The sequence below is a fragment of the Primorskyibacter sp. S87 genome (assembly GCF_049801055.1).
Taxonomy (GTDB): domain Bacteria; phylum Pseudomonadota; class Alphaproteobacteria; order Rhodobacterales; family Rhodobacteraceae; genus JBNAGF01.
Window position 1 is genome coordinate 1 of the sequence record NZ_JBNAGF010000015.1, and the last position, 57,279, is coordinate 57,279.

A 57,279-nucleotide genomic window follows, 5' to 3' on the forward strand; every position below is an offset into this window, starting at 1 on the left:
GCGGGGTCCTTTTTTGTCCGGGTGCGGGCGCAGGACTGGCAGGGGCTCAAAATTGTCCGGCGGCGGGGCAGAGGACAAGCCCCCTGCCCCGCCGCCGGACCGGCGCTGCCCGCGCGGGGGTCGCCGCATCGGCGACGCTGCTGGATCACACCTCAGCCCAACGACCTGCGCGCTCAGACATCGACGCAGGGACACGGCCGCGCAGATTGTGCGACATCGGGTGACACGCCGCATTGCCGGATGCCTTGGCAGTCTTCTGACTGTGGGTTCTCACGGGACCGGAGAGGACCGGGTCGCGCCTGGCCGGAATTGCAGGCAGCCCGGATTCTCAGATGACCTGTGCCCCGAGGCCAGCGCAGCCGGGTTGGTTCGTGTTCGGGGTCGCACTGCCGCGCTGCCGCATGATGACGTCTGACGTGCGTTGCAGAGCCTCCGGGTCGAGACGGCGCTCTGGGGCGTCCAATATGTCACAGGGGGCGGCGCGCTCCCGATCAGGTCAGCGAGCGGCCGTCAAGACGCGGTCTGTTTGGCGCGCCGATTTCCGTGCCGGAGCGATCTGAGCGGGTCGGTCCGGTCTCCGGCAGGTGTTGCTGCCCAGGGCCGGTGGCAGGTCGTTCCAGGACCGCAAAGGTGGGGATCCGTCTTTTTCCCCTGCCCGTTCCGGGCATTCCGCGCGGTGCAAAAAGAGCGGCCCCCTGCCCTTCTCCGCTGCGCTGCGCCTGCGGTGCGGTCCCGCGCCGGCCTGCGGGGTCACCGGCATTGCAACACCAGACAAGGAGAAACGCAATGACCACCAACTGCATCAAGTTCGACGCCGCCGACATCGGCACGGCCAAGGGGACCGGATCGATCTCCACACTGACCTTCGATCTCGACATCTCGGTCGAGCCCGTTACAAGCGACAACCCGATGGCGCCCACACATCGCGTCCTGGGGCGCTCGCCGCGGGGCCGTCTCGTCGAATGCGGCGGCATCTGGCGCAAACAGAACCGCGAGACCGGCGCGGATTACTTCACGCTGACCATTCGCGACTACGGGTTCAACGCCAATCTCGGCCAGGCCGCGCATCAGGACGATCCGACCCTGCAGGCCGTGATCCCCTGGGGCCCGAAAGAGGCCGCCTGAGGCGATGGTTGGCCGGAGACCCGGCCAACCCTTTCGCGCCGCGCCGGAGAATCGATTACCCGATTCTCCGGCTGCGGGCGTGTTTCAGGGCCGAGGACACTCCGAGAACCAGGAAAGACAAGGGTGTCGGCTGCGCTGAGCGCCAGCGTCGCTCTTGACTGGGGTGATGCGCCCTGTGGCTGGCTTGCCCGCAGCGGTCAGATTGGGACGGTGTGGGGGCCGTGAGCCGGTTTGACAGCCGTGCAGAACGCATAAAGCGCAATTAAAACAGTGAGATAGGGAGGTATGCGTGTGATTTCCATTGTGTTCGGGTTTCGCGTGCCGCGTGCTTTGACACCAGATATTGGGGTGCTTCTCATGGAAGCCGCGCGGTCTTGTGGTTGTGCAGATTTCTGTCATGATCCGGCAACGTCTTGCCGCGCGCTGAAAAAATCGTTGTGGACAACCCGCTTCCGCTGTAGTCACAGTTTAACGAAAGAAATCGCGATAAAAGCGATATTAGGCGAGGCGGCAGGATGGACAAAGTACCATTCCAGCAGAATGCAGGCGATTTGGCCTTCGATGAAATCATTCTCCAACAAGGAGAATTGATTTCGGATCGGCTCAATATCTTGCGTCAGGAGCAATACCCCCCGGATGCCCAGAAGGGCCTGCGGCAGTTCTCGCTGGCCGAGGTGGCCTATTTTCTCGGGGTTACTCAATCCACGATCAAGAAACTGCATCTCGAGGGCAAGGGCCCCGCGCCCGAAACCTCCGCCTCCGGGCGGCGGTCCTATTCAGCGGCGCAAATGCTCGAACTGCGCGCCTATCTCGATGCCCACGGCCGTCCCGGCAAGCGCCGCTACCTGCCCCACCGCACCGAGGGCGAAGAGCTGCACGTCATCTCGGTGGTGAACTTCAAAGGCGGCAGCGGCAAGACGACGACGGCAGCCCATCTTGCCCAACACCTGGCCCTCAAGGGTCATCGCGTGCTCGCCATCGATCTCGATCCGCAAGCCTCCCTCACCGCGCTGCATGGAATTCAGCCTGAATTAGACTCTGTTTCATCGCTCTACGAGACGCTGCGCTATGACGCCGAGCGCCAGCCGATCAGCGCGGTGATCCGGCCCACGAATTTCCCGAACCTCGACATCGTCCCGGCCAGCCTCGATCTGCAGGAATACGAGTATGACACGCCGGTCGCACTCACCAGCCGCGACCCGTCCGAAGGTCGGGCCTTCTTCACCCGCATCTCGAAAGCGCTCGCGGAAGTCGAAGACCAATATGATGTGGTGGTGATCGATTGCCCGCCGCAGCTTGGTTATCTGACCCTAACAGCACTTACAGCGTCGAGTTCCGTGCTGATCACCGTGCATCCCCAGATGCTGGATGTGATGTCGATGAGCCAGTTTCTCCTGATGCTCGGTGGCATCCTGCGCACCATCCGGGAAGCTGGGGCCGAGATGCGGCTGAAATGGTTCCGCTACCTTGTGACCCGCTTTGAGCCCACCGACGGGCCGCAAAAGCAGATGGTCGGGTTCCTGCAGGCGATGTTTCCCAACCAGATGCTGGAAGCGCAGATGGTGAAGTCCACCGCGATCTCCGATGCCGGGATCACCAAGCAGACGCTTTACGAGGTCGAGCGGGCGCAATTCGTGCGCTCCACCTATGATCGGGCGATCACCTCGCTCAACGCGGTAAACGACGAAATCGCCGGTCTCGTGCATCAGGCTTGGGGGCGCGACCTCCCATGAGTTTGACAGCCGTGCAGATGCGTTTTGACAGCCGTGCAGACGGGGCGGTTCACACCTCGGAAAGGAGGGCGACATGGCCAGAAAAGACCTGTTGAAATCCGTGATCGGGCAACCGACCGACACGCCCGTCGATGGGGGCCGTTCGAGCTATGCCATGCGCGGGGCCTCGAAATCCATGAAGGTCTCGATCGACAGCCTGGCCGAGAATTCCAAACGCCTGCTCGAAGGTGAAACCATCATCGAGATCGATCCCGGTCTGATTGACGCCTCTTTCGTCAATGACCGCCTGAGCGGTGATGACGAGGCCTTCGAGGAGCTGAAAGCCTCGATTGCGGCCAGCGGACAGGACACGCCGGTCCTGTTGCGACCGCATCCCGAAGCCGCGGGCCGCTACATGGTGGTCTTCGGACACCGCCGGGTACGCGCCGCGCGCGCCCTCGGGCGTCCCGTGCGGGCCGTGGTCAAGGAGATGGACGATGTCGCCCATGTGCTGGCGCAGGGTCAGGAAAACACCGCCCGGGCGGACCTGTCCTTTATCGAAAAGGCGCTGTTTGCCAAGAACCTCGCCGATCTCGGCCAGGCCAAGGAGGTGATCCAGCAGGCTTTGACCATCGACGGCACGCTCTTGTCGCGCATGCTCTCGGTCGCCAGCACCGTGCCGACCCATGTTATTGCGGCGATCGGGCCGGCCAAACAGATCGGGCGGGACCGCTGGGAAGACTTCAAGAAGCTGATGGCGGTGAAGAGCAACCTCACAGTGGCCGATCGCATCCTGGACACAGAGGGCTTCGATCAGCTCGACAGCGACACCAAGTTCGAAATTCTGCACAGCAAGGTGATGGAGGCGGGCAGGGCGCCCAAACGTCGTGCGGCCAAGGCAGCCCCGGCCAAGCGCACCTGGACCGCAGGGGAGGGCCGGATCAAGGGTGTGATCGGACGGTCCGGGCGCGCCTATACCATCTCGCTGACGGCCAAGGATTCTGCAGGGTTTGGCGAGTTTCTCTCGGAGAACCTCGATCAGCTCTACGCGGAGTATCTCGCTCAATCCGAGGAGACATCGACATCATGACCTGAGGCAAAAGAAAAGCCCCCAAGCCGATCCGGCCCGAGAGCTTATCCGATTAGATTAGACACCTACTGGATACCGCTCCCGCGAATCACTGTCAACAAAAGACGTCGTTTTGGCGAACGGGATCCTTTTGCCTCCCTAAACCACGGAGGTGAAATACAGGCATGACACAGAGCGGTTGGCGCAAGCCGACGCCGGGACTTCTACAGGCCGAACGGTTTGCGGAAGTCGGCGAACAGTTATCTATACCCAAATCCCAGGCCATCGTCGCGGTGAAGAAAGTCGCGGCAGCCATTGGTCTGAAATCCCAGGACCTGCTTCTTCTCGATACCTTTGGGGCGGTCACACAGCCCCAGGATTGGGAGCCGGGCAGGCGGCCCATCGTCTGGGCGTCGAATCATTTCCTGATGGAGCAGACCGGGTTCTCGCTCGCCACGCTCAGACGCCATGTAAGGCGGCTCTGTGAGGTTGGGGTGATTGCGATGAAGGACAGCCCCAATGGCAAGCGGTGGGGCCGCAGGGACGCGGATGGCGTGATTGTCGAGGCCTACGGCTTCGATCTCGCGCCGCTTGCGGCGCGGGCAGAGGAGTTCGAGGCGCTTTATGCACATCTCCAGGCCGAGAGAGCTGCCTGTGTGCGTTTGCGAAACGCGATCACCGTGACACGTCGCATGATCCGCGCGAAGATCGAAAAGGCGCTGGAGGCGGGTCTGCGTGGGCCCTGGCGCAAGCTGCAGGACGCCTATTGCGGGCTTCTGGAGGGCCTTCCCGCGCGGTCGGAGGGGGCAGGGCGGCTCGAGCGCTTCCTGGCCCGCATCAAGGCGCTGCTGGCGTCCGTGGAGACATCCTTCGAGGCGGCTTTCGATTGGCCGGATAGATCTGATGCGATGCCGGCCTCTAACGGAGCAAACGACCAACAAGATACTCAAAATATGACACCCACGAGTCTCGAAAATAAGACCCACATACGAACTACAAATGAACCTGATCCTGTAAAAAGTAATCGCTTTGAAACAAAGCACACGGCAGGCGCTGCGCCAGAAGAGCAGGGGAGGGTGCCGGTTGAAAGCCCGGAAGAGGTCGATCTTGATATCAGCTGGAGCACACATGGCCAAAAACGCGGGTCCGATGTCGATATCCCGATGCTGATGGCCTCCTGTCCGCATTTTGCGGAGATGGCGCGCAGCACCCAAGGTTATATGCGGGATTGGAACGATGTGCACCGGGCTGCAGCAGCCTTGAGGCCAATCGTCGGGATCTCAGAGGACGCCTGGAACGTGGCCAACAAGGTGCTTGGGCCGGCTGTGGCCGCCGCGTCGATTGCCCTGATCCTCGACAAATCGACCGACGGCGAGGTCAAATCGCCCGGCGGATACCTCCGCGGGCTCGTTGAACGCGCCCAGATCGGTGAGCTGCACCTTGATCGCAGTTTCTATGGGCGTTTGAGCGGGGCAGGCGCGTAGGATGCGGTGGCTGCGTAGGTTAACCTTGCAAATCTTCCATTGGATGGCATAAATGCAAGGTATGATCACCCGAAATCACCTTGAGCGGCTCACCCAAGCCCTGGATGCGCAAGCCGGGGTTGTCCTCCTTGGGCCGCGCCAGGTGGGCAAAACCACATTGGCACAAGATATCGCAGAGACGCGCGACGCCGTCTATCTCGATATGGAACGCACCGCGGACCGGCAGATTCTCGAGGAGCCGGATCTCTATCTCGATGACCAGATGGGCAAGCTTGTGGTGATCGACGAGGTGCAGCTGATGCCGGGTCTCTTCGGGGCGCTGCGGGGACAGATCGACCGCCGCCGCCGCGCGGGATATCGCACCGGGCAGTTTCTGCTTCTGGGCTCGGCCTCGAACACGTTGTTGCAGCAAAGCGCGGAATCGCTGGCCGGACGGGTGAGTTATCACGAATTGACGCCCTTCACCCTCGACGAGGTGGGGCAGGGCGCTTTGCCCGCGCTCTGGTTGCGCGGCGGCTTTCCGGAGAGTTTTCTGGCCGCCTCGGACCGCGCCAGCCTCACCTGGCGGGAGGATTTCATCCGCACCTATCTCGAACGCGATATCCCGTCTTTCGGGTTGCGCATTCCGGCCGAAACACTGCGGCGGTTCTGGACCATGCTGGCCCATGACCAGGGCGGGCTCTTGAACGCGGCCAAGCTTGCGGCAGGGCTCGGCGTCTCGGGCCAGAGCGTGGCGCGTTATCTCGACCTGCTGGTCGATCTGATGCTGGTGCGTCGCCTGCCGCCCTGGCACGCAAATGTGGGCAAGCGTCTGGTGAAATCGCCCAAGGTCTATATCCGCGACGCTGGTCTCACCCATGCGCTTCTCGGGCTCGAGACCCGCGAGGCCTTGCTCGGACATCCCGTGGTCGGCGGGTCCTGGGAAGGCTTCTGCATCGAGAACCTCATCGCGGCGGCCCCGCGCGGCACGGAGGCTAGTTTCTATCGCTCGTCGGCCGGAGCCGAGATCGATCTGATCCTGAAACTGCCAGATCACCAGCTCTGGGCGATCGAGGTCAAACGCACCACCGCACCCAAGGTCACGCGTGGCTTCCACATTGCGGCTGACGACCTGGCCGTTGTTGAACGGCTTCTGGTCTATGCCGAGGATCGGGAGGTGCCGGGGCAGGGAGCCGTGCGGGCGATGCCTCTGGCAAACGCGATGGACCGGTTGCGGGCGCTTTAACCCGTCTCATCAGCGCGCCGGTCACCTGCGTCTCCGTCCTCTCGGACCCCGATTGCTGCTCGGCGGCGCGACGGCGCCGTCGCATACCATCGTCCTCCCCGGTCTTGTCCCCCGTGCGAGCAGGGGCGCGCGGGTCTGACGGCCGCCGCCCCCGGCGCAATGCTCTGCCCGCTCCCTTCGCTGCGCTCCCGGGTTGAGCATGCGCCAGCGGCTCAGAGCGCCCGTCCTGTCTCCCCGCGTCCCGCACGCGGGACCAGCCGACAGGAGGACATCATGGCGCAGCGACCCGACATCTACACCCGCATCACCAAACAGATCATCGCCGATCTTGAAGCCGGCACGGCACCCTGGCGCAAACCCTGGAGTGCGGACCATCTCGCGGGCCGGATCACACGGCCCCTCCGCCACAATGGCATCGCCTATCGCGGTCTCAACATCGTCCTGCTCTGGGCTGCTGCGGTGACCCACGGCTACGCCGCATCGACCTGGATGACCTACCGCCAGGCAACCGAGCTCGGCGGTCAGGTGCGCAAAGGATCGAAAGGGGCCCTCGTGATCTACGCCGACACGTTCCGAAAGACCGAGACGGATGATGCGGGCCAGGAGCGTGATCTCACGATCCCCTTCATGAAAGGCTACACGGTCTTCAATGTCGATCAGATCGACGGGCTGCCGGAGAGCTTTCATGCAATCCCGGAAGCGCCTGAGGAGCCAGAGTTGCGCGATGCGGCGGCAGACGCGTTCTTTGCAGCGACCGGTGCCGATATCCGTCATGGCGGCACCCAGGCCTATTACGCGGTCGAGCCGGATTACGTGCAGATGCCGCCCGTCGAGACTTTCGAGAACGCGGAGGCCTATTACGCCACGCTGGGTCACGAGGTTACTCATTGGACCCGCCACCCTGAGCGTCTCGACCGGAGTTTCGGTCGGAAGCGGTGGGGTGATGCCGGCTATGCGCAAGAGGAGCTTGTGGCCGAACTTGGCGCGGCCTTCCTGGCTGCTGATCTCGGCCTTTCGCCCGCACCGCGCGCGGAGCATGCGTCTTACATCGATCACTGGCTACGCGGTCTTCGGCACGACACGCGATACATCTTCCAGGCTGCCGCCCATGCGCAACGCGCGGTCGATTACCTGCACGCCCTGCAGCTGCAACCGGACGATGCGGCCGCCTGAGATGTTTGCGCCGTTGGGCTCCGCTGGTGATTTCCATGCGCGGTCGGTCCTGGTAGAATTGGACATCTCAACCTTTCTCCATCGGGAGTAGAGATCCCAAGCTAAAACATGGAAAGCAGCCGTTCCTACACCACGCAGCAAAGGCTACTGAACTGAGCCCAATTCTAACTCATGCTGCAGCGATGACGAACGGCAGCTCTTTCCCAGAACCACAGTGGCCACGGATTAAAGGCGTTCCCGTTTACGCCTCGAGTAGCGCGTCGATCACAGCACATTCCGGGGCAGCGTCGCCGGTGCATCGTGCAACGGTATCCGACAAGACACGCTCAATGCGCTTCAAGTCCGCGATCTTGGCTCGAACGTCAGTCAGATGATCTTCCGCGATGATCTGAACCTCGGCGCAGGTCCGGGATTGCTCATCGACCAGCCCGAGCAGCCCGCGAACCTCTTCGAGAGAAAAACCGAGATCTCGGGACCGTATGACGAATTTCAGCCGTCTGACATGGGCGTCATCGTAGCTGCGATAGCCTTTCGTGCTGCGCGGCGGGTCCGGCATGATGCCGATCTTTTCGTAATAGCGGATGGTTTCCAGGTTGCAGCCCGTTGCTCGTGCCAAATCACCCCGCCGAATTGAACTCACGCTTGTGTTACTCATTTCGCAAAAAAACCCCTTGAGCCTGTATCAACTACAGACCCTAGAACGGTGGAAATATCTGTTCAAGGAAGATTCGATGGAACAAAATTTGGCGGAACTTCCGCAATCTCGGTCGCAGAAAATTGGCGACGAAACCACCAAGGGATGGGGCGTGACCGGCCTCGGCGTCCTCGGTGCGCTGGCGATGACCTCGTGCTGCATTCTGCCGCTTGTTCTGGTCAGCTTTGGCGTGACGGGCGTGTTCATCGCGCAGCTCGGGGCCCTCTATGCCTACAAGTGGTACACCTTCGCGCTGAGCGCCGCGTTTTTGGGATACGGCTTCTACAAAGCTTACAAGCCTGTAGATGCCGAGTCCTGTGCCGATGGCACCTGCGCCCGCCCCATCGACCGCCGCATCATGCGCGCAACCCTCTGGGCCGCGTCCGCGATTGTCGCTGTCGCCATGATATTTCCCTACATCACCCCCTTCATCCTGAAATTCTGAACGAGGACAATGACCATGAAGCATCTTCTGCTATCCGCCCTGACCATCGCCGCACTCTCGACTCCGGCCCTCGCTGAAGAGCGCCAGGTCGAGATCGCCGTCAGCGAACTGACATGCCCGTCCTGTTCATTCATCGTCGCCAGCTCGATGCGCGGTGTTCCGTCGGTCGAGATCGCCGCATTCGAGGACGGCCCCGAATACGGGCAGGGTGTTTACAGCGTGACCTACGATGACGCCGAAACTTCCATCGAAAGCATCATCGGCGCGGTGACGGCCAATGGCTATCCGGCGCAGGTGCTGCCCGACACAGCCTCCTGAGCCGCCTGCAATGCGTGACAATCTGATGGGTGGCCTGCTGGCCTTCGGAATAGCAGCTCCGGTCGTGGTCGTCTGCTGCGGCGGCGGAACTGCCGTGCTTGCAGCGTTGTTCGGCGGCGTTGGGGCTTGGCTCTCTGGAATGAGTGGCATTGCCGTGCTGGTTTTGGCGGGTCTGACCTACCTGATCGTCCGCGCACTGCGTCGTTCGCAAATGAAACGCGCCTCCGGCCCCGACCCATCACAGAGAAAGACGGATCCTTGACTGACACACCTGAAAATTCCGACCGTCTGCTGAAATGGGGGCTTGGCGGTGCGCTCTTCGCCGCGCTCTGCTGCTTTACACCGCTTCTGGTCGTCATCGTCGCTGGCGTCGGATTGTCGGCCCTCACGGGCTGGCTCGATTACGCCCTGTTCCCGCTGCTGTTTTTCAGCCTCGCCGTGGTGGCACAGGCCCTTTGGCTGCGCGCTGGCAAATCGGGACCGGCCCCGAAATTCTGGGCCACCGGCCTCGCGGCAGCCCTGTCGATCCTGATCATTCTCCTCGAGTTCAGGTTCGCAATACGGATCACAATCGGCGTTTTCGCCGCCACAGCCCTCTACGCGGTTCTCCTGAACCGTGCGCAAAAGAAAGGATCGCTTTCATGATGATGGGATGTTGCACCGCCACCGGCATGGTCTTCGGCCTTCTCGGCATGCTCACACCGCTGATCGCCATCGGCGCGATCATTTATCTGTTCGCTGCCAAATCGAACAACCCCGACTATGGCGAGGCGCGATGAGATGAAAGACCTGAACAAAAACGACGATGGACAGGGCGGCTATGACCTGATCGTCCTCGGGGCCGGATCGGCGGGGTTCTCCGCCGCAATTACCGGCGCGGATGCCGGAAAGCGTGTCGCCCTCGTAGGACATGGCACGATCGGCGGAACTTGCGTCAACGTGGGATGCGTGCCCTCCAAGGCGATGATCCGTGCGGCAGAGGCCGTGCACGGTGCGGGGGCTGCCAAGCGGTTCCCCGGCCTGTCGGGACGGGCACAAGTGGATGATTGGCAGATGCTCGTTCAGTCCAAAGACGATCTGGTCGCGACCCTGCGCCAGAAGAAATACGCGGACCTTCTGCCGGAATATGAGGGTGTCGATTACATCGACGCCGGTCCCGCGCGGCTGATCGAAGGTGGCGTGACAGTCGGTGAGCGAACCCTGAAAGCACCGAGGACCATCATCGCCACGGGCGGGCGTCCCGTCCTGCCGACCATCGACGGCATCGAGGACATCGGCGCGCTCGACAGCACCAGTCTTCTGGAACTCGAAGCACTGCCGAAAAGCCTGATCTTCATCGGCGCGGGCTACATCGGCGCGGAGCTGGCCCAGATGATGAGCCGCATGGGCGTGAAGGTCACGCTTGTCGCCCGTTCGCATCTGTTGCCCGGCGCGGAACCAGAGGTCTCGGAGGCATTGGCGGCGGCGTTCGAGGCCGAAGGCATCACCCTTCTGACCGGGTTAAGCTACGACACTGTGCGCCGCGACGACGCCGGCGTGACACTACGCGTGATCCAGAACGGAAAGCCTGTCGAAGTGACAGCGGATCACCTCGTTTCGACCGCTGGCAGGCGGGCCAATACCGAAGATATGGGCCTCGAAGAGATCGGTGTTGAAACCGACGCGCGCGGGTCCATCGTCGTCGGCGAGGACATGCAGACGTCGGTGCGCGGCATCTATGCGGCGGGCGATGTGACCGACCGCGACCAGTTCGTCTATATGGCGGCCTATGGTGCAAAGCTCGCCGCCAGAAACGCGGTTCTTGGCGAGGATCATCGTTACGACAACGCCGCGATGCCCTGGGTGGTGTTTTCCGACCCGCAGGTCGCGGGCGTCGGTCTCGGTGAAACCCAGGCGCGGGACGCGGGTTTCGACGTCAAGACGTCCATCGTGCCGCTCGATCAGGTGCCGCGCGCGCTGGCGGCACGCGACACGCGCGGATTGATCAAGCTGGTGGCGGACAGAAAGACCGACCGGCTGCTTAGTGGTCAGATCATCGCGCCCGAGGGGTCCGATACGATCCAGACCCTCGTCATGGCGCTGAAGTTCGGCATGACCACAAAGGCCCTCGGCGAGACGATCTTCCCCTATCTGACAACGGTTGAAGGGCTGAAGCTGGCAGCGCAAACCTTCGATATGGACGTGGCAAAGTTGAGCTGCTGCGCCGGATGAAGATCAGGACAAGGACCGAAGAATGAGCGAAGACTACGACCTGATCGTCATCGGGGCTGGCATGGCAGGCGTGGCCGCGGCGAACAAGTGTGGCGCAGCAGGATGGCGTGTAGCCATTGTCGATGCGCTGCCCTACGGCGGCACCTGCGCATTGCGCGGATGCGATCCAAAGAAAATCCTGCGGCGCGGTGCGGAAATCATCGACGCGGCACGGCTCATGCAGGGCAAGGGGATCGACCCCGGTGAACTGTCGATCAACTGGGCCGATCTGATGGCACACAAGCGCGGCTTCACCGACCCGCTGCCGGACAAGATGGAAAAGAGCCTGACGGTCAATGGCGTCGAAACCCTGCATGGAGCCGCCCGCTTCACGGGAGACAACACGCTGGAGGTTGATGAGAAGACATATCGTTCGAAACGGTTCCTCATAGCCGCCGGTGCCATGCCCAGGCCGCTCGGCTTCACCGGAGCCGATCTCGTGATCGACAGCACGGATTTCCTCAACCTCGAAGCCCTTCCCGACCGCATCCTCTTCATCGGTGGCGGCTTCGTGTCCTTCGAGTTCGCGCATATCGCCGCGCAAGCCGGAGCCAGACCCACCATCGTGGATCGCGGGGCCCGCCCATTGGGCAGCTTCGATCCCGATCTGGTTGAAATGCTGATCGAACGCAGCGGCGGTATCGGCGTGGACCTGGTGCGCGGAACCGAAATCGTCTCAGTCGCAAAAGCCAGTGTAGCATTCAGTGTTGAAGTGAAGTCGGACAGTGAGACCTGGACAGTCGAAACCGATCTGGTCGTGCATGGCGCGGGCCGTGTGGCAGCCTTGGCCGACCTGAATCTTGAGGCGGCCGGTGTTGACTACAGTGACAAGGGCATCGTTGTAGCCCCCCATCTGCAAAGCACGACAAACAGCGCGGTCTATGCCGCCGGAGATTCCGCCGACACCGATGGCATGCCGCTTACTCCGGTCGCGGTGATCGAAGGGAAGGTCGCGGCCTCCAACATGCTCAAGGACGCTCAGACCGCACCGGATTATGCAGGCATTCCGACAGCCGTCTTCACCGTTCCCGAAGTGGCGCGTGTCGGCATGTTGGAAGACGAGGCAAGGGACGCCGGGCATGACTTAGATGTCCGGTTCACCGACACGAGCGGTTGGTATTCGAACTACCGTATCGGCGAAACCTCCGCCGCCGGGAAGATCCTCGTGGACAGATCGAGCGGCAAACTCCTCGGCGCGCACTTGTTCGGCCCGGAGTACGGCGAGCTTATCAATTTCTTCGGGCTGGCAATCAAGCTGGGCCTGACCGCGAAGCAGCTTCAGTCGATGACGGCGGCTTATCCAAGTGTCGGATCGGACCTGGGATCGCTGCTTTAACGCAAGCGCCTCCTACTCAGCCCTCAGATCGCTCTTCGCATCTCGAATGATCATCCACGAGGAATGCAGAAACAGTCCCGCGATGGCGAAGGCAACGATGAGGTCGGGCCAGGCACTGCCGAGCCATGCGACCAGCCCGGCGGTGATCACCACGGCGAGGTTGCCGATGGCGTCGTTGCGCGAAAAGAGCCAGACCGCCCGCATGTTCGCGTCCCCCTTGCGGTGTTTCAGGAGCGGCAGGACTGCGAGGATATTCACGATCAGCGCACCCACCGCGAAGGCTCCCATCAACCCGGCTTCGGGCGTCGTCTGGTTCAAGACGCGCCAGATCGTGCTGCCGACGACGCCCAGACCCAGAAGTCCAAGAAACACACCCTGGATCATCGCCGACCGCGCTCGCCATGTCAGCCTCCAGCCGATGGCGAGCAGGCCCAGAAACGTGATCGCCCCGTCGCCGAGAAAATCGAGCGCGTCCGCCTTCAAAGCCTGCGACCCGGACAGGAACCCGCCGAACATCTCGACCACGCCGTAGCCGAGATTGAGCAGGACCACGATCCAGAGGGCGCGGCGATAACTCGGGTCCTTGTAGGCCGGATCGGAGGATGTATCGCCGTCTTCGATCTTCTCAAAGCCGTAGCCGGTCGCATCGAGCGCGGGCCGCACCTTCGACAAGTCACCCTCCGCGATCCGCAATGTCATGACGTGGGTTGCGGCAGACACCTTCACATCGCCGGTCGCCACGCCCGCAGACCGGGCCGCGCGCTCGATCTCGGCGGCGTCCTTGGCGCAGTCCATGCCCTGCACCCGCATCCGGATCGGTGAGGATGCCGTAGGCAACGTGCTGTTCTCGGCCTGGCTCATGTGCGATCCTCTTCGAGGTGGTAAGCGAAAGGGTTCGCCGCTGACGTATCAGTGGATAATGATATGATGACGAACGACGCGCAAGGCGATCTTTTGGCAGCCGACGCTTTGGAACTGCGGGCAAAGCTCTTCCGGGGTCTCGGCGATCCCAGCCGTCTGGCGATCCTTGATGCGCTGGTATCAGGCGAACGCAACGTGCAGGAAATTGTCGGACATACTGGGTTGGGTCAGCCGAACGTCTCGAACCATCTGCGCTGCCTTCTCGACTGCGGGCTGGTTAGCCGCCGCAGCGAGGGTCGGTTCGTTCGGTATCGGCTTGCTGACGGACGGATTGCCGGTCTCATCAAAGATGCGGATCGGCTCCTTGCCGCGACAGCCACCGGACTCGACAACTGCAAGCGCTACACAGAGTAGTTGCTCATCCGTGCCGCTCCTCGCCATGCCCGCGTCCGCCGAACTCGGACGGGTCGTCGCAGGCGTGGCGCGCGCATTCCAGCTCCAGCGTCGTGTGCTCGATGTCGAAGTGGTCGGAGAGCGCCGCTTTGATCCTATCTTTCACTGCGTCGGCGTCGTTCCAGCGGCCCTCGGCAATGACGACATGCGCGTCCAAGGCTGCACGGTGTTCGTCCATCTGCCAGAAATGCGCGTGGTGGATGCCCGTCACGCCGTCGATCTCCCGCACGGTATCAAGAACCGCGTCTGTCTCGATCTCGGGCGGCGAGCCGAGCATCAGGATACGGATTACGGGGCCGATCTCGCGGAACGACTGCCAAAGGATGTAACCCGCAATCAGCACCGTCACGAGCGGGTCGATGAGACGCCAATCGTAAAGCAGGATCAGCGTGCCAGCGACAATGACTGCGACGGAGCCGAGCGCGTCGGCCACGTTGTGCAGAAACGCGGCGCGGATGTTCACGCTGAATTTCGACATGGCGTAGGTCAGCGCAGCCGTCACCGCGTCCACGATCAGCGCGATCCCGGCGATGACGACGATCAGCCAGCCCTCGACCGGCTGCGGATCGGCAAAGCGCATCGCGGCTTCGTAGAGCAAGTAGAGGCCGATCACGATCAGCGTGGTATAATTGATGAGGGCGGCCACCACCTCGACCCGACCATAGCCGAAGGTCATTTCGGCATCCCGGGGTCGCCGCGCGATCTTGCGCGCGGCGAACGCGATGATAAGTGAAATCGCGTCGGAAAAGTTGTGCAGCGCATCGGCAATAAGCGCCAGCGAACCGGAAATGATGCCGCCTACGATCTGCGCGACCGTCAGGCCCATATTGACCGCGATGGCGGCGAAGACGCGGCGGTCGCCTGCCTCGGGATCAACGTGATGATGGTGGCCGTGCCCCATAGCGGCGGATCCTTTTGATTCGTATCGTTTCAGGATAGATACGATCTACAGCGACTGTAGGTTCAAGGGCCTGGAATGAAAGAATACTCTATCGGGCAGATGTCGCGCCGGACGGGCGTGAAAGTGACAACGATCCGCTACTACGAAGGCCGGGGTCTGATCCCGTCACCGGCGCGCACCGAAGGCGGGCAACGGCGCTACGATGAAGCCGCCCTCGATCGCCTCGCCTTCCTGCGCCACGCGCGAGAACTGGGCTTCGGTCTGGATGACATTGCCGATCTGATGGCTTTGGCCGAAGCTCCGTCAAAGGACTGTGCACCAGCGCATGAGATCGCACGCAAGCAGCTCGCGGCAGTTGACCGACGCCTGACCATCCTCAAACAGCTTCGGGAAGAACTGGCGCGGCTGGCCGATGCGTACGATCCGGGCCACGCCGGAAAGTGTCGCGTGATCGAAGTTTTGGGGGATCACCAGCTTTGCAATGGCGCACACGATGAGCCAGATGACACTCCTGGCCGCTTTTGACCGGACCACTCTTCCGCAAGCAGCCATTGATAATACGCATTTGAACGGCAGGATCGTCCCGCATGAAGTCTGTTCGTAACTCACGTGGCGAATGGCTGGTGAGTAGGCGAGCCTAGGCCCCCCGTAGTTCTATCTCGTCAGCCACGTTAGACCTGCAAGCCGGTACTAGTATGACAGTCCCGCAATGTGAGTTTTGGCTAGGCTGAATAAACGCGGGAAAGCTCGATACTGCCGTCTTTTGCGATCAGTTCGGCGCATTTCTAGAACGCGTTTTCTTCTCTGTGCCCCTCGGTGTGTTTGGGGCGGCTTAACGCGGCTCAAGTCGATCTCCTCGCGTTTTCTTCTCGATGCAATCTCCGGGACCTGGCCCGTCTGACGGGCGTGCGCTGCGCACACCCCCTTCAAGCAGAACTGTCCCCTGACCGCTGATGCGGCCATTCCTCGCGAAACAAAGTTCCGCCTGACAGCCGCTCCGGACGGGCAGGGCGACGACCCGGAGCTCGTCGAATGAGCCGTCTCCCGGGGCGGCGCGCGCTGTCCCGGTCCTTCCCAAAAAACACCCCGAGGAGACCTCCCATGGAGCTATTACCACATATCGTCCGCGACCAACTGGCCGAGAACGGTCGTATCAATCAGGCCCGCATCGCGGCGGGCGAGGACACTATCGACTTCGAACCGGTCGTCAAATTCTTCACCCCCGATGCCGGGGCAACCTGGCTGCTCACCGAGATCGATCCCGAGGACCCGGACATTGCCTTTGGTCTCTGCGATCTGGGGCTGGGTTTCCCCGAGATCGGATCGGTGCGCCTGAGCGAACTCTGTGCCGTCCGGGGACGTCTTGGGCTGCCAGTCGAACGGGACCTGCACTTCACGGCCGACGCGACGCTGAGCACCTATGCCGAGCGTGCCCGGCAGGCCGGAGGGATCGTGACGTGAGCACCCATATCTCCCCGGATCACATCAGCGCCTTTGAGGCGCTGACTTCTGGCCGCTTCGCGAACTTCGCCCTGTTTTCCTGCTTCGTAAATGGCACGCCAGCTGCCGCCATCGTTTCTGTCACCCGGACCGACGATCCGAACTCAGAGGTTCAGATCACACCGCTGTTCGTCAGCGTGACGGACACCATGGTGGTGACTGATCATGAGGGTGTCCCAGCCTGACGCACCCTGGATGGGCCGCAACTTGCGGCCCATCTTTCTTAGGCGTCGCTGGTTGGTTTGGGGATGACATACAGGGGCGGGTGCCGCGACATGTGGCGTTCTTTGACGGGTCCTCATGATTGATCCAGGGCTGGCGGACCCTCGCGTTCCCGATGCCTGCAGCATTGGACCTGACCCATGATACGTTAACGTTAGCGACTCGGCGTGATTTTGCGCAATGGCATGGTGCGCAATACGACAAATTGCGCAAAGTTACGAATTGATGTATCCCTGAGGATGAAATGAGAGGGACGATGGCAGGATATGCCAAATGTCTGCGACTTTTGTCCGAGGGGTCTGAGACGTGACTAAGGGACGCCCGAAACGCCTGAAGCTCGAAGATCGGATCGCGCTGGCGCGTCGGTACCATGCGGGGGAAACGCCGAAGGTGCTGGCAGAGGCCTATGGCGTCTCGCGGCGGCACGTGACGCGGATTGCCAAGGAAGAGAAAGGCGAGGGTCAGGACGTCCGCGACCCATCCGTTGCGGTGAGTTTCCGGACGGCAGAGTCCGATCTCAACGCCTTCGATGCCGAATGGCAGGGCCTTGGGTTTGCAAACCGGAGCCAGGCCTTGCAGGCGATGGTGCGGGCACGGTGTGGGGTGCTGTCGCTGATGCAGCGGGACCTGCAGGCTTTCGCGGAGACGGTGCAACGGGCACAGGATCTGTCGGACGCGGCGCGCGTTCTGGCAAAGGCGGTCCATCGCGGACAGCTGCACCTTGCGGTAGCAGATCGTCAGCTTCTGTCAGCTCTTCTCGAGCTGGCTCAGGGAACGCATCGTGACCTCGCATCCTTGAAGGTGGCGGCGCATCGGCGACGCGGCGAGAGGTGGGATCCCACAAAAGCGGTCTCCAAAAAACAGGTTGCGGAGGTCCTGACAAATGTCTGAGCCATTGGCCCTCTATCATGCCGTGATGGGCAAGCTCTGGGAGACAAATCGTATTCAGGGGCAGCGCCAGGCGCGGGTGGAGGCGCGTCTTGCGGGCCGACGGCAGGGGCGCAGCTATCAGCGCACCGGACGCGCCTCGGCGCGTAACCTGCTCAAGTCCGCGATGCCGGAGAGCCGTGCCGCGGTCTTCAAACGGATCAGGGCAGGGGGATGCAAGACGAAGGCGAGCCTTGGCAACCAGCTGGCTTATGTGAACGACAAGGCGGTCTACAGCTACTCCACAATGACCAACCCCTTGAGCAGTGAGGCGGTCCTGACCGAGGACCAGAAGGCCGAGATCGTCGAGGCCTGGTCGGAGACGTGGCACGGGACGACGAAGCTCGGGTTCACCTCGCATATGCTGCTCTCGTTCCCGACGGATGTCAGCGTGGATCAGGTCCGCGACATCACCCTCGACTGGGCGGAGCACTTCTTTGAAAGTGGCGATTTCGGCGATCAGTGGGATTACGTGCTCAGCGTGCATGACGACCGGGCGCATAAACACGCGCATATCATTCTCAACAATCGCGGCCTTAACAACGGGACCTGGTTCTCGTGCTGGGCCGAGGGTGTGATGTCGCCGCAGCTCATGCGTGAGAAGCAGGCAGAGATTGCTGAAAGCTACGGCGTTGTCCTGGAAGCCACGACCCGTCTCGAACGCGGCATCTTCGAGAAGGCGCCTGGCATCGAGGAAATCTACCGGGCCAAGGAAGAGGCGCGCCTGCCGCGCGAGATCGCGCTGACGGGGCAAGAGCGGTCCATTGCCAAGGCGCAGGTTGTGGGTTTCGCGAAAGACTATCGGGACCTTGCGGACGTGCTTGATCGCATGGACCAGAAACACCTCGCCTATGCGATGCGGCGGATGGCGGCGTCGTTGGGCGCGTCTGCCCCGCTCGGGTCCGAGACACCCTACACCTTCACCGCAGGAGAGATCGACATGGAGACCATTCGAACGGTCGGTGATGCCATCGACTATGCCGAGAAGACCATCGAAGCCTTGCGCCTCAAGGCCGAGGAACTGGACCCGATCGCGCGTCCAGCCTTTGAGACCAAGGCGGCAGATGTCGTCCGCGATCTGTCACAGATGGTGCCCGATCCCGATCTGCGGGCCCGGTTCGGGCGTGAGTTGGCGGAGCCCTTCCCACCGGGGTCCGGCGACACGCGTCTGAGCGACGCGATGTCTTCCGGTGAGGATCGTGTTCTCGAAGCTTTGAAAGCGGATGCGGCGGCAGCGGGTCTCGACGCAGATGAGCTGGTCGCGCGGATCGAGGCGGGCGGCACCACGAATTACGGGCTTGCACAGGATTGGGTGGAACGCGACATGGCCGCCGTTCTCGGCAAGGACGGCGTCGATCTCTCAAAGGCCAGCGAAGCGCAACAGGACCAGGCGCTGGAGACGGTCGATGGTCTCATGGACCGCCTGTTGGACCGGGCAAAGGAGCTTGGCGTCGCCACGGATCTGTCCCGGGCCTCAGACGAATTGCAGCTGATCGATGATGACGACCCGGGGTTCGATCCATGGCCCAACCCCTATCTGCAGGATCTGGCCGATATGCTGCGGGACGGCCAATTGTCGGACAGTCAGGAAGACACCGTCGAGCGGACGCTCCAGTCGGAGCTCTTCAAGGAGCTGGGCGAAGACGGGCTCGCGGAACTCCGCCGCGGCAATTACGAAGTCCTGGCCGAGGTGCTGCCCAATCGGATCGATCAGATCACGGTCACCCAGGAATTTCTTGAGCTGACCCATGAGCAAACGGGTGATCAGATGTTCACCGACCGCGCCGCAGCTTTGCAGCAGGACAAGGCCAATGCGATGGCCCAGGAAACCAGCCTTGAGTTGCAGCGCGGCAGGGGTTTGGACACCGGCCGGGATCTGTCCCGCGATCTCGATGACGAGATCAGTTTCTGATGAGTACCCGTCTGCCACTCTGGGCTGCCGTGCCCATGGGCTCGCTGTGCGGGGCGGCCCTCGGCACCATTGTGGCCAGTTTCTATCTCGCTTTGGCTCTCAAGACGGGTATGACCGACTTTGATATGTTTGCGGTTTGGACCGCGAGTGCGGGACTGCGGGCAGCGCATCCCGAGGCGTTTCAGGTCGCCTTTGGCGCGGTCGGATTTGGGGCTGTCGGACTGGCGGTGCTGGCCTTCAGCTGGACCTGGGCGCAGGACCGCGATGATTACGGGTCCGCGCATTGGCAGACAAAACGGGAGCTCAAGGCCAACGGCATGCTGCAGGCCCCCGGGACGGGGTTTGTCTGCGGCAAGCTGGGCAAACCAAGGGCGCAGGCACCCTTCATCTCGGCAAGCGATATTCCGCATGTGATGATGGTCGCCCCGACCCGGGCCGGTAAGGGCGTGGGCTTCGTCATTCCGAACCTGCTGTCCTTTGCGGGCTCGGTTGTGGTGCTCGACGTGAAAGGCGAGAATTTCGAGAAAACGGCCCGGCTGCGCGCGCTCAACGGCGACGAGGTGTTCCGGTTCAGCCCGTTCGATTGGGCCAACAGCACGCATCGCTACAATCCGCTGGCCCGGGTTGCCGCCGCGCCGAGTTTCGCGCAGCAGTTCACCGAAGTCTCGATCCTGGCCGATCTCTTTCTCGACAAGGACAACAAGACGCTCGACACGTTCTCGGAGGCCGGCAAATCAATCTTCGTCGCGGCTTGTCTTTTGGCGATCCAGCGCGGACGACCGACGCTTGGCGAGGTCAACAAGATCGTCACCGGCGGCGACTACAAGAACGCGCAGTACAGCGCTTATGCCGAGGAGGCCAAGGAGCCGACGGTCCGTGAGCTCTGGATCAATGCCGCAAGTGCTTCCTCCAGGCTTCTGACCTCCAACATACAGGCCTTGATGACAGCCGGACTGAAGCAATGGGACAACCCGGCGGTGCGAATAGCGACGGATGCCAGTGACTTTGAGTTTGCGGCATTCCGCAAGAAGCCACATGCGCTCTACATCGTGGTCTCCGAGGATCATATCGCGACGCTGGCGCCGCTTCTGCGGCTCATGTTTGCTGATCTGATCGCCAGCTTGCGATTGAACGAGCCGGGGTCAGATGAACCCTGGCCCGTCATGATGATGATCGACGAGTTCCAGCAGATGGGAGCGATGCCCTATCTCGAGCGCGCAATCCATTCGTTGGCGGCCTATGGCGGTCGCGTGGCGATGATCGCGCAGTCTCTTGCCTCGCTTGATCGCATCTACGGACCAGAAGGACGTGAGAGCCTCGAAAACGGGGCGGGGCTCAAGCTCTACATCACCCCCCGTGACCAGCGAACGGTGCGGGAGGTCTCGGCTGCCGTCGGCAGCACCACGCGCGAGGCGGTCACGCGCATGTATGGGCGCAACAAGGGCATCCTGGGGGCCACCTCGACCACGTCTCGTCTCGAGGAGCGTCCGCTTCTGTCCGAAACCGAGGCGCGGACTATGGACCCCGATGAGGTTATCATTCTGGCGTCTCCCCAACATCCGATCCGCGCACAACGCATCAAGTATTTTGAAGACCCGTTCTTTGAGCGACTGTCGGAGCGTCAGTCTGGAAAGGACTACCCATACCCGCCGCGCGTCGAGGGAATCGGACCTTGGCAAGAGGAACCAGAGCCCGCGCCGTCGCCACGCGCCGCGGAGACTAGCGAGGGCGCTCCCGCAAGTGAACGCGCCCGGCGTCGGCAGGCACGCGCGATGCAGTCGAACAGGGACGAGTCGCGCGCAGGTATGTCTCGCCCAGAGACCCTGCGACGCGACGAGCCGGTGCCGGAACGGTGGGAAGAGGTGTTCAGTGAGCAGGGCGATTTCATCGATGAGCTGCTCGGGGATCGGTAGTCCGGCGGAATCCGGACTTTCGCCGCAATAGGCGAGGCGGCGGGCGGAACTCTGTAATGCTGACATTGGTACAAACTGACCTGGTACATGTGATCACCGGAAAAAGAATACTAAGGCTGTCCGTGCTGGACTGGTTTGCCCAAGCTAACCGCAACCGTGTTCATACGCGACCATTGTTCAGGTGCCGCGCTCGGAGGCGTCTGCGACTTCCAATAGGTCAAAGCCACGGTCTCCTCTTGCATCGCTCCGCTGCGTACCAGGAAATACAACTCCAAGCCCGATATTCTTCTGCCGCCAGATTGTGCTGATCCAAAGTCCTCCAAGCGACCGGCCCTACGGCGCCACAGACGCATTTTCTTGAAACCCAGATTTGAAGCTTCCAGCCAATTGCACTGAACAGTGCAACCGTTGCGCGGAATATGTGAACTGGCTCTCCTGCCGGTCAGAAAGCGGGTTTTCTCTTACTCTGACACTTTCCCTTGATTTCTGTGGGCGCCGATTCTATTGTGCCGCATGTTAGAATTGAATTCCGCATAGTAGAATTTTTCTGGAGAGGAGACCCAATGAAGACCCTACTGGCAAGCACTGCAACCGCTCTCTGTCTGGCGGCTGCGTCCATCGCGACCGCCGAAACGACCCTGATTCTGGGTGAGGCCGGCCCAAACCGCGGAGCGCGGGCAGAAGCTCTGCAATCCTTCGCCGACGACGTGACTGCCCGCACGAATGGCGAGGTCAAACTCGACATCCAATGGGGCGGCGCGCTGTTCAAAGCCAATGCGGCGGCACAATCCATCGCCGATGGCGTTGCAGATCTGGGCACCATCATTGCCGTCTATTTCCCGCAGGAAATGCTGGCCTACGGAATTGCCGACCTGCCGCTGCGCAACGCCGACGCCTGGGTCGGGATGCGTGCGACAGACGAGTTGATGCGGACCAACGAGGCGATTCAGGCAAGCCTCGCCGATCAGAACCTCGTCTACCTCGGAACCTTCACGACCTCGGCAGTCAATATCGGTTGCAAGGGCACTGCGATTCGTTCCGTCGATGACATTGACGGGCTCAAGGTCCGCGGCGTCGGAGCCTATGGCGACGCCTTCCGCGATTTCGGGGCGAACATGGTCGCGATGTCCATCTATGACGCCTACCAGGGGCTCGACACCGGGCTTCTCGACTGTTCGCAGGGCTATTCCTATGCGGTGGCCGCGCTGAAACAGCAGGAAGTCATGACCAGCTATACGATCCTTGATTGGGGCCAGGTTGGCGCGCTTGGCATCTTCATGAACAAGGACTCATACGACGCGCTGGACGCCGAAACCCAAGCCGCCATGGCCGATGCTGGCGTCGCCATGGCCGACAAGCTGGGCGAGTTGATCACCGCCGACAACGAAGCCGCTATTCAGACCATGAAGGACGCAGGCGTAGAGGTGATCGAACTGCCCGCGGAAGAGCGCGACAAGCTTGTGCAACAGGGCAAGCAATACGTCAACGAGTGGGTCGAGCGCGCGAATGCGGCCGGGCTGGACGGTGCGGCGCTGCTGGAACAGTACCGCGCCCTGCTGACGAAATACACCGAAGAGCGTGACAGCAAGGGCTATCCCTGGGTCCGCAGCTGACCTTTTCATCACACAACGTTGCGGCGCCTGAAACCGGTGCCGCAACCCCTTCGGTTCTGATTTTTTCTGCGGAGTGGATGGATGCTGCGTCGTATCGAAAGACTGCTGCTTGACCTTGCCGTCATCGCCGTGTTCGGCCTTGGGGCGCTGATCACGCTCAGCGTTCTTCTGCGGATCACGGTGAACTCCGGCATCCCCGATACCATCGTGATGGTGCGCGAATTGATGGTGGTCGCGATCGTTCTGCCCTTGGCGGCAGCCACACTGGACCGAGCGCATATCGTAGTCGAGTTTCTCAGCAAAAAGCTGCCCCTTCGGGCCCAGGATTGGCTGGTGGTATTTGGCAGCATCTTCGGATTGTTTGCGTTGTCCCCTCTTATCTCCGCAGGGTGGAGAGAGGTCGCGCATACCTGGGAAAGCGGCGCCTTTTTCTTTGGCCAGCTCAACCTGCCGAAATGGCCCGGCCGGGTTGTCTTTCTGATCGGGATTTCGTTTTGCTGGCTGCGCCTCTTGCTGATGGTGATCGGCGACATCCGAACGATCCGCGCCGGCGACCACGTGATGGCCCCCCAACATGAGCACGAGGAAAGCGTCTGATGGACGGCACCCTGATCGGAATCATTGCCTTCGCCTCAGTCATCGGGCTGCTGGCAATCCGCGTACCCATCGCCTTTGCGCTTGCCGGCGTGGCCACGGTCGGCACCTTCGCGGTCTTCGCATTGCGCACCGGCACGTTCACGCCGGAAAGGGCGCTGAAGCCGACGACTTCGCTGGTTTTCTCGAACTCGTTCGATCTGATCCATTCCTACGACCTGTCGATGATCCCTCTGTTCATCGCCTTGGGCCATATCGCTTATCGCGCTGAAATCACGACGAAAATCTACCATGCCGCGCGGGTCTGGCTTGCTCGGGTTCCGGGTGGCGTGGCGATGGCGTCCGTGGTCGGCTGCGGCGGCTTTTCGGCGATCACCGGTTCGTCCATCGCATGTGCGTCCACAATGGGCCGCATCTGTTCGCCCGAGATGCTGCGGATGGGCTATGACAAGCGCCTTGCCACGGCCAGCGTCGCTGCAGGTGGAACGCTGGGGTCACTGATCCCACCGTCGGTCCTGTTCATCATCTACGGCATTTTCACTGAAACCTCGATCAGTGCCTTGTTCCTTGCCGGTATCCTTCCGGGCATCATCTCGCTGCTGGGCTTCGTGCTGGTCATCTTTTTCTGGGTTCACCGCGACCCGTCGGCGGCCCCCGCGTTCGAAGGGCAAATTTCGTTGGGCGACAGGGGCCGCGCAGCGCTCGAAGCCTGGCCGGCGATCGCGCTTTTCGTGATCATTGTCGGCGGCATATATGGCGGGTTCTTCACCCCCACCGAAGCGGCGGCCATTTGCGTCTCGGCTGCCGTGGCCATCGGTTTTGTCCAAGGAAAGCTCAACTTCCGCGGCTTGGTTGAATCGCTTCGGGAAACCTGCATCCAAACCGCAAGCATCTTCCTGATCGCCGCCGGCGCCAAGATCTTCGTCGCCTTCGTCGCCCTGACCGGCGTCGCCCCGGCCATCGTGAGCTTCGTGACCGAAGCGCAGCTCTCCGCAATCCTGCTGTTGGCCGCGATCGCTGTGATCTATCTGCTGCTCGGCATGTTCCTTGATCCCATCGGCATCATGGTTCTGACGCTGCCCTTGATGATCCCGCTTGTGGAAACCTATGGCTTCGACCTCATCTGGTTCGGCGTCGTCGTGATCAAGCTGCTGGAGATCGGGCTTATCACGCCGCCCGTTGGCCTGAACGTCTTTGTCATCGCCAACGTGGTGGGCAAAGAGGTGCCGATCGACAGGATCTTTTCCGGGATTCTCAGGTTTCTGGTCATCGACGTGATCGTGCTGATCGTGATCATGGCCTTCCCGATCATTTCCCTACTGATCCCGTATTCGATGTGAGTTCCATGAAACGGAAGGCGGACGAAAAAGGCATGAAGGACGAAGCAACAGACCGCAGATTTGCAACGACACTGGCGCGGGGGCTGAGCGTGTTGCGCGCGTTTCGTCCTTCGGACGACGGTCTTGGCAATGCCGAAATTTCCGAGCGCACAGGCATTCCAAAGTCAACGGTCTCGCGGTTGACGTTCACCCTGCAGACGCTCGGATATCTGAACCATGCCCGCAGGCATGACAGGTACCGCCCCGGCCCGGCGTTGATCGCGCTCGGGAACATGGCCAGCGCGTCGATCACGTTTGTGGATCTCTCTGCACCGCTGATGCAGAGGCTCGCCGATGAAACCGGGACACTCTGCCTTCTGCTGGTGCGCGATGCCCGCAAGATGCTCATCGTCAAGACTTGGCGCCCCCGATCGGTCGCGTCGCTGTGGCTGGAGGTCGGCCACCGCCTGCCGTTCAACGGATCATCGTCCGGTCATGCGTTTCTTGCCACGCTGTCTGAGGGGAACTTGGACTCTGTGGTGGCGGAGGTGCAAGGTGACCGAGGGCTAACGCCTGACCGCGCGGTCGCCGTGCGCCAGGACGCTCAGCAGCAGCTTCTGTCCTCCGGTTTCGTCATCGCCGATCCGGCGGAGTATTTTGCGGCGAACATCCACGCCGTCGCAGTACCGTTCCATTCCCGTGACCTGAGTGAATCCTTGATTTTTACCTGCGGTGCGCTGCCCGAAATGCTTTCGGTGGAGCGGATGCGGACCGAGGTCGGCCCCAAGCTTCACGCCACGGTGCAGGAGCTTGAACGGATCATGGGTCAGGGCTTTACCCCTGCCAACCGGGATCTGTGACGGCAGAAATTGGCGTCACGAAACTGAAAAAAGGAAAAGGCGTAACGATGGGTTCTGTGTCCTATGAGGTCGAAAACCGGGTAGCGGTAGTGACGGTGGAAAATCCGCCGGTCAACGCCCTGTCCCAGGATGTCCGGAGCGGTCTGTCCGAAACCTTCGCCCGGTTCGAGGCGGACAACGACGCCGACATCGCGGTGATCCTTGGCGCTGGACGCATGTTCATCGGTGGCGCAGACATATCCGAGTTCGGCAAACCGCCGCAAAGCCCAAGCTTGCCCAACGTGATCACCCACATTGAGGCATGCACCAAGCCGGTCGTCGCGGCGATGCACGAAATGGCCCTGGGCGGCGGGCTGGAGGTCGCGCTTGGCGCGCATTACCGCATGGCCCTGCCAGGAACGCGGCTTGGTCTGCCCGAAGTCAAGCTTGGCATCATGCCGGGCGCGGGCGGCACCCAAAGACTGCCGCGTCTGGTCGGCGTCGACAAGGCGCTTGAGATGATCACCAGGGGAACGCCCGTGACGGCGGATGCGGCCTTCGGATTCGGCCTTGTCGACCACCTTGGCGAAGGTTCGGACATCCGCGCTGCCGCGCTTGCCTATGCACGCAGCTTGCTGGCCGACAACGCCCCCGCCCGTCCGACCAAGGATCTGCCGGCGGCGAAGGCCGATGACGCAATTGTTGTCTGGCGCGCCAAACTCAAGAAATCGGTCCGCGGAGAAGTCGCGCCATTGACCGCAGTGGACGCGGTCGAAGCATCAACGACAAACACCTTCTTCGACGGTCTGGCCGAAGAGCGCCGGTTGTTCCTGCACCTGATGGACACGCCTCAGCGTGCCGGGCTGATCCACGCTTTCTTTGCCGAACGGGCTATCGCCAAGTTGCCGGAGATCGACGGCATCGCGGCCCGCGCGGTAAAAAAAATCGGCGTCGTTGGCGGCGGTACCATGGGCGCGGGTATCGCCACCTCGGCGGTGCTGAGCGGCCTGGCGGTAACGCTTGTGGAGCGCGATTCCGCGGCTGCCGACAAGGCTCGCAAGGCGATCGCCGGCAATCTGGACGCCGCGGTGACGCGCGGCAAGCTCAGCGCCCAGAGACGTGACGCGATCCTCCAGGACGCTTTGAAGACCGTCACGGATTACGATGCTTTGTCCGGTGCCGATCTGGTGATCGAAGCCGTGTTCGAAAGCATGGAAGTGAAAAAGGACGTGTTCGCGCAGCTGGACGCAACCCTTGCTAAGGGTGCGATTCTGGCAACGAACACCTCCTACCTCGACGTCAATGAAATTGCGGGCTCCACGTCGCGGCCCGAGGACGTGATCGGCCTGCATTTCTTTTCTCCGGCGCATATCATGAAACTGCTGGAGGTCGTCGTTGCCGACAAGACCGCCCCAGACGTGGTCGCCACCGCCTTTGCCCTTGCCAAGAAGCTTGGGAAGACTGCGGTGCGCGCTGGCGTCTGCGATGGGTTCATTGGCAACCGCATTCTGTCCCGCTACCGCACCGCCGCCGATCACATGGTGCTGGACGGGGCAAGCCCCTACCAGATCGACAAGGCAATGACGGATTTCGGCTTTGCGATGGGGCCGTATCAGGTCTCGGACCTGGCCGGGCTGGACATCGGTTATGCCACCCGCCAGCGCAAGGCCGCGGATGCGCATCCGCGCGACCGCAACCCGTCCTTTGCCGACGCGCTTTACCACAAGGGATGGCTGGGGCAGAAGACCGGCCGCGGCTACTACATCTACGATCAGGGCGACCGAAAGGGCCACCCCGACGCCGAGGTCGAACGTATCGTCGACCAAGCGCGCGCGGATGCGGGCATCACCCCCCGACCGTTCACCGACGACGAGATCGTGCGCCGCTACATGGCGGCGATGGTCAATGAAGGCGCGTGCGTTGTGGATGAAGGCATCGCGCAGCGCCCGCTGGATGTGGATGTGGTGTTTCTCTACGGCTACGGCTTCCCGCGCTGGCGCGGCGGGCCGATGAAATACGCCGACATGACGGGGCTGGACGCCATTCTCGCCGACATTCGCAGTTATGCCGAGGAGGACGATCATTTCTGGTCGCCATCTCCTCTGCTGGAAAAGCTGGTGGCTGAGGGCCGCGCATTCGACAGCCTGAACCAGCGCTGAAAGGAACCCGACACATGACCGACGCCGTTATCGTTTCCATCGCCCGCACGCCGATCGGCAAGGCCGGGCGCGGCAGTTTCAACATCACCCACGGCGCGACCATGGGCGGCCACGCCGCAGCCGAAGCCGTCCGGCGCGCAGGGATCGACCCTGGACTGATCGAGGACAGCATCTGGGGCTGCGGCTATCCGGAATACGTCACCGGCGGCAACATCGCACGCCAGATCGTGATCCGCGCCGGTCTGCCGGTCGGCATCGCCGGCACCACCGTCAACCGCTTCTGCGCCAGCGGCTTGCAAGCGGTCGCCATGGGCGCGCATCTGATCGAACGGGAAGGCGCCAAGGCGGTGCTGGTCGGGGGCGTCGAAAGCATATCAATGGTGCAGCCTCCGGTACGCCATTCCCGCGAGGCCTGGATCGAGAAAAACAAGCCTGAACTTTATCTGTCGATGATCGAGACTGCGGACATCGTTGCAAGACGGTACGGCATCAGCCGCGAGGCGCAGGACGAACTTGGCCTGCAAAGCCAGCAGCGCACCGCCGCGGCGCAAGACGCGGGTCGCTTCGATCACGAGATTGCCCCTATCACCGTCACGATGGCGCAAAAGAACAAGGAAACAGGTGAGGTTTCAGAGGTCGAGACGACAATCGCGAAGGATGAATGCAACCGCCCCTCGACCACGCTGGAGGCGTTGCAGAAGCTCGAGCCGGTTCGCGGCCCGGATCAGTTCATCACCGCCGGCAATGCCTCGCAGCTCAGCGACGGCGCAGCGGCGCTGGTGATGATGGATGCGAAGGAGGCCGAGCGGCAGGGCCTAACGCCGCTTGGCGCCTTCCGGGGGTTTGCCGTTGCCGGGTGCGAACCCGACGAGATGGGAATCGGTCCGGTCTTCGCTGTTCCGCGCCTGCTGGAACGGCAGGGTCTGAAGGTCGACGACATAGACCTGTGGGAACTGAATGAGGCCTTTGCGAGCCAGGCGATCTATTGCCGGGACAGGCTCGGCATCGACAACGACATCTGCAACGTGGACGGCGGCTCGATCGCCGTTGGCCACCCGTTTGGAATGACCGGAGCGCGAATGACCGGTCACCTGATGGTCGAGGGCCACCGGCGCGGCGCGAAACTCGGCGTCGTGACGATGTGCATCGGCGGCGGTCAGGGCGCTGCCGGCTTGTTTGAAATCTACTGAAGAGGACCGCCCGATGGACCTGAACTACACCGACGAAGAAAAGGCGTTCCGCGACGAAGTGCGACGCTTCCTGGCTGAAAAGCTGCCGGCCCGGCTTGCGGACAAGGTCAAGCAGGGCAAGACCCTGACCAAGCAGGATCACGAGGAATGGCATGCTATTCTCAATGAGAAAGGCTGGCTTGCCGGTAATTGGCCCAAGAAATTCGGCGGTGCCGGCTGGGATGCGGTCCGGCGCCACATTTTCGAAGACGAGATGACCAGGGCCGCCGCCCCGCGCATCGTGCCCTTCGGTCTGGCCATGCTCGGGCCGGTCTTGCAGAAATTCGGCTCCAAGGAGCAGCAGGAGTACTATCTGCCGCGCATTCTGAATGGCGATGACTGGTGGTGTCAGGGCTATTCGGAGCCCGGCGCAGGGTCGGATCTTGCTTCGGTGCGAACGACGGCGGTGCGCGACGGCGACCATTATGTGGTCAACGGGCAAAAGACTTGGACGACCCTCGGCCAGCACGCCAACATGATCTTCTGTCTTGTCCGCACCTCGAAAGAGGGCAAACCGCAAGAGGGCATCTCGTTCCTCCTGGTGGACATGAACAGCCCCGGCGTCAAGGTCCGCCCGATCATCCTGATCGATGGCGAACCCGAGGTGAACGAGGTTTTCTTTGACGATGTCAGAGTGCCCGTCGAAAACCTGGTGGGCGAGGAAAACAAGGGCTGGACCTACGCCAAATATCTGCTGACCCATGAACGCACCAATATCGCCGGCGTGGGCTTTGCCAATGCCGGTCTGGAAAACCTGAAACGAATTGCCCGCGCCGAAAGGTCAAACGGCCGCCCCCTGATCGAAAACCCGTATTTCGCGGCTCGTATCGCGCGTGTGGAAATCGACCTGATGGCCATGTCGATCACCAACCTGCGCGTCATTTCTCAGGCCGCGGCAGGTCAGGCACCCGGCGCGGAAAGCTCGATGCTGAAAATCAAGGGCACCACCATCCGCCAGGAAATCAACGCGCTGACCCGCACGGCCGTGGGCCCGTACGCGATGCCATTTGTCTCGGAGGCGCTGGAGGAGGGCAGCAACCTGGGCCCCATCGGTCCGGGTTACGCCGCAAGCGCCACGGCGCAATACCTCAACAACCGGAAACTGTCGATCTACGGCGGATCGAACGAGGTCCAGCGCACGATCATCAGCAAGGCCATTCTGGAACTGTAAGGACAGACCATGAATTTTGAACTGACAGAAGAACGCCAGATGCTTCAGGACGGCCTGCGCCGCTTTCTGAGGGAAACCTACACGCCCTCGTTGCGGGCCGAATTGGCCGAGGCCGATTTCGGTTTTTCGCGGGATGTCTGGAACGGATTGGCCGAAATGGGCGTCATCGGCGCGCTGTTCTCCGAGGACGACGGCGGCTTTGCCGGCGGCGGCTTCGACATTTCGCTGGTGTTTGAAGAGCTTGGCCGCGTCGGCGCGGTCGACCCCCTGCTTGACACGGCGATACTGGGCGGCGGCCTGATCGCGGCGTTGGGCAATGAAGACCAGAAACAGCTGATGGAGGCTGTCATCGCCGGTTCGACCCAGCTCGCCTTTGCCCATGCCGAGCCTTCCAGCCGCTATGACATGTCGCTTGTGGAAACCACCGCGACCCGCGACGGCGACGGCTATGTCCTGAACGGCCGCAAGGCCGTCGTTGTCAATGCCCCTGCCGCCGATCACGTCCTGATCAGCGCCCGCACCGCTGGCGCGGATGCGGACCGGAACGGCATCAGCCTGTTCCTGGTTCCCGCCGGTATCGACGGCATGACCCTGCGCAGCTATCCCCTGGTGTCGGGCGGTCAGGCCGCCGAGATCCTGCTCGAGGATGTCAGGCTTGGTGCCGGTGCCCGTTTGGGGCCCGAAGGCGGTGCCTATGACGCAATCGCCGAGTTCAATGCCCGCGCCACGCTGGCGATTTGCGCCGAAGCATTGGGCCTGATGGAAAGCATCCGGGAATTGACCACGGACTATCTGAAAACCCGCAAGCAGTTCGGCAAATCCATCGGTAAATTCCAGGCGCTGCAACACCGCATGGCCGATGTTCTGATCGAAATCGAACAGGCGCGGTCGGCGGTTATCAACCTCGCCGGACATCTCGACAGCGCCGCAGAAACCCGTGATACGCATGTCAGCGCCACCAAGAATCTGATCGGCAACGCGGCCAAGCTGGTGGCCGAGGAAAGCATCCAGATGCATGGCGGGATCGGCATGACCGAAGAATACGAACTCGGCCATCTGGCAAAGCGCCTGATCATGGTGGACCATCGTTTTGGCGACGCGATCTATCACCTTGAACGTTTCGTTGCGCTGGCCGTGGCCTGAGCCATGAACGAAGAGGGATTGATCAGAGACGAAACCGGCGCGCAGCGTCTGATCGGCTACGTCCTGGACGTCGGCCAGCAGGACAAGTGCGCCCGGTGTCATCTGACGTTGACCGATCAGCACCTCAACCGCCACGGTGTGCTGCACGGTGGCATAGCGACAGCCATGCTCGACAATGCGCTTGGGGCGACTGCCAGCCTGACGGTGGACCCCGAAGGGCGTGCGCCGTTTCTGACGATCTCGCTCAGTACGCAATTCGTTGCCCCGGCCCGGAAGGGGGCGGAATTGACGGCAACCGGCCACGTGGTCGGCGGCGGCCGCGCGCTGTTGTTCCTGGACGGCACGGTACGGGATGCCGACGGCACCCTCATCGCCACGGCAACCGGCGTTTTCAAACGGGTGCCAAAGGACCGGCTTGAGACAACGGAACAGAAGGACGCCTGATGCAACCGCTTGCCCATTTCCAGGACCTCGGCGATCGCCTCGTCGTCGTCAACGAGAACACCGCCAAGCGCAACGCGTTGTCGCCGGACCTTTACCGGGTTCTGCACGACGCGATGGACCTCGCCGCCCGCGAAGACCGCATCACTTCGGTCATCCTGCGCGGCGCGGGCGGCTTTTTCTGTGCCGGCGGAGACCTCGGCCTGCTCGCCACCCGCCGCGACTTGCCCCGAGAAGAACGATTGGCAAAAATCGAAGACCTGCATGATGTGATCCGCGCCGTGATGGACTGCCCCAAACCCGTGATTGCCGCAGTCGAAGGCGGCGCCGCGGGGGCCGGCGTCTCGCTCGCCTTTGCCTGCGATCTGATCGTCGCGGATCGGAATGCTAAATTCACCGTCGCCTATGTCAAGGCCGGGCTTGTTCCCGATGGCGGATTGACCAGCACGTTGTCGGCCCATCTGCCGCGCGCCGCACTCATGCAGATGGCGCTGTTGGGCGACCCCGTCACGGCCGAACGCCTGCACGCCCTCGGCGCGATCTCGCAGGTGGAGGAAGAAGGAAACGTTTTTGCAGCCGCGCTCGCGCTTGCCGACAGGCTCAGCAAAGGCCCCTCGACCACCCACGGCAGGATCAAGGCACTGGTCAATGCCGCCCGCGCCGCTTCTCCACGCGATCAGATGAACGCCGAGCGCGATGCCATGGCTGACGCCGTCGCAGCGCCCGAGGCCGCAGAAGGTATCGCTGCCTTCCTGGAGAAACGTACACCCGAATATGCGCAACTGAGGCGGAATACATGACCGATCCGGTTTTCGATACCGCCGTCACACGCGCCTTTGGTTGCCGCTTGCCGATCGTCGCTGGTGGTCTGATGTGGTTGTCCGATGCGTCTTACGTCGCCGCCGGCGCCCGGGCCGGTATCATGTCCTTCATCACTGCCGCAAGCTTTCCCGATCCCGCCGCCCTGCGCGCGGAAATCGCGAAATGCCGCGGCTTGAGCGGCGACCGCCCCTTTGGGGTGAACGTCTCGATGCTTCCGAAACTGGTCGAAGGCGAAAACATTGCCGACATCTTCCGCCTGATCGCGGACGAGGGCATCCGCTTCGTCGAAACCTCCGGCCGCAACCCCGAAGCCTTCATGCCGATCCTGAAGCAGGCTGGCATCACCGTCCTGCACAAGGTGCCCAGCGTGCGCTACGCCGTGAAGGCGCAGGCGGTTGGCGTCGATATGGTCTCGATCGTCGGCGCAGAATGCGGCGGCCATCCCGGGCTGGATCTCATCGGTAGCATGGTCAATCAGGCGCTGGCCGAGCGGGACCTCGATATCCCGTTCCTGATCGGTGGCGGCATTGGAACGGGAAGCCAAATCATTGCCGCGCTCGCCTGTGGCGCGTCCGGCGTCGTCATCGGCACCCGCTTTCTTGTGGCCGAGGAAGTCACCGCCCACGACGGGTACAAACAGGCATTGGTCGTAGCCAGTGAACGCGACACGACGCTGACGATGAGCAGCGTGCGCAACACCGTCCGAACGCTCTGCAATGAAACGACCGAGATCGTGAAACAGCTTGAGGCTGACGATCCGAATATCGGAATTGCGGCGCTTATGCCCCATGTCTCTGGCGCGATTGGCCGGAAGGCATATGAAACCGGCGACGTGTCGCGCGGGATGCTTTCGGCCGGACAATCGCTGGGCCTGACGGATCGCATCGCGCCACTGGCCGACATCGTGGCGCAGCTGGAACAGGAAGCGCGGACGGCGCTGTCGCGTCTGCGCCCGCACCAAACTGCAACACAGCATGCCGAGGCCATAACCTCATGAATGATCAAATCACACGCATTCACCACCTGGTCGCCGACAAGGCCCGCCGGATGCCCGACGCCGTAGCTGTCATAGATTGTGACGGGCGCGAGGTGACCTATGCCGAACACCGTGAAGCCATTGCTGAGGCTGCTGCGATCCTCCACGGCCAAGGCGTTCAATCCGGTGACCGAGTTACGATCGTCTCCGAGAATTGCCATGCAACAGCGGTCCTCATCTTCGCCGCCAGTACAGTGGGTGCCTATGCCGTTCCGGTCAACGCACGCATGACCCCGGCGGAAATCAGTCGCGTGCTGGATCACGCAACACCTCGTGTCACGATCTTCACCACCGCCGTGTCCACCGAGGCTGCTGCTCACGCAGAAACCGCCCGGTCCGAAACCCAAAATACGTCCTTCGGCACCATCGCGCTGGCCGTGACCGCACCAAGCAACCCGGAGCCGGTGGAAAACGGCCCAGATGAAACCGCTGTGATCCTCTATACTACCGGCACAACCGGTGTACCCAAGGGTGTGATGCTGACTCATGCCAACCTGCTGTTCGCCGGGCGCATTTCCGCCGAACTCCGCGGCATGGCGCCCGGCGACCGCGTCTATGGCGTGCTGCCGCTGACCCACGTGTTCGGCCTTGCTTCGATGCTGATGGCGGCGAGCCATGCCGGTGCCACCGTACAGCTTGAGACCCGCTTCCGCCCCGACCGCGTCTACGAGGCGCTGAGGAACGGCGTAACAGTGTTCCCCGGCGTACCGCAGATGCACGCGCTGCTGATGCAATATACCCGCGATCAGGGGTTCACGCGCCTTGAAAACAGCAAGCTGCGTTATGTCTCGTCGGGCGCCGCCCCTCTGGACCCCGCATGGAAGCGAAAGGCCGAAGCGTTCTATGGCCTTGCCTTGCAGAACGGGTACGGCATGACGGAAAGCACCGCCGGCATCTGCGGTACGCGCAATCCGATCGGAACGCCGGATACCAGCGTCGGTCCGCCTCTCCCAGGTATCGAGATCCGGCTCGACACATCGGTCGGCGCCGAGAACGACACCGAGACCGGCGAGATCCTGACCCGTGGCCCGCACGTGATGAAAGGCTATTTCAAGAACCCCGCAGAAACCGCCAAAACCATTGATCGAGACGGTTGGCTACGCACCGGCGATCTCGGCAAGATCGACGAGGCAGGCAACCTGCACGTGGTCGGCCGCAGCAAGGAGTTGATCATCCGCGGCGGCTTTAACGTTTACCCGCCCGAGGTCGAGGCGGCCCTGAACGACCATCCTCAGGTCATCCAGTCGGCCGTGATCGGCCGCGCTGTTGAAGGGGGGAACGAGGAAATCCTTGCCTTCGTCCAATGCTCCGATCCAGCGTCACTGGACCCCGAAACGCTCAGGGTTTTCGTCTCCGACCGATTGACCAGTTACAAGCGCCCGTCACGCATCATCCTGACCACCGAATTGCCCGCCGCCGCGACTGGCAAGATATTGAAGCACAAGCTGTTGTCCACCTTTGCAGAGCAGTTGGTAAAATCTCCGCCAAAGGAGTGATGCAGCGGGCATCCGTTCACCGACTTTGCAAACGCGGCTAATGGCAGCAATGATGAGCCACGGTGCAGCAGGATTTTGACGTTGTGAGTGGCAGGAAATGGGCCGCGACCGAAAGGCGAATGTCGCGTTGCCCTTAAATCTGAGACACGAGGGAGTGGACAAAACATGGGGGTCGTCGTCGGTGGTCTGGCCTGTGCTAAGGTAAGCTCTTTGCGAGGGGGGCTGCCATGGACGTTCGGATTACGATCGAAACGATTTTCGACAACGGGGAGAAGCGTACCCATCAGCTTGATAGCATATCTCGACCCTACCGGGTTACCTGCCCAGACGGGATCGGGCTGCGCCTTGAGGATGGGAAGAGGATCGTCGAACAGATCCAGAGGGTAATCCTTTACGATCAGGTCGAGGAGATCACTCGAGAGAGCCGCATATGCCCGGATTGCGCCTCGGTTCGTGCCATTCATGACTATCGCACGCGCGTTCTTGACACGCTCTTTGGTCGGGTTCGGGTCAAAGCCGCGCGCTTGCGCCGCTGTTCTTGTGATGTGAGGTCAGCGGCGATGCCCGGCGGGCCTATTTCTCCGCTGGCCTATTTCTTTCCAGACCGAGCTACCCCGGAACTGCAGCGGCTCCATGCGGAGCTTGGGTCCCGGCATTCCTTTCGCGAAGCCGCACGGCTGATGAAGAGCTTCTTGCCCTGCCACCCGCCCCATCACACCACGGTGCGTGACCGGTTGGGTAGAGTCGCCACGGGGCTCGAGAAAAGTCGAAGGGCATCAGTCGATCCCGTTGAAGCACCGCCCAAAGGTGGTTTGACGGTTTTTCTGGACGGTGCGCATATCCGCTGTCGACCGGAGTATCAGCAGCGACACCTGGATCTTGTGGTCGGTAAGATTGAAAGCCGCAATATGTGCCGACGATTTGGCTTGGTCGCCAATGCGACGGCATCGCCAGGCAGCCGAATGCGAGACGAGCTGTCAGACTTCGGATGGAAGCCAGGCCGTCTGTTGACGGTGATCTCGGACGGCGAGCCAGCTTTGCCAAATCTGATCCGAAATGCCACCAACGGCGACGCCCCGGTGAAGCATATTCTCGACTGGTGGCACATCTCCATGCGTGTGCAGCATGTCGAGGCAGCCGTTCAGGGGCTCGTCCAGACACAAAGTTTTGCCGGCAATCCAGTGCTGTTCCAGCGCCCTGCGAAAAGCCTCCGCTGGTGGCTTTGGCACGGCAGAGCACGTGTCGCGGAAACTTATCTGAAGGGGCTCATGCACGATTGCGCCCGCCTTGCGGAAGAACCTCTGGCTGTCCGCACCGCTGCCGCTCGCGTGCAGGTCCGCTGCGAGACACCGTACACCTATCTCGCGAACAACATGGAATCCCTTGTCGACTATGGCCGACGGTACCGTAAAGGGCTGCCCATCTCGTCTTCTCGTGCCGAAGGATCAGTCGATGACATTGCCAATTCCCGCATGGGAAAGCGCAGAAGGATGAGGTGGTCACCAAAAGGGGCTCACCGAGTTGCCATCACACGGGCCGCCGTCCTCGACGGTCGCCTGACGGTTGCAAACAGCAAACGCGCCACATGACCCCCATGTTCCGTCCACTCCCCGTCGTGTCTCAGTTTTAAGGGCAACGCGACAGCAATTTTTTGAGGTGCCCAAAGAAAAGTCAAACTCTGCGAAGGCACCAATGAATGGTGCTCACTGCAACTCCTTCCCGATCTGGCAGAGATTGCAATCTGACCGCGTCACCGGTCAGCGACAACAAGTTTCGTCCGCCAGGCATCACATGACGTGGCCAGGTCCGCGGGCAAGGGCCGATCGGTAAAAAACGTGTCAATATCAGCGAGTGAGGCAATCCGGGCCGGGGCGCTGCGTGAAAGTTTCGACTGGTCGGCGACCAAATATGTCTTGCGGGACTGGCGCAGGATGGCCTGGCTGACGCTGACCTCCTGAATGTCGAAATCCAAAAGGTCGCCTTCGCGATCCAGCGCGGAACAGCCAATCACGGCCAGATCGAATTTGAACTGGCGGATTGTTTCCGCGGCCAGATTGCCAACCAGCCCGCCATCGGCGCGGCGCAATTGTCCGCCGGTTACGATGATTTCGCAATCGCGGTTCCCGGCAAGGATATTGGCCACGTTCATGTTGTTGGTGACAACCATGAGGTTTTCATGATGCATCAGCTCTTGCGCGACGGCCTCGGTTGACGTGCCGATATTGAGAAACAGCGAAATGCCGTTCGGGATCTCCGCTGCACATGCGCGGGCCATGGCGCGCTTTTCGTCGGACTTGAGCGAGCGGCGCTCTTCATAACCGATATTGGTTGTGCCCGACGGCAGGACCGCGCCGCCATGCACCCGTTCCAGACGCCCCGCATCGGCAAGATCCGTCAGATCCCGGCGAATGGTCTGAAGCGTCACGTCAAAATGCCGGGCAAGCCCCTCGACCGTAACCTTGCCTTCGCGGCGCACGATCTCAAGAATTTCGGGATGGCGGAATGTTTGCGACATGATCGGCCTTGTCTCCCAATATCGTTTACGGCCGGATCTGTGCGGCGTTGGGGCAAGAGCTTCGCGAAAAACGAATAGAAAGGCAACAAAAATTCCCCAGGTTGGCTCTGTTCTGTCTGATCTCGCGCAAATTGACGTAGGGTAAGCCGTTGATATTCCCCAGTAAGCTCAGAATCGAACATAAACGAAAATTTTTATGTTGCGATCTTCCTGCGATTTCGTCACAAATGTGGCACAACGCGCTTGGAGGAGAATCGCGTGGCACACCCGACCGACACGGAAATCACGGACCTGTTCATCATTGGCGGCGGCATCAATGGCTGCGGCATCGCCCGGGACGCGGCGGGGCGTGGGCTATCGGTGACATTGGCGGAAATGAACGACCTTGCCTCGGCGACATCGTCGGCATCGACCAAGCTGTTTCATGGCGGGTTGCGGTACCTGGAATATTTCGAATTCCGGCTGGTACGCGAGGCGCTGATCGAGCGGGAAACGCTTTTGAAGGCGATGCCACATATCAGCTGGCCGATGCGTTTTGTGCTTCCTTATCATAAAGATATGCGGTTTGAGTCGGATACGCCGACTTCCAAACTTCTCAGCCTCTTCATGCCGTGGATGAAAGGGCGCAGGCCCGCTTGGCTCATCCGGTTGGGGCTGTTTATGTATGACCACCTGGGCGGGCGCAAGATCCTGCCGGGGACGTCGACCGTGGAGCTGAGCGGCTCGAAAGAGGGCGCGCCGCTGCAGGATCGTTTTGCCAAGGCCTATGAATATTCTGACTGCTGGGTTGAGGATTCGCGCCTTGTGGTGCTCAATGCCCGCGACGCCGAAGCACGCGGCGCGCATGTCTTGACCCGTACACAGGTTGTCAGTGCGACAAGCGAAAATGGGCTATGGCGCATTGAAACGCGCAATACCGAAAACAACCATCTGCGGACTTTTTATGCCCGGATGCTGGTCAACGCGGGCGGACCCTGGGTCGGGGACATCATCCAGACCAAGGTGCGGCTGAATTCGCGTGAAGGTGTGCGGCTGGTCCGCGGCTCCCATATCGTGACCCGCAAGCTATACGATCACGACAAATGCTATTTCTTTCAGGGAGCGGACGGGCGGATCATCTTTTCGATCCCCTATGAGGCCGACTATACCCTGATCGGCACCACGGATGCCGAACATTCTGATCCCTCGGTCAAACCGGATTGCACGCCCGAGGAACAGGATTACCTGCTTGGCTTTGCCAACCAGTATTTCAAACAGCAGCTGACCCGCGACGATGTGGTCTGGACCTATTCCGGCGTTCGCCCGCTTTATGATGACGGCGCAAGCAGCGCCACGGCGGCAACGCGGGACTATACGCTCAAGGTCGATACCAGCGCAGGCGCGCCGGTGCTGAATATCTTTGGCGGCAAGATCACCACCTATCGCCGCCTCGCGGAAAGCGCGATGGAGAAAATCGGGGAACACCTGACACTGACCAAGGGCAAATGGACCGCTGGCGTCGCACTGCCCGGCGGGGATTTTCCGGTCGATGGGGTGGCGCGTCTGGTGGCCGATCTGCAGTCCCGTTTTCCGTTCCTGAACGATTTCTGGGCGCTGCGGCTGGTACGCGCCTATGGCACAGAGGCCCTAGGCATTCTGGGCGATGCAAAGCAAGCCACTGATCTTGGGCAGGAATTCGGCGCCACGCTGACCGAAACCGAGATCCGCTGGCTCATGACACATGAATATGCGCGCACGGCAGAGGACGTGATCTGGCGGCGCAACAAGCTGGGGCTGCGGCTGACGGCCGAGCAAACCCAGGCGCTCGATAAGTGGATGGCGCAACGTCGCCATTCCACACCCGCGGCGGCGGAATAAGGAGGAGGACCTGATGACGCTCGAATTGAGAGGCGTATCAAAGACCGTCGAGGGGCAGACACATATCTACCCGACGGATCTGACGCTGGAAAAGGGCACGATGAATGTGCTGCTTGGACCGACCCTGTCGGGCAAGACATCGCTGATGCGGCTGATGGCCGGGCTCGATGTGCCCGCCACGGGACAGGTGATCTGGAACGATCAGGATGTCACCGGCCAGCGCGTTCAGGACCGGAAGGTGGCGATGGTTTACCAGCAGTTCATCAACTACCCGTCGATGAGTGTCTATGACAACATCGCCTCGCCGATGAAGCTGATGGGCGCGAACAAGGCCGAGATCGACGCCCGCGTCCGCGAAACCGCCGAATTGATGAAGCTGACCCCGATGCTGGAGCGCAAGCCGCTGGAATTGTCGGGCGGTCAGCAACAGCGCTGCGCTTTGGCGCGCGCGCTGGTCAAGAATGCCGGGCTTGTACTGCTCGACGAGCCGCTCGCGAACCTCGATTACAAGCTGCGCGAAGAGCTGCGGGTCGAGATTCCGAAAATCTTTGAGGCCTCGGGCTCGATCTTTGTCTATGCTACGACAGAGCCGGAAGAGGCGCTGCTTCTGGGCGGCAATGTCGCCACCCTGTCCGAAGGGCGTATCACCCAGTTCGGCCCGACCCCGTCGGTCTATCGCCAGCCGGTGGATGCCACCACGGCGCGGGTCTTCTCGGATCCGCCGATGAACTTCCTGCCGATCTCCAAGACTGGCGACCGCATCATGTTCGGCGATGGTCAGAGCACCGCGGCAACCGGCAAGCTCGCCGAATTGGCCGATGGCCGCTACACCGCCGGGTTCCGCCCGAACCATCTTGAGATCAGCCAGCATTCGGCAAACGCGATGCAATTCGCCACGAAACTGTCGGTGACCGAGCTGACCGGGTCGGAAACCTTTGTTCACCTGGACCATTTCGGCGAACGCTGGGTCGGGTTGATCCATGGGGTTCATGAGCTGGAACTGGGTGCGCGGCTCGATGTCTGGCTGGACCCCCGCCATGTCTACATTTTTGGCGAAGACGGCAAGCTGGTGGCCCCCGCCGCCTATGCGCTTGCGGCCTGAGGGAGGACACCATGGCCAAGATCACACTTGATAACCTCGCGCATTCCTACCTGCCCAACCCGGGCAGCGAAGATGACTTTGCACTGAAGGAACTGAACCATGACTGGACCGACGGCGAAGCCTATGCGCTGCTCGGCTCGTCGGGCTGTGGCAAGTCCACGCTGCTCAACATCATTTCAGGGCTTCTGCACCCGTCGCAGGGCCGCATCCTGTTCGACGGGCAGGACGTGACACACGCCCCCACCGCCGAGCGCAACATCGCCCAGGTGTTCCAGTTCCCGGTGGTCTACGACACGATGACGGTGCACGACAACCTAGCCTTCCCGCTGCGCAATCGCGGCCACGACGAGGCCTATGTCGCGGCACGTGTGCAGGAAATCGCACGCATGATCGGCATGGAAGAGACACTGCGGAACAAGGCGCGCGGATTGACCGCCGATGCCAAGCAAAAGATTTCGCTGGGCCGTGGCATGGTGCGCAAGGACGTGAACGCGCTCTTGTTTGACGAGCCGCTAACCGTGATTGACCCGCATATGAAATGGGAGCTGCGGACTCAGTTGAAACAGCTGCACCACGATTTCGGTCACACCATGATCTATGTGACCCATGACCAGACCGAGGCGTTGACCTTCGCCGACAAGGTTGTCGTCATGTATGACGGTCGCGTGGTACAGATCGGCACGCCCGAAGAGCTGTTCGAGCGGCCCGAACATACTTTCGTGGGCTATTTCATCGGCTCGCCCGGCATGAACGTGATCCCGGCAAAGATCGACGGCAACAAGGCTTATGTGAACGGCTCCTATGTCGAGCTGGCCCAAGGCTATAAACCGCTCGACGGCAAGGTCGAGATCGGCGTACGCCCGGAATTCGCCAAGCTGAGCCAGACCGAGGGCCTGCCGGTCAAGGTGCGACGTGTTGAGGATGTGGGCCGCCACAAGCTGGTCCGGGCCGAATTCTTCGGCACTGACATCAACATCATCGCGGGCGAAGACGACCATATCAGCGCCGATATGAACCGCGTCACCTTTGATGCTACCCGCGTCAATGTCTACGCCAATGACTGGCGCGTCAGCGGGGAGGTCGCGTGATGGATGGCCGTCCGATCCTGACATCGCAACAGATCATGGAACGCCAGATCCAAATGGTTGACCGTTTCCTCGATCAGGCATCCGCACAAATCGCGCGCCCCGTGGCGCAATCTTCCGGGGAGGGGGCGAAGTAATGGAAAAGACAGTCAATCAAAAGGCATGGTTTCTCGTCCTGCCTGTGCTGCTTCTGGTGGCCTTTTCGGCGGTGATCCCGCTGATGACCGTGGTCAACTACTCCGTGCAGGACACGTTCGGGAATAACCAGTTCTTCTGGGCCGGGCTCGAATGGTTCGAAGAAATGCTGCGCTCGGAACGCATGTGGGACGCGCTTGGCCGCCAGCTCATGTTCTCGGGCATCATTCTGGCCATCGAAATCCCGCTGGGCATCTTCGTGGCGCTGAACATGCCGAAATCCGGCTTTTGGTCGTCCTTCTGCCTTGTGCTGATGTCGCTGCCGCTGCTCATTCCATGGAACGTGGTTGGCACGATCTGGCAGATCTTTGGCCGTGTTGACATTGGTCTGCTGGGCTACACGCTTGATGCGCTCGGCATCAACTACAACTATACGCAGGACATCGTTGCGGCCTGGATCACCATCATCGTGATGGATGTGTGGCACTGGACCTCGCTTGTTGCGCTTCTGGCCTTTGCCGGTCTGAAGTCGATCCCCGACGCCTATTATCAGGCGGCCAAGATCGACCAGGCGTCGCGCTGGAAAGTGTTCCGCTTCATCGAACTGCCCAAGATGGCGGGCGTCTTGATGATCGCGATCCTGTTGCGCTTCATGGACAGCTTCATGATCTATACCGAGCCGTTCGTCGTCACCGGCGGTGGCCCCGGCAACGCCACCACGCTTCTGTCGATCGATCTCGTCAAAATGGCGCTGGGACAGTTCGACCTTGGACCGGCGGCGGCTTTCTCGATCATGTATTTCCTCGTGATCCTTCTCATCTCCTGGGTGTTCTACACCGTGATGACCAACCTTGATAAGCGGGAGGGCTGACCCATGGCCGATATGACCGTAAACCAAACCGCGTCCCGCAGGCGTGCGCTGCCCAAGATCAACAGCCGTCTCGTGGTGATGACCCTCTATCTCCTGTTCCTTCTGCTGCCGATCTACTGGCTGCTGAACATGAGCCTGAAGACCAACACCGAGATCCTGAACGAGTTCACGCTGTTCCCGCGCAATCTCACATTCGCCAACTACGCCACGATCCTCACCGATCCGGCCTGGTATATGGGCTATGTGAACTCGATCATCTACGTGACGGTGAACACGGTGATTTCCCTCGCGGTGGCGCTGCCGGCGGCTTATGCCTTCTCGCGCTATCACTTCATGGGCGACAAGCACCTGTTCTTCTGGCTCTTGACCAACCGGATGGCCCCGCCCGCGGTCTTTGCGCTACCCTTCTTCCAGCTCTACAGCTCGGTGGGTTTGTTCGACACGCATATCGCCGTGGCGCTGGCGCATACCCTGTTCAACGTACCGCTCGCGGTCTGGATTTTGGAAGGCTTCATGCGCGGCGTTCCAAAGGAGATCGACGAAACCGCCTACATCGACGGCTACAGCTTTGGCAGCTTCTTCGTGAAGATCTTCACGCCGCTGATCGCCAGCGGAATCGGGGTTGCCGCGTTCTTCTGCTTCATGTTCTCATGGGTGGAGCTGCTGCTGAGCCGCACGCTCACCACGGTGGACGCAAAACCCATCGCCGCGATCATGACCCGGACCCAAGGGGCATCGGGCATCGACTGGGGCGTGCTGGCGGCCGCCGGTATCCTGACCATCGTGCCCGGCGCGCTCGTGATCTACTTCGTCCGCAACTACATCGCCAAGGGCTTTGCCCTGGGTCGTGTGTAAGTCTGAAGCAAGGGAGGACTTTCAATGGACTGGATGGCATGGACCTGGCCGACCGCGATTTTCTTCATGGTCATCGCCTCATTGCTGATCACCTTCACGGTGCTCGCGATCAAATTCCCGGAAACGCCCCGCACGGGCATTCTGCGGATCGAAACAACGAGGGGCGACCGGCTCTTCATCACCCTTCTGGGCTCGGCCTTTATCAATCTGGCCTGGCTCGGGATCGTTGGGGCGCAACAACCTTACGCCCTCATCGTCTGCCTGATCTACGCCGCCGCGGTGTTCCGCTGGGTGTAGGCACAGGCCCCCGTGGCCGGGACAGGAGGAGACCCGGCCACGTCTCGAACTTCCTCATTCATCGGTTCAAAATGGGAGGACAATACCAATGAACCTTAACCTCAAATCAACAACAGCGGCGCTGCTGGTCCTTGCGGGCCCGGCCTTTGCCGACATGGACGCGGCCAAGGCGTTCCTCGATGCGGAAATCGGCGATCTGTCGTCGATCAGCCGCGCCGAGCAGGAAGCGGAAATGCAGTTCTTTGTCGACGCGGCCAAGCCGTTCGCAGGCATGGAGATCAAGGTCGTTTCCGAGACCATCACCACGCATGAATACGAGAGCCAGGTTCTGGCGCCCGCATTCACAGCCATCACCGGCATCCAGGTCACCCATGACCTGATCGGCGAAGGCGACGTGGTCGAAAAGCTGCAGACCCAGATGCAGTCGGGCGAGAACATCTATGACGCCTATATCAACGACTCGGATCTGATCGGCACCCACTGGCGCTATCAGCAGGTGCGCAACCTGACCGACTGGATGGCGGGCGAGGGAGCGGACGTGACCCTGCCGACGCTGGATCTGGATGATTTCATCGGGTTGAGCTTTACCACTGGCCCGGATGGCAAAGTCTACCAGATGCCGACCCAGCAATTCGCGAACCTCTACTGGTTCCGCTATGACTGGTTCAATGACGAAAAGAACAAGGCCGACTTCAAAGCCGCCTATGGCTATGATCTTGGCGTTCCGGTCAACTGGTCTGCTTATGAGGACATTGCCGAGTTCTTCACCGGTCGCGATCTGTCGCATCTGGGTGTCGAAGGCGAAGTCTTTGGCAACATGGACTACGGCAAGAAAGACCCCTCGCTCGGCTGGCGCTACACCGATGCGTGGATGTCCATGGCCGGTATGGGAGACGTGGGTGAGCCCAACGGTCTGCCCGTGGACGAATGGGGCATTCGTGTGAACGAGAACTCGCAGCCGGTTGGCTCCTGCGTGGCCCGTGGCGGCGCAACCAACGCGCCTGCGGCGGTCTATGCTGTGGAAAAAGCCATCGAATGGCTGGAGAAATACACACCCCCGGCAGCGGCGGGCATGACCTTCTCCGAGGCAGGACCGATCCCGGCACAAGGCAATATCGCCCAGCAGATGTTCTGGTACACCGCCTTTACCGCCGACACCGTGAAGCCCGGCCTGCCGGTGATGAACGAGGACGGTACGCCGAAATGGCGCATGGCACCCAGCCCGCATGGCGTTTACTGGAAAGATGGCCAGAAGGTCGGCTATCAGGACGCAGGGTCCTGGACGCTGATGAAATCCACCCCGGTGGATCGTGCGCAAGCCGCGTGGCTCTATGCCCAGTTCGTCACCTCGAAAACCGTGGACGTGAAGAAATCCCATGTGGGTCTGACCTTCATCCGCGAATCTACCGTGCAGCATGACAGCTTCACCGAGCGTGCCGACAAACTGGGCGGTCTGGTCGAGTTCTACCGCTCGCCGGCGCGCGTGCAGTGGTCGCCCACCGGCACCAACGTTCCGGATTACCCGAAGCTGGCCCAGCTGTGGTGGCAGAACATCGGTGACGCCATGTCCGGCGCCAAGACCGCACAGGAAGCACTGGACAGCCTCTGCGCCGACCAGGAACGCGTTCTTGAGCGTCTGGAGCGCGCTGGTATTCAGGGCGATATCGGTCCCAAGATGAACGAAGAGCGTGATGCGGAGTACTGGTTCGCCCAGCCCGGCGCGCCCTACGCCAAGCTTGAAAACGAAGACGAAGAACCCCAGACTGTCAGCTACGATGAGCTGATCGCGTCCTGGCAGTAAGCCTTCCTCCCCGGTCGGGGCCCTCTTTGGGCCTCGACCACCAAGTCACTTCCCACGACAACTTGCCCATTGCGGCACCGACAAACATCGCTTTGAGGAGAGGCGGTCATGACCCATATTCTGGCCATTGATCAGGGCACGACATCGACACGGGCGATTTTGTTTGACGGCGCGATGAAGGCTGTCGCCTCGGCGCAGGAAGAGTTCCCCCAGCATTTCCCCGACAGCGGCTGGGTTGAACATGATCCGGGCGATCTCTGGGCCACCACTGCCGCGACCTGCCGCGCCGCTATCGAGAAATCCGGCGGCGCCGAAATCGCCGCCATCGGCATCACCAACCAGCGCGAAACCACGCTGGTTTGGGACCGCAAAACCGGCAAACCCATCCACAACGCCATCGTCTGGCAGGACCGGCGCACCTCGGCCATGTGCAAGGCGCTGAAGGATGACGGGTTTGAGGAGGTCGTGACCGACCGCACGGGGCTGCTGCTCGACCCCTATTTCAGCGGCACGAAACTGGCTTGGCTGCTCGACAATGTCGAGGGTGCGCGGGCGCGCGCCGAGGCCGGGGAGCTGGTCTTTGGCACGGTGGATACATGGCTCGTCTGGAACCTCACCGGCGGCAAGCAGCACCTGACCGACGCCACCAATGCCGCGCGCACCATGCTTTATGACATTCGCAAAGGGCGCTGGTCGCAGACCATTTGCGACAGGCTGAACATCCCCATCTCCATGCTGCCCGAGGTCCGCGATTGCGCGCCTGAGTTCGGCGAAGCGCGCCCCGATCTCTTTGGCCGTCCCATCCCGATCCTGGGCATCGCGGGCGATCAGCAGGCCGCCACCCTGGGGCAGGCCTGTTTCGAACCCGGCATGCTGAAATCGACCTATGGCACGGGCTGTTTCGCGCTGATCAACACGGGCGAGACGCCGGTGCGGTCGCAAAACCGGCTGCTCACCACCATCGCCTATCAGCTGGACGGCAAACCGACCTATGCGCTGGAGGGCTCGATCTTTATCGCCGGTGCCGTGGTGCAATGGCTGCGCGACGGGCTGAAGATCATCCGCGAGGCCAAGGAAACCCAACCATTGGCAGACGCCGCCGACGCCGCGCAGAACGTGGTGCTGGTGCCCGCCTTCACCGGGCTGGGCGCGCCTTATTGGAATGCCGAATGCCGCGGCGCGGTGTTTGGCCTGACCCGTGGCTCCGGGCCTGCGGAACTGGCCCGTGCGGCGCTGGAAAGCGTGGGCTATCAGACCCGCGATCTGCTGGCAGCGATGCAGGCGGATATGGGCGGAAAAGGCGATGCGGTGCTGCGCGTAGACGGCGGCATGAGCGCGTCGGATTACACGATGCAGTTTCTCTCCGACATCATCGACGCCCGCGTGGACCGGCCCAAAGTGCTGGAGACCACCGCCCTTGGCGCGGCCTGGCTCGCGGGCAGCCGCGCCGGGATCTATCCCGACATGGACGGCTTCGCCGCGACCTGGGCGCTGGACCGGAGTTTCGAGCCGTCGATGGATGCTGAAACCCGCGACCGGAAATATGCAGCATGGCAACGGGCCGTGACCGCGACGATGAGCTTCTGAGCATGTCCGAACCTGTTACTCTACGTCGGTTCCTGACCCGGCATGCCGATGCGGGCGGGCTTGACCCGAACCTTATTTTTCTGATCGAGGACATCGCCTCGGCCTGTCGGGTGATCGGCAACCGGCTGCGCAACGCGGCGTTCGAGGGCAATCATGGCCTTGCCGGAGACACCAATGTGCAAGGCGAAGACCAGAAGAAACTCGACGTGATCGCAGATGAGGTCTTCGCCCGGATTTGCGAAAGCTCGCCCCGGCTTGCCGCACTGGTCAGTGAAGAGCGGGAAGACGCGGTCTGGCTCAAAGACCCGCAGGCGGGCGACTATCTCCTGTTTTACGATCCTCTGGACGGGTCCTCGAATATCGATGTCAACATGTCGGTCGGCTCGATTTTCTCGATCTGCACCGTGGAAACGGATAGTGACCGCGACGTGCTGAAAGCGGGGCGCGCGCAGAACTGCGCGGGATACGCGATCTTTGGCCCGACCATGATGCTGGTCCTGACTGTCGGCAGCGGCGTTTACGGGTTTTCCTGTGAATACGGCACCGGCGATTTCCGGCTGACCCATCCGCGCATGACGATCCCGGCAGAGACATCCGAATTTGCCATCAACGCCTCGCGCTATCGCCTCTGGGAGCCGCCGGTGCGGCGCTATGTGGATGAATGCCTTGCGGGGACGACCGGCCCGCGCGGGCGCGACTTCAACATGCGCTGGACCGCGTCGATGGTGGCCGAGGTGCACCGAATCCTGACGCGTGGCGGCGTGTTCCTATACCCGGCAGATGACGGCAACCGCGCGACAGGTGGAAAACTGCGTTTGCTCTACGAGGCAAGCCCGATGGCGCTTCTGGTGGAGCAAGCGGGCGGCGCCGCCACGGACGGCCATAGCCGCATTCTCGATCTTCAGCCCACGGGCCATCATCAGCGCGTGCCGGTCATCCTTGGCTCCGCCAAAGAGGTGGGCCGAATTGCACAATATCATATTGCGGACGCCGGTTCGGCCGCGTCCTGAAGAAAGGACACCCCCATGGCTCTCGTATCCCTGCGTCAGCTGCTCGATCACGCGGCGGAACATGATTACGCGCTGCCCGCGTTCAACGTGAACAACATGGAGCAGATGCTGGCCATCATGGCGGCAGCGGACGCCACCCAAAGCCCGGTCATCATGCAGGCCAGCCGGGGCGCGCGCGCCTTTGCCAATGACATCGTGCTGTCACACCTGATCCGCGCCGCGATCGAGCTTTACCCGCATATCCCGGTCTGCATGCATCAGGACCATGGCAACGCGCCCGCGACCTGCCTTTCGGCGATCACCAACGGGTTCTCCTCGGTCATGATGGACGGCTCTCTCAAAGCCGATGGCAAGACGCCCACCACGTTTGACGAAAACGTTGCCGTGACGGCCAAGGTCGTCGAAATGGCGCATCTGGTGGGTGTGTCGGTGGAGGGGGAAATCGGGCATCTGGGGTCGCTCGAAACCCTGCGTGGAGAGGCCGAGGACGGTCATGGGTTCGAAGGGGCCTTGTCGCGTGAACAGCTTCTGACCGACCCGGAAGAAGCGGCAGACTTCGTGCGTCTGACCGGCGTCGATGCGCTGGCGGTAGCCATCGGCACATCGCACGGGGCCTACAAGTTCACCCGCAAACCGGATGGCGACATCCTCGCGATTGACCGCCTGCGCGAGATTCATGCGCGTCTGCCGGACACGCATCTGGTGATGCACGGCTCCTCCTCTGTGCCGCAGGAGTTGCAGGACATCATCAATGCTCATGGCGGCGAGATTGCCCCAACCTGGGGCGTACCGGTCGAGGAAATCCAGAACGGCATCCGCTATGGCGTGCGCAAGGTCAATGTGGATACGGATCTGCGGCTGGCATTGACAGGCGCGATCCGCACGGTCTTTGCCAAACACCCCGGTGAGTTCGATCCGCGCAAATACCTCGCGCCGGGCATCGAGGCCATGTCCGCCGTCTGCCGCGATCGGTTCGAGCAATTCGGCAGCGCGGGCTATGCGCCCCGGATCAAGCCCATCGCCCTGTCCGACATGGCCGCGCACTATGCCCGCCAGGTAACCGGGAGCGCCGCCGCCGCATGACAGGTTTTGCGCTGACCGCCCCGAAACGTACGATTTTCGGTCGTGACTGTCGTGCTACGGCCGCGGCCGAGGTCGCCGGGATTGGACCCCGTGTCTTGCTGGTACGGGGAAGGTCGGTGGCATGGGTGGACGAACTGGCCGCGGACCTGATCCGTTCGGGCTGCTGCCTGCAAGTCGTGTATTCGGCGGGAGAGCCGGATCTTGAAGGCGTCCGCAATGCCGTTGCCGTCGCCCGCGATCACAGGGCAGAGTGCATTGTCTCTGTTGGGGGCGGCGCGACTCTTGATCTGGGCAAGGCCGTTGCCGGGCTCTGCGTCAGCGAGGGCGACGTCGCGGAGTATCTGGAACTGGGCACCGCATCCCCGCGACAGCTGAATGATCCCTTGCCATTCATTGCCATCCCGACAACCGCCGGAACCGGCGCCGAAGCGACGCGCAATGCGGTGATTGGCGTTCCCGAACGGCGGGCAAAGATCAGCCTGCGGGATCCGCGCCTCGTGCCGGATCTGGCAATCGTGGACCCTGCACTGACCGACAGGTCCCCAAAAAGCCTGACACTGGCGAGCGCGCTGGACGCGATTACCCAGCTTATCGAAAGCTATCTGTGCAACCGGGCCAATCCGGTGACGGACGCTCTGTGCGAGGCCAATATCCGTCCGGCCATGGCCGCATTGCACAGGCTGATGACGTGTGAAGACGCCAAAGCACGCGACGCACTGGCCCGCGCGAGCTTTCTCAGCGGTATAGCCTTGGCGAATTCTGGATTGGGAATCATTCATGGTCTCGCCTCTGTTATCGGCGGGCGGGGCGCGGCCCACGGGGCCATCTGCGGAAGGCTTCTGGCTTCCGGGCTTACCATCAATTCCGAGGCCTTGAAGCGCCGATCAGAGAGCGTCGCGCGATTTGACGAAGTGGACGGATGGCTCGCCAATGGCCTTGGCGTCCCGATGGGGAGCGGAGTGTTATCCCTACACCGGTTTGTCGATTCCAATGGATTGCCGAGTCTGTACGACTTAGGTGTTCTCGAAACGGAAATCGAGACAATCGGGAAGCTCAGCGCGAATGCCTCATCCACCAAGGCCAATCCTGTCGTTCTTGACCAAAGTGAAATCTGCGAAATTCTGCAACGTGCTTGACCGGCAGTTTTTAGAAGTTGCCAGCAATAACTGACGTGGATTTGACGTTCTTCTTAGGATTGCTTACCTCAAAACTGCGATCTAGAGCATCGCCCAGAATTAATTAACATAAACTTCATTAAGCGTCTTTATACTTGTAGCCGCAAAGCTAAAATGTCACCCGTGAGCAATTCAGGAATGTCACTCTGCCCTCAAAAATCAATGAGGGTGAGCGGACATGGGATGGGTGGTTATGAGCGAGCGCGAGTTGAACCGTGTCGAGGTTCTGGCGCAGGTCGATGACGGACGGCTGACCGTCGACAATGCAGCGAACATGTTGGACCTGACTCGCAGACAGATATTCAGGCTGTTGAAGCTGTATCGTCAGGATGGCGCATCTGCGATCCGACACAAAGCTCGCGGCAAACCTCCGAACAATCGCATCCACCATGCTAAGCGCGACTATGCGCTTAGCATCATCAAAGAAAGCTATGCGGACTTTGGGCCGACATTCGCGGCGGAGATGCTGGCCGAACATCACGGGTTCAAGGTTTCGCGCGAGACGGTGCGCAAATGGATGCAGGAGGACGGGATTTGGCTCTCGCGCAAACAGCGCCGGACTTTTCACCAGCCGCGCTTGCGCCGGGAATGCTTCGGCGAGCTGATTCAGATCGACGGCTCAGACCATCGTTGGTTCGAGGATCGGGGTGATCCCTGCACCCTTCTCGTCTTCATCGACGACGCGACCAGTACGTTGATGGAACTGCGGTTCGTGACCTCAGAAAGCACCTTCAGCTATTTCGAGGCACTGGAAAGCTATCTGCTCAAACATGGCCGACCAGTTGCTTTTTACAGCGACAAACACACGGTGTTCAGGGTTCCTAAGCCCAATGAACACATGACGGGCATGACTCAGTTTGGGCGTGCCTTGGCCGAGCTGAACATTGAGATCATCTGCGCCAATTCATCCCAAGCCAAAGGGCGTGTCGAACGCGCGAACCGAACGTTGCAGGACAGGTTGGTCAAGGAGCTGCGCCTTGCGGGTATCTCCAACATGGAAGATGGCAACGCATTTTTAGTGGGCTTCGTTGAACGCTACAACGCCAAGTTTGCAAAGGTGAGCTACCCCCCAAAAATCGGACACTGACGTAAGCTACGATTTGTAGTCTGCTGATCTTCGACGAGAAGGAGATCAGAGATGTCGAAACGGAAGCAGCATTCGCCTGAGTTCAAGGCGAAGGTGGCGCTGGAAGCGCTGAAGGGTGAGCAGACGGTGGCCGAGCTGGCGAGCCGGTTCGGGGTCCATCCGACGATGATCCACTCATGGAAGAGGGCCTTGTTGGAAGGCGCGTCGGGCGTGTTCGAACGTGGCGGCAGGAAGGCTCCGGAGATCGGCGAAGAGCAGGTCAAAGAACTGCACGCCAAGATCGGGGAGCTGGCTGTGGCCAACGATTTTTTGGCCAGAAAGCTCAAGCCTTGGGGCGTGAAGTGAGGTGTCAGATGATCGAACCGGGTAATCGCGACCTGTCCATCGGCAAGCAGTGCAAGCTGCTGTCGATCCCACGGTCGTCGTTCTACTACCGCCCGAAGGGCGAAACTGTGCTGAACCTCGCACTCATGCGCCAGATCGATGAGCAGTTCCTGGAAACACCATTCTTCGGGGTGCGCCAGATGACTTGGCATCTGCGCAATGAGGGCCATCTGGTGAATGAGAAGCGCATCCGGCGGCTGATGCGGCTGATGGGCTTGATGCCGATCTACCAGAAGCCCAACACCAGCAAAGCCGCCAAGGGCCACAAGATCTACCCTTACCTGCTGCGCGGATTGCGGGTGGAGCGGCCGAACCAGGTCTGGGCGGCCGACATCACCTACCTGCCGATGCGGCGTGGGTTCCTGTATCTGCTGGCGATCATGGACTGGCACACCCGCAAGGTTCTGGCCTGGCGCATCTCGAATACGCTGGAGGCCGAGTTCTGCGTCGACGCACTGAACGAGGCTATCGCCCGCTTCGGCCCGCCAGAGATCATGAACACCGACCAGGGATCGCAGTTCACGTCCTTTGCCTGGACCGATCGGTTGCGGCGCTCAGGTATCCGTATCTCGATGGATGGCAAGGGCCGGTTCCTCGACAACATCTTCGTCGAGCGGCTCTGGCGGAGTCTGAAATATGAGTGCGTCTACCTGCACGCCTGGGAGACCGGATCAGAGGCAAAGGCCGGCGTCGGGAAATGGATCGAGTTCTACAACCGCAAACGCCCCCATTCCGCCCTTGGCGGCAAACCTCCAGCCGTGGTCTATTGGCTGAGAAAAGAAGAAACCCAAACCGATCAGCAGGAGCAAAGAGTAGCTTAATCTACGCGGGAAACTGTCCAAGGATTGGGGAGTAGCTCAAGCTGCAGCGGCGACAAATCTGACAAGGAGGAAAGCGCGGGCTGTTTTGGGTCTATGGGGATTGTGGGTTACATCCGCAGTGTCGAACGTTGAGAGCAAACGGTTGCGTGACGACGAGCGGTGTATGCGAGCCTAATTTCCCGACACGGCTTGATTGGATGGCCTCTCGTCATGAGGCTACAGGCCTGGTGCCTCGCATGATTTGGTGAGGTGGCCGCACTGACTGGTTCGGTGCCTTTTCGTTGCGAGGCCGATCGGGTTGGGCTGGTCATGCGGCGTCCTCCCATGGTGGTGCCCGGGATTTGGGTGTTTGGCCGCGCAGAAAGGTTTCGATAACGATCATGGCACCGCCGCATTTCGGGCAAGGCTGGTGCGCGGACTGAACATCGCATTCGGCGCTGGTTTCCATATCCGGCGTTTGATCGGGCTCTGGCTCTGCATCCAGCAACCGCCTGATCTGTCCGATCCTGTCGCGACGGATGCCGTTAGCCAAAAAGCCCGAGTGTCGGATGCGATGGAAGCCGGAGGGCAGGACGTGGATCAGGAACCGGCGGATGAACTCGGACGTCGGCAATCGCATCACCTTCATGCGATCTCCGCGTTTGATGCGGTAGTCTTTCCATCGGAAGGCCACAGTGTCGGCATCCGCGCGGACGAGCCGATGGTTGGAGATTGCGACCCGGTGCGTATAACGGCTCAGGTAGGCCAGCACCGCTTCCGGCCCGCCGAAGGGCGGTTTGGCGTAAACGACCCAATCGGTTTTGCGCAGCGGCGCGAGATGGGCAGCGAAGGCATCCGGGTCTGCCAATCCCACCAGATTACCGAAGAAGCGCAGCTTGCCTACCTTGTGTAATCTGACCAGCCCATCAAGGAACAAGCGCCGAAACAATCTCGACAGGACCTTCACCGGCAGAAAGAACCCCGGACGGCAACCAATCCAGCAGGTGCCATCCGGCGACAGCCCGCCTCCCGGCACGATGACATGGGCATGGGGATGGTGCATCATCGCTGATCCCCATGTGTGCAGCACCGATGTCATGCCGATCCGAGCGCCCAGGTGTTTGGTGTCAGCAGCGATGGTCAGGAGCGTCTGCGCGGATGCCTTGAACAGCAGACCGTAGACCGCTGCCTTGTTCTGATATGCGATGTCGGCGATCTGGGATGGCAGGGTGAAGACCACGTGGAAGTACTCGACCGGTAGCAGATCCTCCATCCGTGCCTGCATCCAGTCCTGTGCTGCGTTGCCCTGACACTTCGGACAGTGTCGATTGCGACAGGAGTTATAGGCGATGTGGTGATGATCACACTTTGTGCAGGCCGCAACGTGCCCGCCGAGCGCGGCGGTCCGGCAATTCTCGATGGCAGACATCACTTTGAGCTGCGGCAGGTTCAGGTGTCCGGCATGGTCCCGGCGATAGGCAGCACCATGGGCGCGGAAGATATCCGCAACCTCCAATTTTGGCCGGGGCATCTGGACGCGACTTAACCGGGACCGGCCTCCCGGCTCACCAGCAGATCAAGCGGGCTGGTCACATCCTGAATCGTCTTCGTCGCCACCTTCGTGTAGATCGTCGTGGTCTCCAGTTTGGCGTGTCCCAAGAGAACCTGGATTACACGTATGTCCGTCCCGCCCTCCAGCAGATGCGTCGCAAAGCTATGCCGGAGCGTGTGAGGCGACACCTTCTTCTTGATCTCGGCGAAGTCGCGCGCCACCCCGAAGGCCCGGTTGAACTGTTTAGTCGATATCGGATCGACCCGGTTGCGCCCGGGGAACATCCAACCTGCGGGCCGGGCCTCACGGTAATAGTCGCGCAGAAGTTCCAACAAGCTCGGCGACAGCATGACATGACGGTCCTTGCGACCCTTTCCTTGATCGACGCGGATTAACATCCGGTCGCTGTCGATGTCGCCGACCTTCAAATGGGTGACTTCGCTGGCGCGCAGCCCGCCGCCATAGGCAACGCTGAAGGCTGCGCGATAACGAAGACCTGGTCCGGGCGCGGCTTCCAGAATGCGCGACACTTCCTCGGCGCTCAGCACCACCGGGATCTTCTTGGCGGCCCGCTGATAGCGCATATGTCGCTTCATCTCAGGGCGCGGGCACGTGGTCGCATAGAAGAAACTCAGAACCGTCAGCCGGTTATTGAAGGTCGGTGCGCCGACGCCCCGTTCCTTCATATCCAACTGGAACGCACGCAGTTCTTCCGGCGTTGCGCTATCCGGCGCGTGTCCCAGGAAACGCGTGAAGTCGCGCATCGCACGCAGATACATCGTCTGCGTCTTTGCTTGCAGTCCCTTGATCTGCATGTCTTCGACAAAACGTTGGCGTAGTTTGGGAACATAATGATCGGTCATGAAAACCTCCTGTCATCAGATTAAGAAGGTCCCAATCGTCAGACAGATTCAGCAGTTCGCAAAATCCACACCGCTCAAATCAACGTGCGACACACGCCACAAGCGCCAATACCGCGAGAGCGGTTTCGTCCAAGTCCGCAGACTGTGAATTCGCCCAACAGCTAATTTTGCCATCGCAGCGAATGTCTGCAATGCGGGCTGCGGGTGCAGCATTGAGCGGCAGTGGTCAACGGCAGCAATGGGCCGAGTCAGTCGCTTACAACCACCAACACCTCAGACACGCCTCGCCGGCCTTGCGATCGGCCGAGTTGAACGATCACATCTATAGACTTGCGGATGTAGGTTTGGACTTCGGCAAAGGTAAGCGGTGTTCCGGCTTGCAGAACCATAATGGCCAAGCGGTCAATGGCCAACTCAGCGGTTTCCGCGTGAATCGTGGTGACCGATCCGCCGTGGCCCGTATTGATCGCTTCGAGATATGTGAGTGCTTCGGATCCGCGCAACTCGCCCAGTACAATTCGGTCCGGCCGCATACGAAGGCTGGCTTGCAGAAGCGCGTTTGTTGAGCGTTCAGAAGCCGGTATGCGTTCCGCAAGGAGGCAAACCTTGTTCGGTTGGGTTGGAAACAGTTCGAAGGCATCCTCGATCGTGATCAGCCGCTCGTCGTTCGAGACCGATTTTAGCAGATGCCGCGCGAACGTGGTTTTGCCGGTGGACGTTCCACCACTGATCAAAAGGTTCAGTCGATGCCGAATAAGCAGCGACAGTGCGCCAGCAAGGTCTGACTCCGCAAGCTTCTGAATTTCTTCTACCTTTGACTGTCGTCGTTCATCGAGCGAAACCGGCGCATCGAAGAGATATTCGGGCTCGAAGGTCGTCTGATCGCCGATGCCGAACAGCCGGATAGAGATTGCAGCGCTACTCTCGACCGCAGGCGGAACGACCACTTGAATGCGTAGCGGTCGGCCTCGGTACTCGATTTTGCCCGAGACCAGTGGCGATTTTTCCGAGACTTTTGCGCGGGCATCTCCGACCAGTGTAGCTGCAAGGTTGGACGCGGCTGAGTCGTCGATCGTGCGATCGACGCGCTCCATTGCCTCTGCGCCCTGACGCTCAACCCAGACAAGTCCATCGGGATTGATTGCCAGTTCAACAACGTCTTCGCCGAGAATCAGATCGCGGTATGGCTCCAGATACTGTTCGAGATATGAGGATGGCAGAGCCGTATCGCTCAATAGACCACGACGTCCCTGTCGACGAGGACAGTCACCATCGCACCTTGATCGACATATATGGTCGGGGAGATGGATACCTGATCGGCAATGACCGAACTTGTCGCATCCTCAAGGTCGTTTCCGACTTCTTCCAGCACCTCGCGGGTGACTTCGTCCTCGGTTGAATTCGCCGCGACGGCGGGAGCGGCACCGATGATCGAAATCAGCGCAGCACCTCCAAATCGCTCGTCAAATTTGGTGTCTACTAGCCCGGTTAAGCCCGATCGTCCAAGCTGATCCCCACCAACCGAAGCAATCTGCATGGACGTCCCATCTGGCGTCAAAATGCGTGTCCAGAGCACGAGTATCCGCTTCTGATTCACCTCCACGCCTGATCGATACTGCCCAAACAAGCGGGAACCACGCGGGATGAGAATAGCATCCCCGGAAAACGCATAGACCGGCTCTGCGACGACAGCGACGACGTTTCCTGGCAGATCACTGTTGATGGCGGTCTGAAGGGCGGCCTGAATGACCGACCCTTGCGTGAGGGTTCGGTCTGGACGTTCCATCTGCGTTGCTTCGTCCACTTCAAGAGGTTGCGCCGCACCCCTGAGATACGTC

General features: G+C 61.2%; 53 protein-coding genes and 1 pseudogene (1 of these 54 only partly in view). 46 read left to right on the top strand and 8 right to left on the bottom strand.

The genetic code is table 11. From position 1 onward, the window contains the following. Positions 1-786 precede the first annotated feature (786 nt). The 6 genes from ACP15U_RS19740 to ACP15U_RS19765 all read left to right on the top strand — a co-directional run bounded on the left by ACP15U_RS19740 (position 787) and on the right by ACP15U_RS19765 (position 7,788). Positions 787-1,125, top strand: a complete 339-nt coding sequence (locus ACP15U_RS19740; protein WP_159810951.1) for a DUF736 domain-containing protein — start codon at positions 787-789, stop codon at positions 1,123-1,125. 515 nt (positions 1,126-1,640) lie between these two features. Next, a complete protein-coding gene (repA, locus tag ACP15U_RS19745) occupies positions 1,641-2,858 on the top strand; it encodes a plasmid partitioning protein RepA (RefSeq protein WP_425046743.1) in 1,218 nt (405 codons plus the stop codon). Between the two features lie 73 nt (positions 2,859-2,931). Next, positions 2,932-3,927: a plasmid partitioning protein RepB gene (gene repB / locus ACP15U_RS19750; RefSeq protein WP_425046744.1), complete on the top strand. Its 996-nt coding sequence runs from the start codon at positions 2,932-2,934 to the stop codon at positions 3,925-3,927. A 164-nt stretch (positions 3,928-4,091) separates the two neighbouring features. After that, positions 4,092-5,390 (top strand): plasmid replication protein RepC, encoded by a 1,299-nt coding sequence (gene repC, locus ACP15U_RS19755; RefSeq protein WP_425046745.1) that lies wholly within the window; start codon positions 4,092-4,094, stop codon positions 5,388-5,390. A 61-nt stretch (positions 5,391-5,451) separates the two neighbouring features. Continuing rightward, a complete protein-coding gene (locus tag ACP15U_RS19760; protein WP_425046845.1) occupies positions 5,452-6,615 on the top strand; it encodes an ATP-binding protein in 1,164 nt (387 codons plus the stop codon). A gap of 273 nt (positions 6,616-6,888) precedes the next feature. Further along, on the top strand, positions 6,889-7,788 hold the full coding sequence (locus ACP15U_RS19765) for an ArdC family protein (protein ID WP_425046746.1): 900 nt from the start codon (positions 6,889-6,891) through the stop codon (positions 7,786-7,788). A gap of 241 nt (positions 7,789-8,029) precedes the next feature. On the opposite strand, the gene ACP15U_RS19770 is transcribed toward ACP15U_RS19765, so the two are convergent. Further along, positions 8,030-8,443, bottom strand: coding sequence for a MerR family transcriptional regulator (locus tag ACP15U_RS19770; RefSeq protein ID WP_299831914.1), 414 nt, complete (start codon positions 8,441-8,443; stop codon positions 8,030-8,032). Between the two features lie 76 nt (positions 8,444-8,519). Here ACP15U_RS19770 and ACP15U_RS19775 point away from each other — a divergent pair, with 76 nt between their 5' ends. Genes ACP15U_RS19775 through ACP15U_RS19805 form a run of 7 tightly spaced genes read left to right on the top strand, consistent with a single transcriptional unit; the run spans position 8,520 to position 12,831 of the window. Next, complete coding sequence (locus tag ACP15U_RS19775) at positions 8,520-8,927, top strand: mercuric transporter MerT family protein (protein ID WP_174821699.1); 408 nt, start codon at positions 8,520-8,522, stop codon at positions 8,925-8,927. A 15-nt stretch (positions 8,928-8,942) separates the two neighbouring features. Next, on the top strand, positions 8,943-9,245 hold the full coding sequence (locus tag ACP15U_RS19780; protein WP_055688104.1) for a hypothetical protein: 303 nt from the start codon (positions 8,943-8,945) through the stop codon (positions 9,243-9,245). A 10-nt stretch (positions 9,246-9,255) separates the two neighbouring features. Continuing rightward, positions 9,256-9,507 carry a hypothetical protein gene (locus ACP15U_RS19785; RefSeq protein WP_425046747.1) on the top strand — a complete coding sequence of 84 codons (252 nt, stop codon included), beginning with the start codon at positions 9,256-9,258 and terminating at the stop codon, positions 9,505-9,507. Further along, complete coding sequence (gene merF, locus ACP15U_RS19790; RefSeq protein ID WP_425046748.1) at positions 9,504-9,890, top strand: mercury resistance system transport protein MerF; 387 nt, start codon at positions 9,504-9,506, stop codon at positions 9,888-9,890. The genes ACP15U_RS19785 and merF overlap by 4 nt, the downstream gene beginning before the upstream one ends. Further along, positions 9,887-10,024, top strand: a complete 138-nt coding sequence (locus ACP15U_RS19795; protein ID WP_425046749.1) for a hypothetical protein — start codon at positions 9,887-9,889, stop codon at positions 10,022-10,024. The genes merF and ACP15U_RS19795 overlap by 4 nt, the downstream gene beginning before the upstream one ends. Position 10,025: 1 nt before the next feature. Beyond that, positions 10,026-11,456: a mercury(II) reductase gene (gene merA, locus ACP15U_RS19800; protein WP_425046750.1), complete on the top strand. Its 1,431-nt coding sequence runs from the start codon at positions 10,026-10,028 to the stop codon at positions 11,454-11,456. Positions 11,457-11,478: 22 nt separating this feature from the next. Further along, positions 11,479-12,831: a dihydrolipoyl dehydrogenase family protein gene (locus ACP15U_RS19805; RefSeq protein WP_425046751.1), complete on the top strand. Its 1,353-nt coding sequence runs from the start codon at positions 11,479-11,481 to the stop codon at positions 12,829-12,831. A gap of 12 nt (positions 12,832-12,843) precedes the next feature. Here the strand turns inward: ACP15U_RS19805 and ACP15U_RS19810 are convergent, their stop codons facing one another. Further along, positions 12,844-13,692 carry a cation diffusion facilitator family transporter gene (locus ACP15U_RS19810; protein WP_425046752.1) on the bottom strand — a complete coding sequence of 283 codons (849 nt, stop codon included), beginning with the start codon at positions 13,690-13,692 and terminating at the stop codon, positions 12,844-12,846. Positions 13,693-13,755: 63 nt separating this feature from the next. Here ACP15U_RS19810 and ACP15U_RS19815 point away from each other — a divergent pair, with 63 nt between their 5' ends. After that, positions 13,756-14,106, top strand: a complete 351-nt coding sequence (locus ACP15U_RS19815) for an ArsR/SmtB family transcription factor (RefSeq protein WP_299882730.1) — start codon at positions 13,756-13,758, stop codon at positions 14,104-14,106. A 4-nt stretch (positions 14,107-14,110) separates the two neighbouring features. On the opposite strand, the gene ACP15U_RS19820 is transcribed toward ACP15U_RS19815, so the two are convergent. Further along, positions 14,111-15,046, bottom strand: coding sequence for a cation diffusion facilitator family transporter (locus ACP15U_RS19820; RefSeq protein WP_425046753.1), 936 nt, complete (start codon positions 15,044-15,046; stop codon positions 14,111-14,113). A 75-nt stretch (positions 15,047-15,121) separates the two neighbouring features. Here ACP15U_RS19820 and ACP15U_RS19825 point away from each other — a divergent pair, with 75 nt between their 5' ends. The 19 genes from ACP15U_RS19825 to ACP15U_RS19915 all read left to right on the top strand — a co-directional run bounded on the left by ACP15U_RS19825 (position 15,122) and on the right by ACP15U_RS19915 (position 36,971). After that, entirely contained in the window at positions 15,122-15,571 is a 450-nt protein-coding gene (locus tag ACP15U_RS19825; RefSeq protein WP_159810813.1) for a MerR family transcriptional regulator, read from the top strand. 576 nt (positions 15,572-16,147) lie between these two features. Next, a complete protein-coding gene (locus ACP15U_RS19830) occupies positions 16,148-16,507 on the top strand; it encodes a DUF2958 domain-containing protein (RefSeq protein ID WP_425046754.1) in 360 nt (119 codons plus the stop codon). Further along, positions 16,504-16,731 carry a hypothetical protein gene (locus tag ACP15U_RS19835; protein ID WP_425046755.1) on the top strand — a complete coding sequence of 76 codons (228 nt, stop codon included), beginning with the start codon at positions 16,504-16,506 and terminating at the stop codon, positions 16,729-16,731. The genes ACP15U_RS19830 and ACP15U_RS19835 overlap by 4 nt, the downstream gene beginning before the upstream one ends. Before the next feature lie 343 nt (positions 16,732-17,074). Beyond that, positions 17,075-17,659 (top strand): helix-turn-helix domain-containing protein, encoded by a 585-nt coding sequence (locus ACP15U_RS19840; RefSeq protein WP_425046756.1) that lies wholly within the window; start codon positions 17,075-17,077, stop codon positions 17,657-17,659. Then, positions 17,652-19,607: a relaxase/mobilization nuclease domain-containing protein gene (locus tag ACP15U_RS19845; RefSeq protein WP_425046757.1), complete on the top strand. Its 1,956-nt coding sequence runs from the start codon at positions 17,652-17,654 to the stop codon at positions 19,605-19,607. Before ACP15U_RS19840 ends, ACP15U_RS19845 begins: the two co-directional genes overlap by 8 nt. Continuing rightward, a complete protein-coding gene (locus tag ACP15U_RS19850) occupies positions 19,607-21,520 on the top strand; it encodes a type IV secretory system conjugative DNA transfer family protein (protein WP_425046758.1) in 1,914 nt (637 codons plus the stop codon). Before ACP15U_RS19845 ends, ACP15U_RS19850 begins: the two co-directional genes overlap by 1 nt. 563 nt (positions 21,521-22,083) lie before the next feature. Further along, complete coding sequence (locus ACP15U_RS19855) at positions 22,084-23,133, top strand: C4-dicarboxylate TRAP transporter substrate-binding protein (protein WP_425046759.1); 1,050 nt, start codon at positions 22,084-22,086, stop codon at positions 23,131-23,133. Positions 23,134-23,214: 81 nt separating this feature from the next. After that, on the top strand, positions 23,215-23,730 hold the full coding sequence (locus ACP15U_RS19860) for a TRAP transporter small permease (RefSeq protein ID WP_050686064.1): 516 nt from the start codon (positions 23,215-23,217) through the stop codon (positions 23,728-23,730). After that, positions 23,730-25,067, top strand: coding sequence for a TRAP transporter large permease (locus ACP15U_RS19865; RefSeq protein WP_425046760.1), 1,338 nt, complete (start codon positions 23,730-23,732; stop codon positions 25,065-25,067). The genes ACP15U_RS19860 and ACP15U_RS19865 overlap by 1 nt, the downstream gene beginning before the upstream one ends. 5 nt (positions 25,068-25,072) lie before the next feature. Continuing rightward, on the top strand, positions 25,073-25,906 hold the full coding sequence (locus ACP15U_RS19870) for an IclR family transcriptional regulator (RefSeq protein WP_425046761.1): 834 nt from the start codon (positions 25,073-25,075) through the stop codon (positions 25,904-25,906). A gap of 47 nt (positions 25,907-25,953) precedes the next feature. After that, positions 25,954-28,044 (top strand): 3-hydroxyacyl-CoA dehydrogenase NAD-binding domain-containing protein, encoded by a 2,091-nt coding sequence (locus ACP15U_RS19875; RefSeq protein ID WP_425046762.1) that lies wholly within the window; start codon positions 25,954-25,956, stop codon positions 28,042-28,044. A 14-nt stretch (positions 28,045-28,058) separates the two neighbouring features. Then, positions 28,059-29,234 carry an acetyl-CoA C-acyltransferase gene (locus ACP15U_RS19880; RefSeq protein ID WP_425046763.1) on the top strand — a complete coding sequence of 392 codons (1,176 nt, stop codon included), beginning with the start codon at positions 28,059-28,061 and terminating at the stop codon, positions 29,232-29,234. A 13-nt stretch (positions 29,235-29,247) separates the two neighbouring features. Beyond that, entirely contained in the window at positions 29,248-30,444 is a 1,197-nt protein-coding gene (locus tag ACP15U_RS19885; protein ID WP_425046764.1) for an acyl-CoA dehydrogenase family protein, read from the top strand. A 9-nt stretch (positions 30,445-30,453) separates the two neighbouring features. Beyond that, positions 30,454-31,587, top strand: coding sequence for an acyl-CoA dehydrogenase family protein (locus ACP15U_RS19890; protein WP_425046765.1), 1,134 nt, complete (start codon positions 30,454-30,456; stop codon positions 31,585-31,587). 3 nt (positions 31,588-31,590) lie between these two features. Then, a complete protein-coding gene (locus ACP15U_RS19895) occupies positions 31,591-32,031 on the top strand; it encodes a PaaI family thioesterase (protein WP_425046766.1) in 441 nt (146 codons plus the stop codon). Next, positions 32,031-32,828: an oxepin-CoA hydrolase, alternative type gene (locus ACP15U_RS19900; RefSeq protein WP_425046767.1), complete on the top strand. Its 798-nt coding sequence runs from the start codon at positions 32,031-32,033 to the stop codon at positions 32,826-32,828. The genes ACP15U_RS19895 and ACP15U_RS19900 overlap by 1 nt, the downstream gene beginning before the upstream one ends. Next, positions 32,825-33,847, top strand: coding sequence for an NAD(P)H-dependent flavin oxidoreductase (locus tag ACP15U_RS19905; RefSeq protein ID WP_425046768.1), 1,023 nt, complete (start codon positions 32,825-32,827; stop codon positions 33,845-33,847). Before ACP15U_RS19900 ends, ACP15U_RS19905 begins: the two co-directional genes overlap by 4 nt. After that, positions 33,844-35,382, top strand: a complete 1,539-nt coding sequence (locus ACP15U_RS19910) for a class I adenylate-forming enzyme family protein (RefSeq protein ID WP_425046769.1) — start codon at positions 33,844-33,846, stop codon at positions 35,380-35,382. Before ACP15U_RS19905 ends, ACP15U_RS19910 begins: the two co-directional genes overlap by 4 nt. 227 nt (positions 35,383-35,609) lie before the next feature. Then, positions 35,610-36,971, top strand: coding sequence for an ISKra4 family transposase (locus tag ACP15U_RS19915; protein ID WP_425046770.1), 1,362 nt, complete (start codon positions 35,610-35,612; stop codon positions 36,969-36,971). 161 nt (positions 36,972-37,132) lie between these two features. Here ACP15U_RS19915 and ACP15U_RS19920 read toward each other — a convergent pair whose 3' ends face one another. Then, positions 37,133-37,897 (bottom strand): DeoR/GlpR family DNA-binding transcription regulator, encoded by a 765-nt coding sequence (locus tag ACP15U_RS19920; protein ID WP_298571270.1) that lies wholly within the window; start codon positions 37,895-37,897, stop codon positions 37,133-37,135. Positions 37,898-38,155: 258 nt separating this feature from the next. Here ACP15U_RS19920 and glpD point away from each other — a divergent pair, with 258 nt between their 5' ends. The 13 genes and pseudogenes from glpD to ACP15U_RS19985 all read left to right on the top strand — a co-directional run bounded on the left by glpD (position 38,156) and on the right by ACP15U_RS19985 (position 53,047). Next, entirely contained in the window at positions 38,156-39,754 is a 1,599-nt protein-coding gene (gene glpD / locus ACP15U_RS19925) for a glycerol-3-phosphate dehydrogenase (protein WP_425046771.1), read from the top strand. A 13-nt stretch (positions 39,755-39,767) separates the two neighbouring features. Then, positions 39,768-40,856 (top strand): ABC transporter ATP-binding protein, encoded by a 1,089-nt coding sequence (locus tag ACP15U_RS19930; RefSeq protein WP_425046772.1) that lies wholly within the window; start codon positions 39,768-39,770, stop codon positions 40,854-40,856. 11 nt (positions 40,857-40,867) lie between these two features. After that, on the top strand, positions 40,868-41,944 hold the full coding sequence (locus ACP15U_RS19935; protein WP_298571264.1) for an ABC transporter ATP-binding protein: 1,077 nt from the start codon (positions 40,868-40,870) through the stop codon (positions 41,942-41,944). 133 nt (positions 41,945-42,077) lie between these two features. Then, positions 42,078-42,947, top strand: a complete 870-nt coding sequence (locus tag ACP15U_RS19940; RefSeq protein WP_425046773.1) for a carbohydrate ABC transporter permease — start codon at positions 42,078-42,080, stop codon at positions 42,945-42,947. 12 nt (positions 42,948-42,959) lie between these two features. Then, complete coding sequence (locus ACP15U_RS19945; RefSeq protein ID WP_425046846.1) at positions 42,960-43,802, top strand: carbohydrate ABC transporter permease; 843 nt, start codon at positions 42,960-42,962, stop codon at positions 43,800-43,802. 24 nt (positions 43,803-43,826) lie between these two features. Then, positions 43,827-44,099 carry a DUF2160 domain-containing protein gene (locus tag ACP15U_RS19950; protein WP_425046774.1) on the top strand — a complete coding sequence of 91 codons (273 nt, stop codon included), beginning with the start codon at positions 43,827-43,829 and terminating at the stop codon, positions 44,097-44,099. 88 nt (positions 44,100-44,187) lie between these two features. Next, on the top strand, positions 44,188-45,900 hold the full coding sequence (locus ACP15U_RS19955; RefSeq protein WP_425046775.1) for an ABC transporter substrate-binding protein: 1,713 nt from the start codon (positions 44,188-44,190) through the stop codon (positions 45,898-45,900). A gap of 108 nt (positions 45,901-46,008) precedes the next feature. Continuing rightward, on the top strand, positions 46,009-47,487 hold the full coding sequence (gene glpK / locus ACP15U_RS19960; RefSeq protein ID WP_425046776.1) for a glycerol kinase GlpK: 1,479 nt from the start codon (positions 46,009-46,011) through the stop codon (positions 47,485-47,487). Beyond that, on the top strand, positions 47,451-48,497 hold the full coding sequence (locus tag ACP15U_RS19965) for a class 1 fructose-bisphosphatase (protein ID WP_425046777.1): 1,047 nt from the start codon (positions 47,451-47,453) through the stop codon (positions 48,495-48,497). The genes glpK and ACP15U_RS19965 overlap by 37 nt, the downstream gene beginning before the upstream one ends. A gap of 15 nt (positions 48,498-48,512) precedes the next feature. Continuing rightward, the gene (fba, locus tag ACP15U_RS19970) at positions 48,513-49,580 is read left to right on the top strand and encodes a class II fructose-bisphosphate aldolase (protein ID WP_298571248.1); all 1,068 of its coding nucleotides are present in this window, start codon (positions 48,513-48,515) and stop codon (positions 49,578-49,580) included. Beyond that, positions 49,577-50,716: an iron-containing alcohol dehydrogenase gene (locus tag ACP15U_RS19975; RefSeq protein ID WP_425046778.1), complete on the top strand. Its 1,140-nt coding sequence runs from the start codon at positions 49,577-49,579 to the stop codon at positions 50,714-50,716. The genes fba and ACP15U_RS19975 overlap by 4 nt, the downstream gene beginning before the upstream one ends. 217 nt (positions 50,717-50,933) lie before the next feature. After that, a pseudogene (locus ACP15U_RS19980) lies at positions 50,934-51,809 on the top strand (ISNCY family transposase); the annotation flags it as partial. 84 nt (positions 51,810-51,893) lie between these two features. Further along, a protein-coding gene (locus ACP15U_RS19985) for an IS3 family transposase (RefSeq protein ID WP_425046779.1) occupies positions 51,894-53,047 on the top strand; the annotation gives its coding sequence in 2 pieces (ribosomal slippage) (positions 51,894-52,185 and positions 52,185-53,047; 1,155 coding nt in all). 307 nt (positions 53,048-53,354) lie between these two features. Here the strand turns inward: ACP15U_RS19985 and ACP15U_RS19990 are convergent. The 4 genes from ACP15U_RS19990 to ACP15U_RS20005 all read right to left on the bottom strand — a co-directional run. Beyond that, positions 53,355-54,557 (bottom strand): IS91 family transposase, encoded by a 1,203-nt coding sequence (locus ACP15U_RS19990; protein WP_425046780.1) that lies wholly within the window; start codon positions 54,555-54,557, stop codon positions 53,355-53,357. Between the two features lie 11 nt (positions 54,558-54,568). Continuing rightward, on the bottom strand, positions 54,569-55,441 hold the full coding sequence (locus tag ACP15U_RS19995) for a tyrosine-type recombinase/integrase (RefSeq protein ID WP_425046781.1): 873 nt from the start codon (positions 55,439-55,441) through the stop codon (positions 54,569-54,571). Positions 55,442-55,689: 248 nt separating this feature from the next. Continuing rightward, positions 55,690-56,676, bottom strand: coding sequence for an ATPase, T2SS/T4P/T4SS family (locus ACP15U_RS20000; protein WP_425046782.1), 987 nt, complete (start codon positions 56,674-56,676; stop codon positions 55,690-55,692). Further along, on the bottom strand, positions 56,673-57,279 hold the final stretch of the coding sequence (locus ACP15U_RS20005) for a TrbI/VirB10 family protein (protein WP_425046783.1). The gene runs 815 nt beyond the window's last position; 607 of the gene's 1,422 nt are visible here — the last part of the coding sequence; its start codon lies off the right edge, out of view — the gene reads right to left on this strand; its stop codon occupies positions 56,673-56,675. Before ACP15U_RS20005 ends, ACP15U_RS20000 begins: the two co-directional genes overlap by 4 nt.

What these genes read in the sequence shown, in the direction of transcription:
- ACP15U_RS19740 (WP_159810951.1), top strand. Translation starts at nt 787, where the DNA reads ATGACCACCAACTGCATCAAGTTCGACGCCGCCGACATCGGCACGGCC.
- repA (WP_425046743.1), top strand. Translation starts at nt 1,641, where the DNA reads ATGGACAAAGTACCATTCCAGCAGAATGCAGGCGATTTGGCCTTCGAT.
- repB (WP_425046744.1), top strand. Translation starts at nt 2,932, where the DNA reads ATGGCCAGAAAAGACCTGTTGAAATCCGTGATCGGGCAACCGACCGAC.
- repC (WP_425046745.1), top strand. Translation starts at nt 4,092, where the DNA reads ATGACACAGAGCGGTTGGCGCAAGCCGACGCCGGGACTTCTACAGGCC.
- ACP15U_RS19760 (WP_425046845.1), top strand. Translation starts at nt 5,452, where the DNA reads ATGATCACCCGAAATCACCTTGAGCGGCTCACCCAAGCCCTGGATGCG.
- ACP15U_RS19765 (WP_425046746.1), top strand. Translation starts at nt 6,889, where the DNA reads ATGGCGCAGCGACCCGACATCTACACCCGCATCACCAAACAGATCATC.
- ACP15U_RS19770 (WP_299831914.1), bottom strand. Translation starts at nt 8,443, where the DNA reads ATGAGTAACACAAGCGTGAGTTCAATTCGGCGGGGTGATTTGGCACGA.
- ACP15U_RS19775 (WP_174821699.1), top strand. Translation starts at nt 8,520, where the DNA reads ATGGAACAAAATTTGGCGGAACTTCCGCAATCTCGGTCGCAGAAAATT.
- ACP15U_RS19780 (WP_055688104.1), top strand. Translation starts at nt 8,943, where the DNA reads ATGAAGCATCTTCTGCTATCCGCCCTGACCATCGCCGCACTCTCGACT.
- ACP15U_RS19785 (WP_425046747.1), top strand. Translation starts at nt 9,256, where the DNA reads ATGCGTGACAATCTGATGGGTGGCCTGCTGGCCTTCGGAATAGCAGCT.
- ACP15U_RS19795 (WP_425046749.1), top strand. Translation starts at nt 9,887, where the DNA reads ATGATGATGGGATGTTGCACCGCCACCGGCATGGTCTTCGGCCTTCTC.
- merA (WP_425046750.1), top strand. Translation starts at nt 10,026, where the DNA reads ATGAAAGACCTGAACAAAAACGACGATGGACAGGGCGGCTATGACCTG.
- ACP15U_RS19805 (WP_425046751.1), top strand. Translation starts at nt 11,479, where the DNA reads ATGAGCGAAGACTACGACCTGATCGTCATCGGGGCTGGCATGGCAGGC.
- ACP15U_RS19810 (WP_425046752.1), bottom strand. Translation starts at nt 13,692, where the DNA reads ATGAGCCAGGCCGAGAACAGCACGTTGCCTACGGCATCCTCACCGATC.
- ACP15U_RS19815 (WP_299882730.1), top strand. Translation starts at nt 13,756, where the DNA reads ATGATGACGAACGACGCGCAAGGCGATCTTTTGGCAGCCGACGCTTTG.
- ACP15U_RS19820 (WP_425046753.1), bottom strand. Translation starts at nt 15,046, where the DNA reads ATGGGGCACGGCCACCATCATCACGTTGATCCCGAGGCAGGCGACCGC.
- ACP15U_RS19825 (WP_159810813.1), top strand. Translation starts at nt 15,122, where the DNA reads ATGAAAGAATACTCTATCGGGCAGATGTCGCGCCGGACGGGCGTGAAA.
- ACP15U_RS19830 (WP_425046754.1), top strand. Translation starts at nt 16,148, where the DNA reads ATGGAGCTATTACCACATATCGTCCGCGACCAACTGGCCGAGAACGGT.
- ACP15U_RS19845 (WP_425046757.1), top strand. Translation starts at nt 17,652, where the DNA reads ATGTCTGAGCCATTGGCCCTCTATCATGCCGTGATGGGCAAGCTCTGG.
- ACP15U_RS19850 (WP_425046758.1), top strand. Translation starts at nt 19,607, where the DNA reads ATGAGTACCCGTCTGCCACTCTGGGCTGCCGTGCCCATGGGCTCGCTG.
- ACP15U_RS19855 (WP_425046759.1), top strand. Translation starts at nt 22,084, where the DNA reads ATGAAGACCCTACTGGCAAGCACTGCAACCGCTCTCTGTCTGGCGGCT.
- ACP15U_RS19860 (WP_050686064.1), top strand. Translation starts at nt 23,215, where the DNA reads ATGCTGCGTCGTATCGAAAGACTGCTGCTTGACCTTGCCGTCATCGCC.
- ACP15U_RS19865 (WP_425046760.1), top strand. Translation starts at nt 23,730, where the DNA reads ATGGACGGCACCCTGATCGGAATCATTGCCTTCGCCTCAGTCATCGGG.
- ACP15U_RS19870 (WP_425046761.1), top strand. Translation starts at nt 25,073, where the DNA reads ATGAAACGGAAGGCGGACGAAAAAGGCATGAAGGACGAAGCAACAGAC.
- ACP15U_RS19875 (WP_425046762.1), top strand. Translation starts at nt 25,954, where the DNA reads ATGGGTTCTGTGTCCTATGAGGTCGAAAACCGGGTAGCGGTAGTGACG.
- ACP15U_RS19880 (WP_425046763.1), top strand. Translation starts at nt 28,059, where the DNA reads ATGACCGACGCCGTTATCGTTTCCATCGCCCGCACGCCGATCGGCAAG.
- ACP15U_RS19885 (WP_425046764.1), top strand. Translation starts at nt 29,248, where the DNA reads ATGGACCTGAACTACACCGACGAAGAAAAGGCGTTCCGCGACGAAGTG.
- ACP15U_RS19890 (WP_425046765.1), top strand. Translation starts at nt 30,454, where the DNA reads ATGAATTTTGAACTGACAGAAGAACGCCAGATGCTTCAGGACGGCCTG.
- ACP15U_RS19895 (WP_425046766.1), top strand. Translation starts at nt 31,591, where the DNA reads ATGAACGAAGAGGGATTGATCAGAGACGAAACCGGCGCGCAGCGTCTG.
- ACP15U_RS19900 (WP_425046767.1), top strand. Translation starts at nt 32,031, where the DNA reads ATGCAACCGCTTGCCCATTTCCAGGACCTCGGCGATCGCCTCGTCGTC.
- ACP15U_RS19905 (WP_425046768.1), top strand. Translation starts at nt 32,825, where the DNA reads ATGACCGATCCGGTTTTCGATACCGCCGTCACACGCGCCTTTGGTTGC.
- ACP15U_RS19910 (WP_425046769.1), top strand. Translation starts at nt 33,844, where the DNA reads ATGAATGATCAAATCACACGCATTCACCACCTGGTCGCCGACAAGGCC.
- ACP15U_RS19915 (WP_425046770.1), top strand. Translation starts at nt 35,610, where the DNA reads ATGGACGTTCGGATTACGATCGAAACGATTTTCGACAACGGGGAGAAG.
- ACP15U_RS19920 (WP_298571270.1), bottom strand. Translation starts at nt 37,897, where the DNA reads ATGTCGCAAACATTCCGCCATCCCGAAATTCTTGAGATCGTGCGCCGC.
- ACP15U_RS19930 (WP_425046772.1), top strand. Translation starts at nt 39,768, where the DNA reads ATGACGCTCGAATTGAGAGGCGTATCAAAGACCGTCGAGGGGCAGACA.
- ACP15U_RS19935 (WP_298571264.1), top strand. Translation starts at nt 40,868, where the DNA reads ATGGCCAAGATCACACTTGATAACCTCGCGCATTCCTACCTGCCCAAC.
- ACP15U_RS19940 (WP_425046773.1), top strand. Translation starts at nt 42,078, where the DNA reads ATGGAAAAGACAGTCAATCAAAAGGCATGGTTTCTCGTCCTGCCTGTG.
- ACP15U_RS19945 (WP_425046846.1), top strand. Translation starts at nt 42,960, where the DNA reads ATGACCGTAAACCAAACCGCGTCCCGCAGGCGTGCGCTGCCCAAGATC.
- ACP15U_RS19950 (WP_425046774.1), top strand. Translation starts at nt 43,827, where the DNA reads ATGGACTGGATGGCATGGACCTGGCCGACCGCGATTTTCTTCATGGTC.
- ACP15U_RS19955 (WP_425046775.1), top strand. Translation starts at nt 44,188, where the DNA reads ATGAACCTTAACCTCAAATCAACAACAGCGGCGCTGCTGGTCCTTGCG.
- glpK (WP_425046776.1), top strand. Translation starts at nt 46,009, where the DNA reads ATGACCCATATTCTGGCCATTGATCAGGGCACGACATCGACACGGGCG.
- ACP15U_RS19965 (WP_425046777.1), top strand. Translation starts at nt 47,451, where the DNA reads ATGGCAACGGGCCGTGACCGCGACGATGAGCTTCTGAGCATGTCCGAA.
- fba (WP_298571248.1), top strand. Translation starts at nt 48,513, where the DNA reads ATGGCTCTCGTATCCCTGCGTCAGCTGCTCGATCACGCGGCGGAACAT.
- ACP15U_RS19975 (WP_425046778.1), top strand. Translation starts at nt 49,577, where the DNA reads ATGACAGGTTTTGCGCTGACCGCCCCGAAACGTACGATTTTCGGTCGT.
- ACP15U_RS19990 (WP_425046780.1), bottom strand. Translation starts at nt 54,557, where the DNA reads ATGCCCCGGCCAAAATTGGAGGTTGCGGATATCTTCCGCGCCCATGGT.
- ACP15U_RS19995 (WP_425046781.1), bottom strand. Translation starts at nt 55,441, where the DNA reads ATGACCGATCATTATGTTCCCAAACTACGCCAACGTTTTGTCGAAGAC.